The organism is Pseudoflavonifractor sp. An176, assembly GCF_002160435.1.
Classification (GTDB): Bacteria; Bacillota; Clostridia; order Oscillospirales; family Oscillospiraceae; genus Enterenecus; species Enterenecus faecium.
The window spans coordinates 56,074-113,744 of sequence record NZ_NFKO01000005.1 but is presented as its reverse complement, the minus strand read 5'-3'; the positions used below and the strand labels follow the sequence as shown (position 1 = coordinate 113,744).

45 protein-coding genes (2 of these 45 only partly in view) are annotated in these 57,671 nt (G+C 61.1%); 31 read left to right on the top strand and 14 right to left on the bottom strand.

Going from position 1 to position 57,671, the window contains the following annotated elements:
* Together B5F12_RS04670 and rsmI are read left to right on the top strand one after the other, a co-directional pair.
* Positions 1 to 1,812, top strand: the 3' portion of a protein-coding gene (locus B5F12_RS04670; RefSeq protein WP_087231033.1) for a Tex family protein. Its footprint begins 366 nt before the window's first position; 1,812 of the gene's 2,178 nt are visible here — the last part of the coding sequence; its start codon lies beyond the left edge, outside the window; its stop codon occupies positions 1,810 to 1,812.
* Positions 1,813 to 1,825: 13 nt separating this feature from the next.
* The gene (gene rsmI / locus B5F12_RS04665) at positions 1,826 to 2,656 is read left to right on the top strand and encodes a 16S rRNA (cytidine(1402)-2'-O)-methyltransferase (protein ID WP_087231030.1); all 831 of its coding nucleotides are present in this window, start codon (positions 1,826 to 1,828) and stop codon (positions 2,654 to 2,656) included.
* A 109-nt stretch (positions 2,657 to 2,765) separates the two neighbouring features.
* On the opposite strand, the gene B5F12_RS04660 is transcribed toward rsmI, so the two are convergent.
* A complete protein-coding gene (locus tag B5F12_RS04660; RefSeq protein WP_087231027.1) occupies positions 2,766 to 3,008 on the bottom strand; it encodes an AbrB/MazE/SpoVT family DNA-binding domain-containing protein in 243 nt (80 codons plus the stop codon).
* A 188-nt stretch (positions 3,009 to 3,196) separates the two neighbouring features.
* Here B5F12_RS04660 and B5F12_RS04655 point away from each other — a divergent pair, with 188 nt between their 5' ends.
* Both B5F12_RS04655 and B5F12_RS04650 read left to right on the top strand, forming a co-directional pair.
* Positions 3,197 to 3,775, top strand: a complete 579-nt coding sequence (locus B5F12_RS04655; RefSeq protein WP_087231024.1) for a nucleoside recognition domain-containing protein — start codon at positions 3,197 to 3,199, stop codon at positions 3,773 to 3,775.
* Between the two features lie 6 nt (positions 3,776 to 3,781).
* Positions 3,782 to 4,297 (top strand): nucleoside recognition domain-containing protein, encoded by a 516-nt coding sequence (locus B5F12_RS04650; protein ID WP_087231021.1) that lies wholly within the window; start codon positions 3,782 to 3,784, stop codon positions 4,295 to 4,297.
* A 30-nt stretch (positions 4,298 to 4,327) separates the two neighbouring features.
* On the opposite strand, the gene B5F12_RS04645 is transcribed toward B5F12_RS04650, so the two are convergent.
* The 5 genes from B5F12_RS04645 to dusB all read right to left on the bottom strand — a co-directional run bounded on the left by B5F12_RS04645 (position 4,328) and on the right by dusB (position 10,419).
* The gene (locus B5F12_RS04645; RefSeq protein WP_343286311.1) at positions 4,328 to 5,590 is read right to left on the bottom strand and encodes a hemolysin family protein; all 1,263 of its coding nucleotides are present in this window, start codon (positions 5,588 to 5,590) and stop codon (positions 4,328 to 4,330) included.
* Between the two features lie 193 nt (positions 5,591 to 5,783).
* A complete protein-coding gene (locus tag B5F12_RS04640; RefSeq protein WP_087231018.1) occupies positions 5,784 to 7,853 on the bottom strand; it encodes an elongation factor G in 2,070 nt (689 codons plus the stop codon).
* Between the two features lie 288 nt (positions 7,854 to 8,141).
* Positions 8,142 to 8,786 (bottom strand): zf-HC2 domain-containing protein, encoded by a 645-nt coding sequence (locus tag B5F12_RS04635; protein WP_087231015.1) that lies wholly within the window; start codon positions 8,784 to 8,786, stop codon positions 8,142 to 8,144.
* Between the two features lie 56 nt (positions 8,787 to 8,842).
* Entirely contained in the window at positions 8,843 to 9,412 is a 570-nt protein-coding gene (locus B5F12_RS04630) for a sigma-70 family RNA polymerase sigma factor (RefSeq protein ID WP_242954892.1), read from the bottom strand.
* Between the two features lie 35 nt (positions 9,413 to 9,447).
* Entirely contained in the window at positions 9,448 to 10,419 is a 972-nt protein-coding gene (gene dusB / locus B5F12_RS04625; RefSeq protein ID WP_275532697.1) for a tRNA dihydrouridine synthase DusB, read from the bottom strand.
* Between the two features lie 134 nt (positions 10,420 to 10,553).
* Here dusB and B5F12_RS04620 point away from each other — a divergent pair, with 134 nt between their 5' ends.
* A complete protein-coding gene (locus tag B5F12_RS04620) occupies positions 10,554 to 12,878 on the top strand; it encodes a SpoIIE family protein phosphatase (protein ID WP_143482332.1) in 2,325 nt (774 codons plus the stop codon).
* On the opposite strand, the gene B5F12_RS04615 is transcribed toward B5F12_RS04620, so the two are convergent.
* Positions 12,841 to 14,256 (bottom strand): PLP-dependent aminotransferase family protein, encoded by a 1,416-nt coding sequence (locus B5F12_RS04615; RefSeq protein WP_158096750.1) that lies wholly within the window; start codon positions 14,254 to 14,256, stop codon positions 12,841 to 12,843. The genes B5F12_RS04620 and B5F12_RS04615 overlap by 38 nt on opposite strands.
* 126 nt (positions 14,257 to 14,382) lie before the next feature.
* On the opposite strand from B5F12_RS04615, the gene B5F12_RS04610 reads away from it, so the two are divergent.
* Entirely contained in the window at positions 14,383 to 14,970 is a 588-nt protein-coding gene (locus B5F12_RS04610) for an ECF transporter S component (protein ID WP_087230999.1), read from the top strand.
* Between the two features lie 398 nt (positions 14,971 to 15,368).
* Here B5F12_RS04610 and B5F12_RS04605 read toward each other — a convergent pair whose 3' ends face one another.
* The gene (locus tag B5F12_RS04605; RefSeq protein WP_087230996.1) at positions 15,369 to 16,748 is read right to left on the bottom strand and encodes a D-alanyl-D-alanine carboxypeptidase family protein; all 1,380 of its coding nucleotides are present in this window, start codon (positions 16,746 to 16,748) and stop codon (positions 15,369 to 15,371) included.
* A 131-nt stretch (positions 16,749 to 16,879) separates the two neighbouring features.
* Here B5F12_RS04605 and B5F12_RS04600 point away from each other — a divergent pair, with 131 nt between their 5' ends.
* The 20 genes from B5F12_RS04600 (at position 16,880) to B5F12_RS04505 (ending at position 37,760) form a co-directional block, all read left to right on the top strand.
* Positions 16,880 to 17,221 (top strand): helix-hairpin-helix domain-containing protein, encoded by a 342-nt coding sequence (locus B5F12_RS04600; RefSeq protein ID WP_087230993.1) that lies wholly within the window; start codon positions 16,880 to 16,882, stop codon positions 17,219 to 17,221.
* 17 nt (positions 17,222 to 17,238) lie between these two features.
* Positions 17,239 to 17,934, top strand: a complete 696-nt coding sequence (locus B5F12_RS04595; protein ID WP_087230990.1) for a response regulator transcription factor — start codon at positions 17,239 to 17,241, stop codon at positions 17,932 to 17,934.
* Positions 17,931 to 19,421, top strand: coding sequence for a HAMP domain-containing sensor histidine kinase (locus B5F12_RS04590; protein ID WP_087230987.1), 1,491 nt, complete (start codon positions 17,931 to 17,933; stop codon positions 19,419 to 19,421). The genes B5F12_RS04595 and B5F12_RS04590 overlap by 4 nt, the downstream gene beginning before the upstream one ends.
* On the top strand, positions 19,418 to 20,329 hold the full coding sequence (locus B5F12_RS04585; RefSeq protein WP_087230984.1) for a GerMN domain-containing protein: 912 nt from the start codon (positions 19,418 to 19,420) through the stop codon (positions 20,327 to 20,329). Before B5F12_RS04590 ends, B5F12_RS04585 begins: the two co-directional genes overlap by 4 nt.
* A gap of 69 nt (positions 20,330 to 20,398) precedes the next feature.
* A complete protein-coding gene (locus tag B5F12_RS04580; RefSeq protein ID WP_087230981.1) occupies positions 20,399 to 21,673 on the top strand; it encodes an O-acetylhomoserine aminocarboxypropyltransferase/cysteine synthase family protein in 1,275 nt (424 codons plus the stop codon).
* A 23-nt stretch (positions 21,674 to 21,696) separates the two neighbouring features.
* Complete coding sequence (locus B5F12_RS04575; RefSeq protein WP_087230978.1) at positions 21,697 to 22,440, top strand: NTP transferase domain-containing protein; 744 nt, start codon at positions 21,697 to 21,699, stop codon at positions 22,438 to 22,440.
* Positions 22,441 to 22,780: 340 nt separating this feature from the next.
* Positions 22,781 to 23,779: a WYL domain-containing protein gene (locus tag B5F12_RS04570; protein ID WP_087230975.1), complete on the top strand. Its 999-nt coding sequence runs from the start codon at positions 22,781 to 22,783 to the stop codon at positions 23,777 to 23,779.
* 115 nt (positions 23,780 to 23,894) lie between these two features.
* Positions 23,895 to 24,569 (top strand): orotate phosphoribosyltransferase, encoded by a 675-nt coding sequence (gene pyrE, locus B5F12_RS04565; RefSeq protein WP_087230972.1) that lies wholly within the window; start codon positions 23,895 to 23,897, stop codon positions 24,567 to 24,569.
* 65 nt (positions 24,570 to 24,634) lie between these two features.
* Positions 24,635 to 25,282 (top strand): JAB domain-containing protein, encoded by a 648-nt coding sequence (locus tag B5F12_RS04560; protein ID WP_242954891.1) that lies wholly within the window; start codon positions 24,635 to 24,637, stop codon positions 25,280 to 25,282.
* 24 nt (positions 25,283 to 25,306) lie between these two features.
* Positions 25,307 to 27,268, top strand: coding sequence for an excinuclease ABC subunit UvrB (uvrB, locus tag B5F12_RS04555; protein WP_087230966.1), 1,962 nt, complete (start codon positions 25,307 to 25,309; stop codon positions 27,266 to 27,268).
* Between the two features lie 9 nt (positions 27,269 to 27,277).
* Entirely contained in the window at positions 27,278 to 27,772 is a 495-nt protein-coding gene (ybaK, locus tag B5F12_RS04550; RefSeq protein WP_087230963.1) for a Cys-tRNA(Pro) deacylase, read from the top strand.
* Between the two features lie 12 nt (positions 27,773 to 27,784).
* Complete coding sequence (locus B5F12_RS04545) at positions 27,785 to 28,795, top strand: aldo/keto reductase (RefSeq protein WP_087230960.1); 1,011 nt, start codon at positions 27,785 to 27,787, stop codon at positions 28,793 to 28,795.
* Between the two features lie 30 nt (positions 28,796 to 28,825).
* The gene (uvrA, locus tag B5F12_RS04540) at positions 28,826 to 31,666 is read left to right on the top strand and encodes an excinuclease ABC subunit UvrA (protein ID WP_087230957.1); all 2,841 of its coding nucleotides are present in this window, start codon (positions 28,826 to 28,828) and stop codon (positions 31,664 to 31,666) included.
* A gap of 4 nt (positions 31,667 to 31,670) precedes the next feature.
* A complete protein-coding gene (locus tag B5F12_RS04535) occupies positions 31,671 to 32,156 on the top strand; it encodes a small multi-drug export protein (RefSeq protein WP_343286310.1) in 486 nt (161 codons plus the stop codon).
* 64 nt (positions 32,157 to 32,220) lie between these two features.
* Positions 32,221 to 32,517 (top strand): hypothetical protein, encoded by a 297-nt coding sequence (locus tag B5F12_RS04530; protein WP_087230954.1) that lies wholly within the window; start codon positions 32,221 to 32,223, stop codon positions 32,515 to 32,517.
* A gap of 290 nt (positions 32,518 to 32,807) precedes the next feature.
* Positions 32,808 to 34,304 (top strand): carboxypeptidase M32, encoded by a 1,497-nt coding sequence (locus tag B5F12_RS04525; RefSeq protein ID WP_087231080.1) that lies wholly within the window; start codon positions 32,808 to 32,810, stop codon positions 34,302 to 34,304.
* A gap of 10 nt (positions 34,305 to 34,314) precedes the next feature.
* Positions 34,315 to 34,875, top strand: a complete 561-nt coding sequence (locus B5F12_RS04520; RefSeq protein ID WP_087230951.1) for a TIGR01440 family protein — start codon at positions 34,315 to 34,317, stop codon at positions 34,873 to 34,875.
* Entirely contained in the window at positions 34,859 to 36,019 is a 1,161-nt protein-coding gene (locus B5F12_RS04515) for a helix-turn-helix transcriptional regulator (protein ID WP_087230948.1), read from the top strand. Before B5F12_RS04520 ends, B5F12_RS04515 begins: the two co-directional genes overlap by 17 nt.
* 95 nt (positions 36,020 to 36,114) lie before the next feature.
* Positions 36,115 to 37,350: an MFS transporter gene (locus B5F12_RS04510; protein ID WP_087230945.1), complete on the top strand. Its 1,236-nt coding sequence runs from the start codon at positions 36,115 to 36,117 to the stop codon at positions 37,348 to 37,350.
* Between the two features lie 53 nt (positions 37,351 to 37,403).
* Positions 37,404 to 37,760 (top strand): YetF domain-containing protein, encoded by a 357-nt coding sequence (locus B5F12_RS04505; protein WP_087230942.1) that lies wholly within the window; start codon positions 37,404 to 37,406, stop codon positions 37,758 to 37,760.
* A gap of 48 nt (positions 37,761 to 37,808) precedes the next feature.
* On the opposite strand, the gene B5F12_RS04500 is transcribed toward B5F12_RS04505, so the two are convergent.
* Both B5F12_RS04500 and B5F12_RS04495 read right to left on the bottom strand, forming a co-directional pair.
* Positions 37,809 to 39,347, bottom strand: a complete 1,539-nt coding sequence (locus B5F12_RS04500) for an ATP-binding cassette domain-containing protein (protein WP_087230939.1) — start codon at positions 39,345 to 39,347, stop codon at positions 37,809 to 37,811.
* Between the two features lie 287 nt (positions 39,348 to 39,634).
* Complete coding sequence (locus B5F12_RS04495) at positions 39,635 to 41,008, bottom strand: MATE family efflux transporter (protein ID WP_242954890.1); 1,374 nt, start codon at positions 41,006 to 41,008, stop codon at positions 39,635 to 39,637.
* 183 nt (positions 41,009 to 41,191) lie between these two features.
* Between B5F12_RS04495 and B5F12_RS04490 the strand changes: the two genes are divergently transcribed.
* Together B5F12_RS04490 and B5F12_RS04485 are read left to right on the top strand one after the other, a co-directional pair.
* Positions 41,192 to 42,340: a GDSL-type esterase/lipase family protein gene (locus B5F12_RS04490; RefSeq protein ID WP_087230935.1), complete on the top strand. Its 1,149-nt coding sequence runs from the start codon at positions 41,192 to 41,194 to the stop codon at positions 42,338 to 42,340.
* 171 nt (positions 42,341 to 42,511) lie between these two features.
* Positions 42,512 to 42,706 carry a hypothetical protein gene (locus B5F12_RS04485; RefSeq protein ID WP_087230932.1) on the top strand — a complete coding sequence of 65 codons (195 nt, stop codon included), beginning with the start codon at positions 42,512 to 42,514 and terminating at the stop codon, positions 42,704 to 42,706.
* Between the two features lie 100 nt (positions 42,707 to 42,806).
* Here B5F12_RS04485 and B5F12_RS04480 read toward each other — a convergent pair whose 3' ends face one another.
* Both B5F12_RS04480 and B5F12_RS04475 read right to left on the bottom strand, forming a co-directional pair.
* Complete coding sequence (locus B5F12_RS04480; protein ID WP_087230929.1) at positions 42,807 to 46,772, bottom strand: family 20 glycosylhydrolase; 3,966 nt, start codon at positions 46,770 to 46,772, stop codon at positions 42,807 to 42,809.
* A gap of 77 nt (positions 46,773 to 46,849) precedes the next feature.
* Complete coding sequence (locus tag B5F12_RS04475) at positions 46,850 to 51,367, bottom strand: beta-N-acetylglucosaminidase domain-containing protein (protein ID WP_087230927.1); 4,518 nt, start codon at positions 51,365 to 51,367, stop codon at positions 46,850 to 46,852.
* Between the two features lie 602 nt (positions 51,368 to 51,969).
* Between B5F12_RS04475 and codB the strand changes: the two genes are divergently transcribed.
* Entirely contained in the window at positions 51,970 to 53,211 is a 1,242-nt protein-coding gene (codB, locus tag B5F12_RS04470; protein WP_087230924.1) for a cytosine permease, read from the top strand.
* Between the two features lie 21 nt (positions 53,212 to 53,232).
* The gene (gene codA / locus B5F12_RS04465; RefSeq protein ID WP_087230921.1) at positions 53,233 to 54,471 is read left to right on the top strand and encodes a cytosine deaminase; all 1,239 of its coding nucleotides are present in this window, start codon (positions 53,233 to 53,235) and stop codon (positions 54,469 to 54,471) included.
* A 57-nt stretch (positions 54,472 to 54,528) separates the two neighbouring features.
* Here codA and B5F12_RS04460 read toward each other — a convergent pair whose 3' ends face one another.
* Complete coding sequence (locus B5F12_RS04460; RefSeq protein ID WP_087230918.1) at positions 54,529 to 56,340, bottom strand: M56 family metallopeptidase; 1,812 nt, start codon at positions 56,338 to 56,340, stop codon at positions 54,529 to 54,531.
* Positions 56,337 to 56,708, bottom strand: a complete 372-nt coding sequence (locus B5F12_RS04455; protein WP_087230915.1) for a BlaI/MecI/CopY family transcriptional regulator — start codon at positions 56,706 to 56,708, stop codon at positions 56,337 to 56,339. The genes B5F12_RS04460 and B5F12_RS04455 overlap by 4 nt, the downstream gene beginning before the upstream one ends.
* Before the next feature lie 188 nt (positions 56,709 to 56,896).
* Between B5F12_RS04455 and B5F12_RS04450 the strand changes: the two genes are divergently transcribed.
* Positions 56,897 to 57,671 carry the 5' portion of a type II CAAX endopeptidase family protein gene (locus tag B5F12_RS04450; RefSeq protein WP_087230912.1) on the top strand. 212 nt of this gene lie beyond the right edge of the window, so the window shows 775 of its 987 coding nt (coding positions 1-775); its start codon is at positions 56,897 to 56,899; its stop codon lies off the right edge, out of view.

The following is a 57,671-nucleotide window of genomic DNA, read 5'->3' as shown; positions in this document are numbered from 1 at the left end:
CCTCTGGCCCAGACCCTCTATGACCAGAAGCGGGATTGTCCTGATCCGGAGACCCTGGCCCAGGACTTTATCAATCCCGACCTGGGGGTGGAGGACGTGGCCGCAGCCCTGCAAGGGGCGTCTGACATCGTGGCGGAGTGGATTTCCGACGATGCGGACATCCGCAAGACCCTGCGCACCCTCTACGGCAAAAAGGCCATGCTGGTGTCCAAAGCCGCCGCCAAGGAGCCGGAAGACACCGTCTACCGCCTCTATTATGAGTTCTCCGCCCCCGTCAGCAAGGTGATGGGCCACCAGGTGCTGGCCATCAACCGAGGGGAGCGGGAGGACATCTTGAGGGTGTCCGTGGACATGGATGAGGAGGAGGCCCTGGTGGCGGTGCGCCGCCAGGTGGTGCGCCCCGGCACCCCCGCCATGGCCTTTGCGAAGGCCGCCGCAGAGGACGCCTACCGCCGCCTCATTGCTCCATCTCTGGAGCGGGAGGTGCGCAGCGACCTCACCGAGAAGGCCTCGGAGGGGGCCATCGGCCAGTTTGCGCTAAACCTCAAGCCCCTGCTGATGCAGCCCCCGGTGAAGGGCCATGTGACCATGGGCCTGGACCCCGGCTACCGCATGGGGTGCAAGGTGGCAGTCATCGACCCCACGGGCAAGGTGCTGGACACCACCGTGGTCTATCCCACCCACGGGGAGCGGGGCAAGCAGGAGGCCATTGCCAAGCTCTCCGCCCTGGTGAAGAAGCACCACGTGCAGCACATCGCCATTGGCAACGGCACCGCCAGCCGGGAGACCGAGCAGATGGCGGTGGAGATGATCGGGAAGCTCAACTGCGGGGTCACCTATATGATGGTCAACGAGGCGGGGGCTTCGGTGTACTCTGCCTCCAAGCTGGCCGCCGAGGAGTTCCCCGACTTTGACGTGAACCTGCGCTCGGCGGTGTCCATCGCCCGCCGCCTCCAGGACCCCCTGGCCGAGCTGGTGAAGATCGACCCCAAGAGCATCGGCGTGGGCCAGTATCAGCACGACATGCCCCAGGCCCGTCTGGGTGAGGCCCTGGACGGGGTGGTGGAGGACTGCGTCAACGCCGTTGGCGTGGATGTGAACACTGCCTCGGCTCCGCTGCTGGCCCGGGTGGCGGGTCTGACCCAGACCACCGCCAAGAACATGGTCAAGTACCGGGAGGAGAACGGCCCCTTCACCACCCGCAAACAGATTTTGAAGGTGCCAAAGCTGGGCCCCAAGGCCTTTGAGCAGTGCGCCGGATTTTTGCGGGTGCCGGAGAGCAACTCCCCCCTGGACAACACCGCCGTCCACCCCGAGAGCTACGCCGCCGCCCAGAAGCTGCTGGAGCTGTGCGGTTACACCATGGAGCAGGTGAAGGCGGGCACCCTCCAGGATTTGATGGACCAGGTGAAGGCCTACGGAGTGGAACAGGCAGCCCAGGCTTGCGGCGTGGGTGTGCCCACCCTGCTGGATGTGGCCAGCGAGCTGATGAAGCCGGGCCGAGACCCCCGAGACGAGCTGCCCGCCCCGGTGCTGCGCACCGATGTGCTGGAGATCAAGGACCTGAAGCCGGGCATGGAGCTCAAGGGCACCGTGCGCAACGTCATCGACTTCGGGGCCTTTGTGGACATTGGCGTCCACCAGGACGGCCTGGTGCACATCAGCCAGATCTGCGACCGCTTCATCAAGCACCCCTCTCAGGTCCTGTCTGTGGGTGACGTGGTGACGGTGTGGGTCAAAGAGGTGGACGAGAAGAAAAAGAGAATCTCCCTGACCATGAAGGGAGCGGCGGCGGCCACGCCGGGAAAGTGAGGAGAGACAGGCTATGAGCGGTAAATTGTATCTGGTTCCCACTCCCATCGGCAATCTGGGGGACATCTCCCGGCGTATGGCGGACACCATGGCAGGGGCGGACTTTCTGGCCGCCGAGGACACCCGGGTGACGGTGAAGCTGCTCAACCACCTGGGGCTGAAAAAGCCCATGGTCAGCTACCACCGCCACAATTGTTCCACAGCGGGGCCCGCCATTGTGGATCGTCTGCTGGCCGGGGAGAGCTGCGCCCTGGTCACCGATGCGGGCACCCCCGCCATCTCCGACCCCGGAGAGGACCTGGTGGCCCTGTGTGCCCAGCACGACATCCCGGTGGAGGCGGTGCCCGGCCCCTGCGCCCTCATCTGCGCTCTGTCCGTCTCCGGGCTGCCCACCGCCCGGTTTACCTTTGAGGGCTTTCTGCCCCAGAACAAGAAAAACCGCCGCTCCCACCTGGATAGCTTGAAGGGGGAGCAGCGGACCATGGTGTTCTATGAGGCCCCCCATAAGCTGGAGGACACCCTGGAGGACTTTGTGGCGGTGTTCGGGGAAGAGCGGCGCATTGCCCTGTGCCGGGAGCTGACCAAGCTCCACGAAGAGGTGGTGCGCACCACCGTGGGCCAGGCCCTGGCTGACTGCGCCACCCGCCCGCCCCGGGGGGAGTATGTGCTGGTGGTGGAGGGAGCCCCCGAGGCTCCGGCCCAAGAGGCAGACCCCCAGGCAGCCCTGGAGCGGGTGGCCCAGCTGCGAGGCGAGGGCCTGTCTCTCAAAGAGGCCTGCGCCAAAGCCGGGGAAGAATTTGGAATCAAGAAGCGTCAATTGTACGATATGAGCCTGGGAAAGTGATTACGAATAGTATAAAAAGACGTCTTTATTTTCTGGAGAATTTAGACATAAAATGACAAAAAAGTCCGGTGGAAATAGTTTCCACCGGACTTTTTGCTCGAAAAAGTAGTTACTTTCCTTCCAGTTCCCGCAGGCAGGATGCGCAGATGTTCTTGCCCTTGAAGGTGGTAATTTCGGAAGACTCTCCGCAGAAAATGCAGGCGGGCTCGTACTTCTTTAGCACGATAGAGCCACCATCTACGTAGATTTCCAGGGCGTCACGTTCTGCAATGTCCAGGGTGCGGCGGAGCTCAATGGGCAACACGATGCGGCCTAACTCGTCTACCTTGCGAACAATTCCAGTCGATTTCATATGTGAAGTCCTCCTTACAAAATGTACACTTTCACAAACCTCCTTCATTATAACACAGGGTATAATCTTGTCAATCGCAAAAGTATAAAATTAATAGAACTATAATATTTTTCCAAGAAATTTGTCGAAGGCGTATGGAGAGGGAAAAGGGGGCATAAACATGGGGGAAGAAGGAGGGAGAATGGACCATGGCGATGTCTTGGATCTGGGTTGTGATGGTGGGAGCGTCCATTTTATGCGGTGCAGCCACCGGGCGTATGGATGCGGTGGCCGGGGCGGCCCTGGAGGGGGCCAATGCCGGGGTGGAGCTGAGCCTGGCCATGGCGGGGGTGATGTGCCTGTGGATGGGTGTGATGCGGGTGATGGAGAAGAGCGGCCTGGTGGGCGGGCTGTCCCGGTGTCTCCACCCCATTCTCTCCCGGCTCTACCCCCAGCACCGGGATGATGCGCAGGTGATGGGGGCGGTGAGCGCCAACGTGGCGGCCAACCTGTTGGGGCTGGGCAACGCCTCCACACCCTTGGGCATCCGGGCGGCCCAGCTCATGGCCCAGGGGGCGGGAGGCGTGGCCAGTGACAGCCTGTGTATGCTGGTGGTGTGCAACACCGCCTCCATCCAGCTGATCCCCGCCACGGTGGCCAGCATCCGCCAGGCGGCGGGGAGTGGGGCGGCCTTTGACATTCTGCCTGCGGTGTGGCTGGCCTCGGCGGTGTCGGTGACGGTGGGCATTGTGGCGGCCAAGGTGATGGCCCGTATGTGGAGGGAGTGAGAGGACATGATGTCCATGGTGGTGCCTGTCATCATGCTGGGGGTCATGGTGTGGGGCATTGCTTGCCAGGTGGACGTGTGGTCCACCCTGGTGGAGGGAGGCGCCCAGGGGCTCCAGACGGCGGTGCGCATGGTGCCCTCCCTGGTGGGGCTGCTGTGCGGGGTGTACATGCTGCGGGCCTCTGGGGCCCTGGAGTTGCTGGAGGGGCTCATTGCGCCTGTTCTGGGCCTGGTGGGCATCCCGCCGGAGACGGTGGGGCTGCTGGTGGTGCGGCCCATCAGCGGCTCAGCGGCTCTGGGGCTGGGGGCGGAGCTCATAGAGACCTACGGTCCCGACTCCCTGGTGGGGCGCACAGCGGCGGTGATGTTGGGCTCCACCGAGACCACCTTCTACACGGTGGCGGTGTACTTTGGGGCGGCAAAGATCAGCCGCACCCGCTACGCCATTCCGGCGGCCCTGTGCGGGGATGTGGCGGGGTTTCTGGCCGCCAGCTGGGCAGTAAGATGGCTGTTTGGGATATAAAAAAGAACGGGCTTGGTAGCCCGTTCTTTTTTATGCTTCTTCTTCGGTTTCTTTGGGGAGTTTCTTCACCAGAATCTCCAGCACCCGGTGGTGCTCCACACTGGTGACGGTGACGTCCAGGTCCTGCCACACGAAGTGGTCGCCCACGTCGGGGATGCGGCCCATCTGCTCCAGCACCCAGCCGGAGACGGTAGCGGCGTCACAGGAGCCAGTCACCGAGAACAGGTCGTACATGTCGTCCAGGTTGGCCGAGCAGGCAATGAGGTAGCCGCCGTCCGGCTGGGGGCGGAACTGCTCCACCACCTCGTCGTGCTCGTCCCAGATGTCGCCAACCAGTTCCTCCACCACGTCCTCCATGGTGAGCAGGCCCTCGGTGCCGCCGTACTCGTCCACCACAATGGCCATGTGGGTCTTGGTGCGCTGGAACTGGCGCATCAGGTCGTCAATTTTGGTGCCGGTGGTCACATGGAGCACCGGGTGAATGAGGGGGGCCAGCTGGGTGCGCCCGTGGTAGCGGGCGGCAAACAGGTCCTTCTGGTGGATGACGCCCACCACGTTGTCCAGGGACTCATGGTACACCGGCATCCGGGAGTATCCCTCCTGGGCAAACAGGGCGGTGGCCTCCTCCATGGTAGCGGTGTCCTCCAGGGCCACGATATCCACCCGGGGGGTGAGAATGTCCGAGGCCTCCAGATCGTCAAAGCGAATGGCGGAACAGATGAGCTGGCTCTCCTCGGCGTCCAGACCGCCCTGGTCCTCCGCCTCGGTGACCATGGTCACCAGTTCCTCGTTGGTAATGCCCACGTCCTCCTTGGTGTGGAAGATCTTGGACAGCAGCTTCTTCCACAGGGAAAAGAAGAAGGTGGCGGGGGTGAGAATCACCATGAAAAACCGCAGGATGGGGGCGGAGAACAGGGCGAAACTCTCAGGGGACTCTTTGGCCAGACTCTTGGGGGAGACCTCACCAAAAATCAAAATCACAATGGTGAGCACCACCGTGGATACGGCGGGGCCGCTGGTCTTGCCCAGCAGGTCGATAAAGAGCACGGCGGACAGGGTCGTGGCCACATTGTTGACAATGTTATTGCCAATCAGGATGGTGGACAGGAGCTGATCGTATTTGTCGGCCAGAGCCAGCACACGGGCGGCCCGGGCATCTCCGTTGTCCGCCCGACTTTTCAGCCGGATGCGGTTGAGGGAGGTAAAAGCCGTTTCGGTGGCGGAGAAATACGCACTCATCACCACCATACAAATCAATACGATTAGCAGAACTATACTGTCATCACCCAACACGGAATCATCACTCCTCCATTTATTCTCTTTCTTATGTGCTTGGGTATTGTCACCAAATATACCACATCCCTGGACAATATGCAAGAAAAAGTCGTGTAAAGGAAAGGCGAGACCAGGGAAGAGCGGAGAAAAATTTGTGCCATGCCGTGAGAGGAACACGGCATGGCACAAGAGGATGGATGTTAATTTCAGTTTATTCTTCCGCCATGGCCTTGGCAGCGGCAATGGCCTTCTCCTGGGCGGCGGGCGGGCAGTCCTCATAGCGGACGAAGTGGAACACAAAGGAGCCACGGGACTGGGTCATAGCCCGCAGGTCGATGGCGTAGGTCATCATCTCGGCCATGGGCACCTCAGCGGTGATCACCTGGCTGCCGTCGTCGGTGGGGTCCATACCCATGACGCGGCCACGGCGCTTGTTCAAATCGCCGATGACGTCGCCCATGTAATTGTCGGGCACGGTGACCTTCAGCTCACCCACAGGCTCCATGAGCACGGGAGAGGCCTCGGGCAGAGCGGCCTTGTAGGCCAGCTGAGCGGCGGTCTTGAAGGCGATTTCGGAGGAGTCCACCGGGTGGTAGCTTCCGTCATACAGAGTGGCCTTCAGATTCACCACGGGGTAACCAGCCAGTACGCCGTGGAGGCAGGCTTCCCGCAGACCCTTTTCTACGGCGGGGAAGAAGTTCTTGGGCACGGAGCCGCCGAACACCTCTTCGCAGAATTCCAGCTCTTCGTTGGGACCGGGCTCGAAGCGAATCCACACGTCACCGAACTGGCCGGAACCACCGGTCTGCTTCTTATGGCGGCCCTGCTTGGACACGCTCTTGCGAATCTTCTCGCGATAGGCCACACGGGGCTCGCTGAGCTCCACTTCCACGCCGAAGCGGCTCTTGAGCTTGCTCACCAGCACGTCCATCTGGATGTCGCCGGCGGTGGTCACCACCATCTGGTGGGTCTCGGCGTTGTTCACCACCCGGAAGGTGGGATCTTCCTCGTTGAGGCGGGCCAAACCTGCGGCGATCTTATCCTCCTGGCCACGGACCTTGGGGGCAATGGCCTTGGAGTAGTTGGGCTCGGCGAAGGGCAGGGGGTCCAGCTTCATAAACTTACGGGCGTCACACAGGGTGTCGCCAGTCTTCACCTTGTCCATCTTGCCGATGGCGCCGATGTCGCCGCACATGAGCTCCTTGACCTCGGTGTTCTTCTTGCCGCACATCACATACAGACGGCCCAGCTTCTCGTTGTTGCCGGTGTTGGTGTTCACCAGAGTCATGTCGGGGGACAGGTGGTCGGAGAGCACCTTGACAAAGGAGAACTTGCCGTACTGGTCGGCTACGGTCTTAAAGACGTAGGCGGCGGGCACAGCGCCCTGGGAGACGATGAACTCGGCGGGCTCGCCCTCACGGTCGGTACCCATGGCGGGAATACCTTCCAGAGGAGTGGGGAGCAGGTCGATGATCAGGTCCAGCAGCATCATGGTGCCCAGGCCGGTGTAGGCAGAGCCGCACAGCACGGGGACGATGGAGCCGTCCTTGACGCCGGCCTTCAGGCCCTGCACCACCTCGGCGTAGGTGAAGGGCTCGCCGGAGAAGTATTTGTCCATGAATTCCTCGCTGGTCTCAGCGACAGACTCCATGAGTTTTTCGTAAATTTCCTCAATGACGGGGACCTTGTCCTCGGGGACCTCGATCTCCACACGCTTGCCGTCGTGGAGCTCGAAGGCTCTCTTGTGGAGCACGTCGGCGATGCCGGTGACCCGCTTGTTCTCGTCCCAGATGGGGACCACCATGGGGGCGATGTTCTTACCGAAGTGCTCGCGGAGGGTATCGAAGGCAGAGTTAAAATCCACATTGTCTTCGTCCATCTTGGAGATGTAGATCAACCGGGGCATCTTCCGCTCATTGAGCAGCTTCCAGGCCCGCTCGGTGCCCACAGACAGGCCGCCCTTGGCCGCGCACACCAGAATACCGGCGTCGGCCACAGACAGGCACTCCACCACTTCACCGGCAAAATCGAAGTTACCGGGGGTGTCCAGCACGTTGATCTTACAACCGTTATATTCCACAGGAATCACAGAGGCGGAAATGGAGATCTGACGCTTGATTTCCTCGGGATCGTAGTCGCTGACGGTGTTGCCGTCGGAGGTCTTACCCAGACGGTCGATGACGCCGGTCGTACGCAGGAAGCTCTCCACCAGAGTGGTCTTTCCGTTACCACCGTGACCCAACAGACAGATGTTTCGAATTGCATGCGGAGAATAGCTCATGTTTGTTCCACTCCTTAATCTTTGCCATTTGCGCCATCCCTGGGGAATGGGCTTGAATGAATTATACAATGGTGTTCCATAAAATGCAATGGTAATTTGACAAAATGACGAAAACTTTTTAACGCTACTGTGGAAAATAGTGCGAAGACAGTAAAGGGAAAACGGTTTACTCGCGTTGGGGGAGAAGAAAAAATACAGGCTTTGCCTGGTGGCAAAACCTGTATGAGAGTGGTAAAAATTCGGTTGTCGATGGGTGGAAAATTGGGGAGAATGACGAAAGATTCCGTCTCAGGCCTGGGGCCAGACCACGGCGATGTTGCCGCTGCCGTCAGGCTGGGCGGCATCCACCTGGGTGTAGGCTACGCCGGACTGGTCCAGATGGGAGGCCAGGGCGGTGGCGGTGTCCGGGTCGGCCACACAGCACAGATATCCCCCTTCCAGGGTGGTGACGGGGAGGTCGCCCAACAGCTCCTGGCTCTCCTGAGACAGAGGGGCGGAGAGGAGCAGCACCGTGTCGCCGCCGGGGACGGAAAACTCCTGGGGCTGGACGGAGAAGACGGCGGGGGCGATACCGGGATTGGAACGGGTGGCCACCGGAGAAGCGTTCTCCTGACTCTGGTGGAAGGAGGAGTAGCCCAGAGCCACCACCAGGGCCAGACAAGCGGCTAGAGCGCCGCAGGCCTTCCCCGCTCGGGGGAAGCGAAGAACTGGGGCGGTCTGGCGGGGCAGACCCTCCAGAATCTGCTGGTGCAGCTGGGGGGGCATATCCGCGGTCAGGCGGTGCAGGCTTCCGCTGAGCTGGGACAGCTCCCCATATAGTTGGGCGCAGGAAGGGCAGGTGTTCAGATGCTCTTCCAGCTGGGCGTGTTGGGCAGGGGTCAGCTCGCCGTCCAAGTCGGCGCTGATCCACTCCAGATAGGTCTCATGTTCCATGCCCTTCACCGTCCTTTCGTAGGCAAATTTTATCTCTTCGTTTCGTTAGACGCATCTCAGGGGGAAAAGTTCCCGCTTTGACGCAAATAATTTGCCAGAGCCAGCCGGGCCCGGGCCAACCGGGACTTCACGGTCCCGTCGGACAGACCCAGAATGGCCCCAATCTCCTGGTAGGAGAGGCCGTTTATTTCCCGCAGCACCAGGATGCGACGGTGCTCTTGGGACAGCTGCTGAAGCCCCTGCTCCAGGGCAGTCATCCTCTCTCCCTGCTCCAGGTGCTCCTGAGGGGAGGGGCCGGGGTGGGGCAGCTGTTGGGCCAGAGAGAGGCTCTCCTCATCGTCCAGAGAGGCATCTCCCCGCCGCTTTTTCTCCCGGCGCAGCAGGTCCAGACAGGCGTTGTCGGTGAGGCGGTAAAGCCAGGTGGAAAAGCTGCTCTCCCTGCGGAAGGTGGGAAGGGCCCGCCACGCCTTCCAAAAGACCTCCTGGGTCACATCGGCGGCGTCCTCCCGGTTGCCCACCAGGCGCAGGGCCTGGTGGTAGACCACCGTCTCATATCGCTCCACCAGGTGGGCGAAGGCCTGGGTATCTCCCTGGGCGGCCTGGCTAATCCACTCCTGTTCTTCCACATTCCTCACCTCCTGCGTGGAAATCTGTTACTCCATCAGCACAGGTCCCGGCGAATGCCTGCCGTGACCTTGTAAAAATCCTCTGCCGTGGACATGGAGCAAATCTGCTCCTTCCAGTACCCGGCGTAGGGCACCCCTTTCAGGTACCAGGCGTAGTGGCGGCGCATCTCCAGGCAGGCGATGCGCTCCCCCTTGTGGGCCATGGCCAGCTCAAACTGGCGCACGGCCACGTCACAGCGCTGGGCCAGGGGGGGCGTCTCCGGCACTTCCCGGCCCTCCACAGCGGCGGCGCACTGCTCCAGCAGCCAGGGGTTTCCAAAGCAGCCCCGGCCGATCATCACCATGTCCGCCCCGGTGTAGGACAGGGCCCGCACGGCGTCCTTGGCGGAAAAAATGTCCCCGTTGGCCACTACCGGGATGGATACGGCCTGTTTGACCTCCCGGATATAGTCCCAGTTGGCGGTGCCGGAGTACATCTGGGTGCGGGTGCGGCCATGGACGGCCACAGCGGCTACCCCCACGTCCTCCATGCGCCGGGCAAACTCCACGCAGTTGATGGAGCCCTTGTCCCAGCCCAGGCGGAATTTCACGGTGACGGGCTTTCCAGCTGCCCCCCGCACCACGGCGGCGGCCACTCGGGCGGCCTTCTCTGGGTCCTTCATCAGGGCGGAGCCGTCCCCAGACCCGGCGATTTTGGGCACGGGACAGCCCATGTTGATGTCGATGATGTCCGCCCCGGACTGCTCCAGGGCCAGGGCAGCGCCCTTCTCCATGGCGGCCTCGTCGCTGCCGAAAATCTGGACCGCACAGGGGTGCTCTCCCTCGCCCAGGGTGAGGAGGGAGGCGGTCTTTTTATCTCCATAGCACAGGGCCTTGGCGCTGACCATCTCGGTGACGGTGTAACAGCCGGACAGCTCCCGGCATACGGTGCGGAAGGCCACGTCGGTGACCCCTGCCATGGGAGCCAGCACGATTTTGGTGTTCAGTTCAACATTGCCTATTTTCACAAAGCGTTCTCCTTTGCTCATCAATGCCACCCATCATACCACAGATTGCACCACCGGGCAAGACAGGTTACGACCTCCTTCTTGACCATTGGGGGCTATAATGGCCCAAACTGGACGAATGCGAGGGATTCACTATGACGGGGAAAGAAGGAGCACTGGGCCGGGTTTGGTCGAAGGGGCGGCGGGAGATGCCGCTGAAGGCACGACTGGGAGAGTGCGCCATTGCGTTTTTGCTCACTGCCACCCTCACCGGGGCGGAATTTTTGGAGGGACATGCCTTCTTCGCTCTGGCCCTGGTGGCGGTGTGGGGGCCGGGCTGGGAGGGGGTGTGCGCCCTGCTGGGCGCCTCCCTGGGCTACCTGTGCTTTCTGGGCTTTGTGGGCGGACTGCGGTACATAGCCGCCTCCATGATGGTGTACGCCGTGGCGTTGGCCATGGGGGAGTTCCGCCTCTACCGGAAAAGCTGGTTTATGCCCCTGATGGCCGCCCTTCTCAATGGGGCGGTGGGGTTTGTCTACCAGTCCCCGCTGGGGTGGGACCGAGCCACCGCTGCCTCCTATCTGGCCGAGCTGGCCCTCACGGCGGTGGTGGTGTACTGCTACCGTCAGGCCATGACGGTGCGTACCCAGAGCCACAGCGGCCCCTGGACCCCAGCCCAGACGGCGGGGGTGCTGGTGCTGGGTGGCACCGTGATGATGACCTTGGCCCGGGTGATGCTGGGCGGGGTGGTGTCCCTGGGCCGGGTGCTGTGCGTGTTGGCGGTGATGACCGCCGCCTGGAAGGGGGGCGTTGGGGTAGGCGCCGCCGCCGGTGTGGTGGCGGGGGTGGCCATGGACGCCGCCCAGGGCACCTTGCCCTACGGCACCCTCCTCTACGCCCTTCCCGGCCTGCTGGCCGGGGCCTGTTGGGAGCGGGGACGGCTGGTGTGCGCCCTGGTGTATGTCTTGACCGGGGGAGTGTCCCTGGTGTGGATGGAGCCGGGAGACAACCTCCAGGCGGTGGGTCTGGAGATCGTGCTGGGCGCGGTGCTGTTCCTCCTCCAGCCGGAGGCGCTGGTCAACCGCCTGGGGGCGGTACTCCGCCGGGAAGAGGGGGAGGACATGGGGCAGCTGGGGAGAGAGCTGGCTGCCCAGCAGCTGCGCCGCACCGCCACCGCCTTCCGGGCGGTGACCGGAGGCCTGCGGGAGGCCTTCACTCCGGTGGTTCCCAACGACCAGGACACCAGCCGGGTGTTTGACCGGGCCGCCGAAGAGGTGTGCGTCCGCTGCCGCCAGCGGGAGCGGTGCTGGCAGCAGGAGTACCAGGCCACCCGCACTGCCCTCTCCGACGCCTTGACCCCCATGCTGGAGCGGGGGGAGGGCATCCGGGAGGACTTCCCCCTCCATTTCTCCGGGCGGTGCACCCAATTTGACGCCTTTTTAGGGGCGGCCAACCGGGAGCTGCGCAGTCTGTTGGCCCGACGGCGGTATGACAGCCGGGTGCGGGAGAGCCGGGCGGCGGTGTGCGCCCAGTATGGGCAGCTGGCCCAGGTGTTGGACCGGGCCGCCGGACGGCTGGACCAGCATCCCCCGGTGGACGCCCGCCGTCAACGGCTCATGGCCCAGCGCATGAAGGCCCTGGGCATCCGGGGCAAGTGCTCGGTGACCCAGGACCCCAACGGCCACGTGCACATCCAGCTGGAGGGCCCGGAGGTGGAGCGGTTGGTGCAGGGGGCCGAGCTGGCAAAGCTGTCCACCCTGTTGGGCTGCCCTCTGCGCCAAGACACCGCTGCCCCCAGGGGCCAGGTGGTGCTGGTACAGCAGGAGCCTCTGGTGGCGGTGGCGGGACTGGCGGCGGCCGACCGCAAGGGCCAGTCAGTGAGCGGAGACTGCGGGGCCTGGTTTAAGGACGAGGCCGGGCGGCTGAACTTCCTGCTCTGTGACGGCATGGGCAGCGGCCCCGCCGCCCGGGAGGACAGCAACTGCGCCTTGGGACTGCTGGAAAAGTTCCTCCGGGCGGGGCTGGAAGTGGAGGCCGCTCTGGCCACCGTGGGGGAAGCCCTGGCCCTGCGGGGCGAAGACCAGGGGGGATTTACCACCGTGGACCTCTTTCAGCTGGACCTGTTTTCCGGCCGCAGCGCCGTGTATAAGCTGGGGGCCGCCCCCACCTATTTCCGCAAGCCCGGCGGGGTGGAGCGGGTGGTGGGACGGTCCATGCCTGCCGGGGTGGCCCCCGGCATGAAGGCGGATTCCTTCCCCCAACAGCTGGGCGCAGGGGACTGGGTGGTGCTGGTCAGCGACGGGGTGGTGAGCCCCCGGGAGGACGGCTGGCTGCGCCGCCTGTTGGCAGACTATGAGGGAACCTCACCCCAGGAGCTGGCCGCCCGCATCCTCCAGGAGAGCGGACAGCGGGAGGGAGAGGAGGACGACCGGACCGTGATGGTCATTCGCCTGGAGGTACGTCCTCGGGAAGAGGGGTGACCGGGTCCAGGGCCTGACCCAGCAAATTGGCGCACTCCTCCAGCTGTTCCAGGGGCAGCCCCGCATAGCCTACCACCACGGTGGAGGGAGGCGGGGGGACCTGGTGGCAGTAGCGGCTGAGAGGGGAGACTCGGATGCCGCTGCGGGCGGCCCGCTGGACCATCTCTCCCTCCGTGAGGTGGGGGGCGGTGAGGAGAAAGTGCAGCCCTGCCCCCTCACCGGACAGGGACAGGTGAGGGAAGCGCCCCAGGGCCTGGGTGAGGATGGAGCATTTGCGGCGGTAGCGGTTGCCGGACCGGCGCAGATGGCGGCTGTACAGCCCCTGGACCAGAAACTGGCGCAGGGTTTCCTGTTCAAACCGGGAGACGGTGCAGGCGCTCTGGGGGAACACCTGGCGGTATCGGGCCAGCAGTTCCGGGGGCAAGATGAGGTAGGCCACACGGATGGCGGGGGCGATGGACCGGGAGAAGGTGCCCAGGTAGATGACCCGGCCCCCGGCGTCCAGCCCCTGGAGGGCGGGAATGGGCCGGGAGGCATAGCGAAACTCGCTGTCGTAGTCGTCCTCCAGCACATACCGCCCCTCCCCCTGGGCGGCCCAGCGCAGCAGGCGGCTGCGCCGCTCCACCGGCATGGTCACCCCCAGAGGGAACTGGTGAGAGGGGGTGACATAGGCCAGCACCGCCTCGGACTGCTCCAGCTCTCTGGGACACATCCCCGAGGCATCCACCGGGATGGAGATGGGGCGGTGTCCGTGCCGCTCCACCGCCTGCCAGGCGGTGGGGTAGCCGGGGTCTTCCAGGGCCACGGCGCTGCCCTGGGGAAAGAGCTGGAGGAGGAGGGAGAGCAGGTAGTCGGTCCCGGCCCCCACCACGATCTGCTCCGGGGAGCAGCGTACCCCCCGGTATTGGGCCAGCAGTCCCGCCAGGGCCACCCGCAGAGGTTCATCCCCCTGGGGGTGCCCTGGCTGGAGCAGTCCGGGGTTTTGGTATACCGAATCCTTGTTGATGCGGGCCCAGGAGGAGAAGGGGAACACCGAGGTGTCCACCGCCGAGGTGGAGCAGTCATACCGCCACTGGGAGGGGGGCTCCGGAGGGGCGGGTAGGTCGGGGACAGACTGCACCGGCACGTCGTGGAGCTGGGCGGCCACATAGCCGCTGCGGGGCAAACTCTTCACGTACCCCTCCGCCAGAAGGAGGGAGTAGGCTCCCTCCACGGTGCTCATGCTCACCCCCAGCATGGTGCACAGCCGCCGCTTGGAGGGCAGCTTCTTTCCAGGTCCCGGGCGGCCCTGTTGAATTTCCCGGGCCAGGTGCTGGTACAGCTGCAAATACAGGGGATGACCCGGCTCAAAGACGGGCATGTGAATGGGATATTCCATAGGCGCCTCCAAACTGACCTGATAAAAAAGATAAAAACTGGCCATTTTCATGATGTCAGATGGGAGTATAATACCACTCAATAACAGCCGCCGTCAACGTGGGCGGCGGGAGAGGAGTGGAAGATTATGCGTCAAGAACACAAAAAGCTGCTGCGGCTGGTGATCACCGCCCTGCTGGTGGCGTTGGTGTTTTGCGGAAGTAAGATTGAAGTGGTGTTGCCTCTGAGCGTGGGGGGCTATTCCCGGTTCCATCTGGGGAACATCATGTGCGCCCTCAGTGGCATCCTGCTGGGGCCCTGGTGGGGCGGGCTGGCAGCCGGCCTGGGCTCAGCCCTGTATGACTGCACCAATGTGCTCTACATCACCGAGGCCCCCATCACCTTTGTCACCAAGGGCCTGTACGGGGTGATTGCCGGGGCGGTGTTTGTGGCGGTGTTCCGCCGCAAAGCCACCTATCCCGCCATGGCGGTGTCCACCGTGTGTGCGGCGGTGAGCTATATCATCATCTATCTGGCCAAGACCTTTTTCTACAATTCCATGCTGCTGGAGGGCATGAGTGCCTCTGCGGCGTGGGTGGCCACGGTGCTCAAGGTGCCCTCCTCCCTGTTCAACGGAGGTGTGGCCATCGTGCTGGCTCCTCTGCTGGCCTTTGCGGTGCTGCGGGCGCTGCGCATGGCCCGCCTGGACGAGGCGCTGAACCCATCAGAAAAATAAAACGCACAAAACCGCCGGGGCGCGGGACCCCGGCGGTTTTGCGTGTTGTTTGAAAGAGAAAAGAGAGAGAGGGAGGATGTTCAATGAAAGCATATTCACTTCTTCCTGACACGTACATCATAGCAGACCCCCATGGGGGAGTGATGGATAAAATACGAATCTTTTATGAAGGAACTGTGAATGTGCATGTGCGAGAAGCGTCTGCGCCTTTTCGCACAAAGGGAAGCCCCCTCCGGCTGGGCGACCGGAGGGGGTTTGCTTGAAAAGAGAAAAGAGAGAGGGAGGATTTTGAAAATGTCTGGTGTCTTTCTTCCTGACACCATGATAGTACCAGACTTGGCCGGAAAAGTGTTGTCCAAATTGAAACGAAATTATGAAAAAATCATGAATAGCTGGAATTATCTCCGACGGCCCTTATAGCCGCCCCCACGGCGGGGACCGGTGTAGCCATACCGACGACGACCGCCCCGGCGCATGGGCCGGATGAAGATCAGGTACACCACCAGAGCCAGAATGAGCACCACGGCCAGGATGACCAGCAGTTTCACCCACCACAGGGCCCAGGTGTCCGAGATGACCTTCATGGTGTACTGGAAGTCCGAGCGGGCCACGTCATCGGTGGCCACCATGTCCAGAGAGCCGTAGTTGATGCCGTTGTAGACCAGGGAGACGCTGCCCACCACTTGTCCCTTGTGGATGGGGGCCTCCAGACTCTCGGGCAAGTCCATTTTCAGCTCTGCCTTGGCGGGGTCGTACTCGGGCACGGTGGCTTCGATGGAGCCCACGGGCTGGACCAACACGTGACCGGTGTCGGCAGACAGGGTGACGGGGACCTCCCGGATGACGTTCTCTGAGGTCTCACTGAGCAGCGTGGTGCGGGTGAAGTTGTCAAAGGCCCACTCCAGCAGGCGAGAGCTCTCGCTGAAGGAGTAGAAGTGCCAGTTGCCCGACTCGTCCTGGGCGTATTCCGAGCCCAGCACCACGCAGTAGAAGGTGCGGCCCTGCTCGTCGGTGGCGGCGGAGGCCAGACAGCGGCCTGCCTCTTCGGTGTACCCGGTCTTGATGCCGATGGCCTTGGAGTAGGTCACGCCGGACACATACCAGTTGCTAATCAGGGCGTTGGTGCTGTGGAGAATCCGGGGCTCCGAGACCTTGTTGGTGGGCTCCAGGGTGTAGGTGGGGGTGGAGACGATTTCGCGGAAAATCTCGTACTCCATAGCGGCGGAAGCCATGAGGTAGATGTCATAGGCGGTGGTATAGTGGTCGGGGTCGTGGAGACCGTGGGGGTTGGCAAAGTGGGTGCCTGTCATGCCCAGGTCTTCCGCAGTCTCATTCATGCGCTCCACAAAGGCCTCTTCCGAGCCGCACAGGGCTTCGGCCAGAATGTTACAGGCCTCATTGCCCGACGGCACCAGATCGCAGTACAGCAGCTGCTCGATGGTGAGCACTTCGCCCTCCACAATGCCGGCGGTGGAGCTGCCCTCGGGCAGGGTCACCGCCTCCTTGGAGGCTGTTACCTGGGTCTCCAGGGTGAGCTCTCCGGCGTCAATGGCCCGGAGGACCACCAGGGTGGTCATGATCTTGGTGACCGAGGCGGGGTAGCGTTTTTCGTAGGCGTTGTAGTCATACAAGACCTCGTTGTTGTCCCCGTCCACCACAATGGCGGCGGTGCAGTGGGGCTGCGGGTCGTCCAGAGCGAAGGCGGCAGGCAGACACAGAGAGAGTGTGAGAACAAGAGCTGTGGCCAGAGCCGCAGCGCGACGAATGTATTTTTTCATAGGATTCTCCAATCATCTATGTTATAATGTGGGGGCAGACGATGGGCTAAGCCCTGCTGCAGCAGAAATACTATAGCAGAAATCGGACGAAAACGCAACCAAAGCCACGGGAAAAAAGAGGAGGTTCCGGCATGAAGTACATAGGCCGTATCCTTTGCCTGGTGCTGTGCGGGATGCTCCTGGCCACGGTGTCCATCTGGCTGGTGCGACAGGGGCGCATCGAGACCTTGGAGCTGCGCCCAGGCCCCCAGTCCGGGGTGGAATTTGCCGGACTGGACCGGGGAAAAGTGAACATCAATCTGGCCACCCGGGAGCAGCTGGAGGAGTTGCCCGGCATCGGTCCGGCGCTGGCCACAGCCATCGTGCGCTACCGGGATATCCACGGCCCCTTTGAGTACCCGGAGCACCTCATTGAGGTGCCGGGCATCAGCGAGAAGATGATGGAGACCCTGTTGGATTTGATTGCGGTGTAATAGAGGGAGGGAATGACATGCCCAAGATACTGGTGGTGGACGACGAGCGTCTGCTGGTGAAGGGTATTAAATTTAACTTGGAAAATGAAGGATATGAAGTGGAGACGGGCAGTGACGGGGAAGAGGCGGTGGAGCTGGCCCGGACCGGACGGTTTGACCTGATTATTTTGGATTTGATGATGCCCAAAATCGACGGCTTGCAGGCGTGCATGAAGATACGGGAGTTCTCCAATGTGCCCATCATCATGCTCACCGCCAAGGGCGAGGATGCGGACAAGATTATGGGCTTTGAGTGCGGCGCCGACGACTACATCACCAAGCCTTTTAACATTCTGGAGGTAAAAGCCCGGATTCGGGCCCTGCTGCGCCGGGCTGGCACCTCCACCCAGCAGAAAAAGCACACCAACTGCCTGGTCCACGGGGCTATCACCCTGGATTTGGACCAGCGGGTGGCCCGTCGGGACGGACATCCGGTGGAGCTCACCGCCAAGGAGTTTGACCTCATGGAGCTGCTCATGCGCAATCCCGGCCGGGTGTACAGCCGGGAAAACCTCCTGAATGTGGTGTGGGGCTACGAGTACGTGGGAGAGTTTCGCACCGTGGACGTGCACATCCGCCGTCTGCGGGAGAAGCTGGAGCCCGACCCCGCCAACCCCACCCACATCCTCACCAAGTGGGGCGTGGGCTACTATCTGAGCAGTGAGTGCCCATGAGACAGGTGTTCAAGCAGTGGCGGCAGCGGGCCCGCCGGGAGAATCGGGAGGTCAAGGCGGGAGAGGTACCCTTCTTCCACAGCCTACAGGGCAAGTATGTGGCCACCTATCTGCTGTTGGTGGTGGCCATTGTGCTGGTGCTCAACACCTACCCTTTGATTATGGCCCAGAACATGGTGTTTTCAGCCAAGGAGGCCTCGCTGAAGCGGCAGGCCCTGGCCATCGGCAGCGCCCTGGCGGTGTCAGAGGTGCTCACCGAGGACGGCGTGGCCCAGGCCATGGAGCTGCTGGACGACATGCAGGGCACCCGGGTGCTGGTGACCAACGAGTCCGGACTCATCCTCTATGACAGCTCCACCCTGGAAAAGCGCACCGGAGACTACGCCATCACCGCCGAGGTGGTCAAGGCCCTGCGGGGGGAGGACGTGTGCCGGTCCGAGTATCGGCAGGGGGCGTTCCGCACCCGTGTGGCCGTCCCGACAGTGTACCGTGGTGTCACCCTGGGGGCGGTGTACCTCTATGAATACGACACGGAACAGGCGGAGGTGCTGCTGTCCATCCAGTCCACCCTGCGGTACATCTCCGTGGTGATCTGTGTGGTGGCCCTGGTGGCTGCCCTCATTCTGTCCAAAGCACTCACCCGCAATACCTCCCGGCTGCTGGGTGGTATCCGCTCGGTGCGGGAGGGCGAGTACAACCACCGCATCGAGGTCAAGGGCAAGGACGAGATGGCCCAGCTGGCCATGGAGTTCAACGAGCTCACCGACCGCTTGCAGACCATTGAGGAGGTGCGGCGGCGGTTTGTCTCGGATGCCTCCCACGAGCTAAAAACCCCCTTGGCCTCCATTCGTCTGCTGGCCGACTCCATCTTGCAAAATAGCTCGGTGGACATGGAGACGGTGCGGGAGTTTGTCTCCGACATCGGGGAGGAGGCCGACCGCCTCACCCGCATCAGCCAGCGCCTGCTGGCCCTCAGCCGCCTGGACGCCCGACTCCAGCGGGAGCGGGTGCCGGTAGACGTGGGCCAGGTGGTGGAAAAGGTGGGGCACATGCTGTTGCCCCTGGCCCATTCTGCCCAGGTGGAGCTGCGGTATCAGCTCCAGCCCCACTGTATGGTGCTGGCCACCCAGGACGACCTGTACCAGGTGGCCTTTAATCTGATGGAAAACGCCGTGAAGTACAATCAGCCCGGGGGCTCTGTCACCGTAGAGGTGGCCCGGGAGGAATACTGGATTACCCTGACGGTGCAGGACACCGGAGTGGGCATCCCGGAGGAGGACCTGCTGCGGGTGTTCGACCGCTTCTACCGGGTGGACAAGGCCCGGTCCAGAGAGGCGGGGGGCACGGGCTTGGGTCTGTCCATCGCCCGGGACACCGCCCGCCTCCACGGCGGCGATATCATGGCCCAGCGGGGCCCGGACGGGGTGGGAGCCCGGTTCACCGCCCGATTCCCCCGCATTGTAGAGGAAGGGGGAGAGGAGCTATGAGAGGGCGCAGAGTATGGGCGCTGACCCTGGGTTCGGCGCTGCTGGCCTCCCTGATGGGGTGCGGTGGCCACCAGAGCCAGAGCGGCCTCAGCCTGTGGTACACCGCCGATTTGGACCAATGGGACAACGCCACCACCGCCCTGGAGTCCGTTCCGTACACCGGGGAACAGACGGTGCCCGCCCTCATGGAGGCCCTGCTGGAGGGGCCAGGGGAGGACAGCAAGCTGGTCTCTCCCTTCCCCCAGGGCACCGATTTGCAGCAGTGGCAGCAGGACGGGAAGCGGGTGACCGTGGATTTGTCCTGGCCCTATGGAGACCTGGTGGGCATTGAGCTGACCATGGCCGACTACTGCATCACCCTCACCCTCACCCAGCTGGAGGGGGTGGAGGAGGTGTGCATCACCGCCAACGGCAGCCAGCTGCCCTACCGGGACCGACAGGTCTTCACCGCGGAAGATGTGATGTTTACCGGGGCGGAGGAGGAGCCGGTGGAAGTGACCGCCGCCCTCCACTTCAAGAGGAAGGACAGCCAGGAGCTGGGCTTTGAGTTCCGAGTGTTCCGCCTCATAGAGAGCGACTCGGTGGCCCAGGTGGTGGTGGAAGCCCTCATTGCCGGGCCCCAGGACGAGGGGCTGGAGCGGATTCTGCCCGCTGACCTCAAGGTGCTCTCCGCCCGCCAGGAGGGCAGGGTGTGCTATGTGGACCTGTCCGGGGTGTTTTTGGAACAGGTTCCCCAGGAGGAGTGGCAGCAGCAGCTGGTCCTTGACTCCCTGGTCAACACCCTGTGCAGCCTGGAAAATGTGGAGCAGGTCCAGATTTTGGTGGAGGGGCAGCCGCTGGAGTGGTACGGCGATATTTTGGTCACTCAGCCCACCCCGTCCAGCCAGCCCTCCCCAGACCCCAGTTGAGTTGACAGGGTTACTTCACTATGCTAAAATAACAAAGATTACCCTACCGTTTAGAAAGGAAGCGTTCCCATGAAATTTGATACCAGCTGTCTCCACGCCGGATATCGGCCCGGAAACGGAGAACCCCGCAACATTCCCATCATCCAGTCCACCACGTTCCGTTATGAGACCAGCGAGGACATGGGAAAGCTGTTTGATTTACAGGCCTCCGGGTATTTCTACACCCGGCTGCAAAACCCCACCAATGATGCCGTGGCCGCCCGCCTGTGTGAGCTGGAGGGAGGCTCTGCTGCCATGCTCCTGTCCTCGGGCCAGGCTGCCTCCTTCTTCTCTGTGTTCAACATCGCCTCCGCTGGCGACCACGTGGTGTCCTCTGCCACCATCTACGGCGGTACCTATAACCTGTTTGCAGTGACCATGAAGCGCATGGGCATCGACTTCACCTTCGTGGACCCCGACTGCTCCGAGGAGGAGCTCCAGGCCGCCTTCCGCCCCAACACCAAGGCCGTGTTTGGCGAGACCATCGCCAACCCCTCTCTGGTGGTGCTGGACATTGAGAAGTTCGCCCGGGTGGCCCACAAAAACGGGGTGCCCCTCATTGTGGACAACACCTTCGCCACCCCCGCCAACTGCCACCCCTTTGAGTTTGGCGCTGACATTGTCACCCACTCCACCACCAAGTACCTGGACGGCCACGCCAACGCCGTGGGCGGCGCCATTGTGGACTCGGGCAACTTCAACTGGGAGGCCTACGCCGACAAGTTCCCCGGCCTCACCACCCCCGATGAGAGCTACCACGGGCTGGTGTACACCCAGGCCTTCGGCCAGGGCGGCGCTTACATCACCAAGTGCGTGGTGCAGCTGATGCGGGACCTGGGCGCCACCCCCGCCCCCATGAACTCCTACCTGCTGGGCATGGGCATGGAGACCCTGCCTCTGCGCATGGCCAAGCACTGCGCCAATGCCCAGGGCATTGCCGAGTACCTGTCCAACCACGAGAAGGTGGAGTGGGTGCGCTATGTGGGCCTGCCCGGTGACCCCTACTATGCTCTGGGCCAGAAGTACCTGCCCCACGGCAGCTGCGGCGTGGTGTCCTTTGGCGTCAAGGGTGGACGGGCTGCGGCCGAGAAGTTTATGGCCGGGCTGAAGCTGTGCTCCATCGCTACCCATGTGGCAGATGCTAAAACCTGCGTGCTCCACCCTGCTTCCTCCACCCACCGTCAGATGAACGACGAGGAGCTGGTGGCCGCTGGAGTGTCCCCCGACCTGATCCGGCTGTCCGTGGGCATTGAGGACCTCAGCGACCTCATCGCCGATGTGGAGCAGGCTCTGGCGGGCGTATAACGAGAGAAAGGAACGTGATTCCCATGGCAGAAAAGATTCAGGCAGTGGTTTTGGCAGCGGGTAAGGGCACCCGGCTGCAAACCGAGGGCATCGACCTGCCCAAGGTACTGCGGGAGGCGGATGGAAAGCCTCTGCTGCACTATGTATTGAAGTCTCTGAACTTCCTCCCCAAGGAGGACACCATTCTGGTGGTGGGGTGGATGGGGGATAAGGTGCGCGCCCGGTTCCCCGAGTATCCCAGCGTGGAGCAGGAGGTGCTCAACGGCACCGGCGGCGCGGTGCGCTACGCCGCTCCGCTGCTCACCGACCCGGACAGCCACGTGCTCATCTGCTGTGGGGACACCCCTCTGATGCGCCGTGAGACCTTTGAGAGCCTCATCCGCACCCATCTGGAAAGCGGCTGCGCCTGCACCATGCTCTCCGCCCACCTGGAGGAGGGCGGCAACTATGGCCGTATCCTGCGCAACCCCGATGGTACCTTTGCCGCCATTGTGGAGGCCAAGGACTGCACCCCCGAGCAGGCCGCCATCACCGAGGTGAACGTGGCCACCTATGTCTTCCGGGTGGGAGATCTGCTGGCCTGGCTGGACAAACTCACCACCGACAACGCCCAGGGCGAGTATTACCTCACCGACGTGCCCGCCCTCATCGCCCAGGCTGGGGGCAAGGTGGCTCTGTGTGACACCTGCTCTCCCCTGGAGATGCTGGGCGTCAACACCGTGGAGCAGCTGCAGCAGGTGGAAGACGTGCTGCGCAAGGGCTGGTAAATGTTATTTCGAGAAAATGCTTGCATTTTCTCGAAGGGGATGCAGCCCGCTGCATGCATAATTGGGTCAAAGGACGACCCAATTCCACACTGGCGGGCTCCAGAAGTGTATTTTCCCATGCGCATGTCCTGGGAAAATACGAGATTTCAATTGATTTTCCCGCCTGCGGGCGGGAAAACTCTGCCGAGGGCTTTTGTCCGTTGATATGGACGTTGGCTTTCTTGAGAGCTTGCAACAGACGCCGTCATCACAGGACGGCGTCTGTTTTTCTATCCCCACAGAAAGTCCTATAAACGGGACTTTGTTTGTGGTATACTATTCCAAAAAAGGAGGGAAGACTATGCCAAAGGGGACCAATCAGAAGCGAAAATTGATGGTTTTGGCCCGCTTTTTGCAAAAGCACAGCGACGAGGAGCACCCTCTCACCCTGGGCCAGCTCCAGGAGGAGCTGGAGCGGTGGAACGCCCCCGCCGAGCGCAAGAGCATCTACGACGACATGGAGCAGCTGCGGCAGCTGGGGTTGGACGTGCAGACCCGGCGAGGAGTGGGCGGCGGCTGGTTCATTGGACAGCGGGACTTTGAGCTGGCGGAGCTGAAGCTGTTGGTGGATGCGGTGCAGTCCAGCCGTTTTCTCACCCAGAAAAAGAGCAGCGCCCTCATTGGCAAGCTGGAGTCTTTGGCCTCCGTCCACCAGGCCCGGCAGCTCCAGCGCCAGGTGTATGTGGACCGGCGCATCAAGACCATGAACGAGAGCATTTTTTACAATGTGGACCGCCTCCACGGGGCCATCGGGGCCAATCGGGTGATCTCCTTTCACTATTTTGAGATGAATATGAACAAGGAACGGGTATTCCGCCGGGGCGGGGCGGAGTATCAGGTGACCCCCTACGGCCTCATTTGGGACAATGAGAACTACTATCTGGCCGGGTGGGACCATGACCGGGAGGAGGTGCGCCACTACCGGGTGGACAAGATGACGGACATCACCCTCACCGACCAGCGGGGCCGGGACCGGGGCAGCTGGGACCTGGAGGGGTACACCCGCCGCCACTTCGGCATGTATGCCGGACGGCCCTGCCAGCTGCGGCTGCGGTGTGCGGCGCCCCTGGCTGGAGTGTTTTTGGATCGATTTGGACAGGATATCATGCTGGTGCCCCAGGATGAGGAGCATTTTACCGTTACGCTGGACCTGGTGGTGAGCCCGCCCTTCTGGGGCTGGTTGTTCGGGCTGGGGGCGCAGGTGGAGGTGCTCTCGCCCGCCTGGGCGGTGGAGGAGTTCCGGCAGCGCCTGGACCAGGTGCAGGACGTCTACGACACGGCAAAAACCCAGGAGGCATAAGCCCAAAAATTCGGAGGGTTTGACAGGGGAAATAACCGGGAACCTCTTGAGAAAACCAGACTAGAATGGTATAATATAGCGATTAATGCCTAAAGCAGAGAAAGGATGCATGAATATGAACTACCGCGAGGAATTCATTCACTTTATGGTGCGCTCTGGCGTGTTGACCTTTGGCGATTTCGTCACCAAGTCTGGCCGTAAGACCCCCTATTTCGTCAACACCGGCAACTACAAGACCGGCGCTCAGGCCGCCCGACTGGGCGACTACTATGCCGCCTGCATTCAGGAGCACATGCCCGAGGGTATCACCGCCCTCTTTGGCCCCGCCTATAAGGGCATTCCTCTGGCGGTCACCGCTGCCGCCTCTCTGTACCGCAACTATGACCGGGACCTGCCCTACTGCTTCAACCGCAAGGAGGCCAAGGACCACGGTGAGGGCGGCTCCATGGTGGGCTACAAGCCCCAGGACGGGGACCACATCGCCATCATCGAGGACGTGGTCACCGCCGGTACCGCCGTGCGGGAGTCCATCGAGCTGTTCAAGCATGTGGCCGATGTGCACATCGACGCCCTGTTCGTCTCCGTGGACCGTATGGAGCGGGGTACCCGGGAGTGCACCACCCTGGACGAGCTGCGGGAGGACTACGGCATTCAGGTCTACCCCATCGTCACCATCCGGGACGTGATGGAGTGCCTGCACAACAAGCCTGTGGACGGCAAGGTGTACATTGACGACGCCATGCTGGCCCGCATGGAGGAGTACCTGGCCACCTACGGGGCCAAGGGCTAATGGGCGTGGCGGACTCCAGTTCCAAAAAGAAACCCGGCGGCGTGCACCAAGGGCACCGTCAACGGGTGAAACAGGAATTCATGGCCCGTGGTCTGGCAGGGATGCCAGACCATCGGGCCTTGGAGTTGTTACTCTTTTTCTCCATCCCCCAGGGGGATGTGAACCCGCTGGCCCATGAGCTGGTGGAACAGTTCGGCTCTCTGGCCGGGGTGTTCAACGCCACCCGGGAGCAGCTGCTGGCGGTGAAGGGGATAGGGGAGAATACTGCCACCCTCATCCAGCTCATGCCTGCCCTGGCGGGGCGATATTTGGAGGAGCGCTCCAGCTTTGAGGGGCAGCTCACCGACAGCTGGCACTTCAAAGAGTTACTGATGCCCCTGTTTTTCGGGGCCCGCAACGAGATGGTGTACGTGGTGTGTATGGACGGGAAACAGAAGCTCATCTCCTACCGCAAGCTGGGGGAGGGCGTGCCCGACCAGGTGGAGGTCACCGGGCGACAGGTGGTGGAGGCGGCGCTGGCCTGCGGAGCCACCCGGGTGGCCCTGGCCCACAACCACGTCTCGGGCATTGCCATGTGCTCGGCCCAGGACGTGCACACCACCAAGTACCTGGCCCAGCTGCTGCGGCAGGTGGGCGTATGCCTGGTGGACCATTTTGTCATCGCTGAGGACGAGATGGTGTCCATGCGGGAATCTGGCTATTTGACCGTTTGAGTGTGAAAGGGAAGAGGTGGAAGGATGAATCGGTTTGAAGTGGTATCGGAATACACCCCCAGCGGGGACCAGCCCCAGGCCATAGCGGCTCTGGCTCAGGGCATTGAAAACGGCTTGGACGAACAGACCCTGTTGGGCGTCACCGGTTCAGGCAAGACCTTCACCATGGCCAAGGTCATCGAGGCGGTGCAGCGACCCACCCTGGTGCTGGCCCACAATAAGATTCTGGCCGCCCAGCTGTGTGCCGAGTTCAAGGAGTTCTTCCCCAACAACGCCGTGGAGTACTTTGTCTCCTACTACGACTACTACCAGCCGGAGGCCTACATTCCCCACACCGATACCTTCATTGAGAAGGACTCGGCCATCAACGAGGAAATTGACCGCCTGCGCCTGTCCGCCACCGCTTCCCTGTTGGAGCGGCGGGACGTCATCGTGGTGTCCTCCGTGTCCTGCATCTACGGCCTGGGCGAGCCGGAGGACTTTGCCAGCATGATGGTCTCCCTGCGGGTGGGGATGGAGATTCCCATCCCGGAGCTGTTGAAGCGGCTGGTGTCCATTCGATACGAGCGCAACGACATCGCCTTCGAGCGAAACATGTTCCGGGTCCGGGGGGACACGGTGGAGATCTGGCCCGCCTACTGGAAGGACACTGCTCTGCGGGTGGAGTTCTTCGGGGATGAGATCGACCGCATCAGTGAGGTCAACGCCCTCACTGGATCGGTGATTCGGCGGCTGAACAATATCCCCGTGTGGCCCGCCACCCACTACGTCACCCCCAAAGAGAAGATGGACGCCGCCATCCAGGAGATCTATAAGGAACTGGAGGAGCGGGTGGCCCAGTTTGAGGCGGAGGGCAAGCTCATCGAGGCCCAGCGCATCAAGCAGCGCACTATGTACGACATTGAGATGATGCAGGAGATTGGGTACTGCTCGGGCATTGAGAACTACTCCCGGGTCATTGAGGGCCGCCCGGTGGGCTCCCCGCCCCACACCCTGCTGGACTATTTTCCCAAGGATTTTGTGCTCTTCATTGACGAGAGCCACGTGACCCTGCCCCAGGTGCGGGCCATGTACAACGGCGACCGGGCCCGGAAGACCTCCCTGGTGGACTACGGCTTCCGGCTGCCCTGCGCCTACGACAACCGCCCTTTGAAGTTTGACGAGTTTGAAACACGGCTCAACCAGGTGGTGTACGTTTCCGCCACCCCCGGCGAGTACGAACGCACCCGGTCCGGGCAGGTGGTGGAGCAGGTTATCCGGCCCACGGGGCTGTTGGACCCCCTGGTGGAGGTGCGGCCCATCGAGGGACAGATGGACGACCTCATCGGGGAGATCAACCAGCGCACTCAGAAGAGCGAGCGGGTGCTGGTGACCACTCTGACCAAGAAAATGGCGGAGACCCTCACCGACTACCTGAAAGGGGCGGGCATCCGGGTGCGGTATATGCACCACGACATCGACACCCTGGAGCGCACCGAGATCATCCGGGACCTGCGCCTGGGCGAGTTCGACGTGCTGGTGGGCATCAACCTGCTGCGAGAGGGCCTGGACCTGCCCGAGGTGTCCCTGGTAGCCATTTTGGATGCGGACAAGGAGGGCTTCCTGCGCTCCGAGACCGCCCTCATCCAGACCATTGGCCGGGCTGCCCGAAATGCCCAGGGCCAGGTGATCATGTACGCCGATACGGTGACGCCCTCCATGGCTCGGGCCATCGCCGAGACGGAGCGCCGCCGCTCCATCCAGGACGCCTACAATCAGGAGCACGGCATTGTGCCCAAGACGGTGCACAAGTCGGTGCGGGAACTGATGACGGTGGCCCAGGAGGGCGAGGAGACCGCCAAGCGCTCCCGCAAGCTGACCGACAGCGAGCGCAAGGCCACCATCGCCCGCCTGGAAAAGGAAATGAAAGAGGCGGCCCGCATGTTGGAGTTCGAGCTGGCGGCTCAGCTGCGTGATCAGATTATTCGTCTCAAAGAGAAGGACTGAATCAATACCATGGCAAAGAAAAAAGAGGAAAAAACCAACGTCATGCGGGTCCTGGAACAGAAAAAGGTGCCCTATCAGGGCCACACCTATCCCCACGACGGGGAGACCGCCCCGGATGGGGTGAGTGTGGCGCGGAGTTTAGGCCAGGACCCTGCCTGCGTGTTCAAAACCCTGGTGACCCGTGGGGCCTCCGGGGGATATTATGTGTTTGACATCCCGGTGGCCGCCACGTTGGACTTGAAGAAGGCGGCCAAGGCGGTGGGGGAGAAGTCGGTGGCCATGCTGCCCAGCCGTGAACTGCTGCCCCTCACGGGCTATGTCCACGGCGGCTGTTCTCCGGTGGGGATGAAAAAGCAGTTCCCCACCGTGTTCCATCAAAGCTGCCTGGACCAGGACACCATCTACGTGTCCGCCGGGAAGATCGGCTTTCAGGTGGAGGTGGCACCCCAGGCTATTTTGGACCTGGTGCGAGCCACCACGGCCGACGTGATTGTGGAAGAATAGGGGAGTACAACTATGAACATGGTAACCTTAGGTAACACCGGACTGAAGGTGTCCGCCATCTCCTTTGGCGGCATCCCCATCCAGCGCTCCGACGCCGCCAACACCATGGCGGTGGTGGACGAGCTGGAGAAGTTCGGCATCAATTTCATCGACACCGCCCGGGGCTACACGGTATCTGAGGAATATCTGGGTGCTGCCCTGAAGGGCCGCCGGGACAAGTTCATCCTGGCCACCAAGTCTATGTCCCGCAGCCGTGAGGCCATGGAGAAGGACATTGGCATCAGCCTGGGCAACCTTCAGACCGACTATATCGACCTGTACCAGATTCACAACCTGCCCTTGAAGGACTTTGACCGGGTCTTTGGCCCCGACGGGGCCTATGAGGCCCTGGCCCAGGCCAAGGCAGAGGGGAAAATCCGCCACATTGGAGCCACCGCTCACTCCCTGGAAGCCCTGCGCCTGCTGGTGGAAGAGCACGCCCACCAGATTGAGACGGTGATGTTCCCCTATAACATCGTGGAGATGCAGGGCCACGAGGTGCTGGCCCTGGCCCGGGAAAAGGGCATTGGCACCATCGCCATGAAGCCCATGGCGGGGGGCAACCTGGACGACTGGAACCTGGCCCTGCGCTTCATCGCCGTCTCTGGGGTCATGGACGTGTCCATCCCCGGTATGGGCAGCGTGGAGGAGGTGCAGCGCAACGCCCAGGTGGATTTGTCCGCCCCCTTGACCCAGGAGGAGCTGGAGGAATGCCAGCGCATCCGGGCCGAGCTGGGCACTCACTTCTGCCGCCGCTGCGGCTACTGCGCCCCCTGCACGGTGGGCATCAACATTCCCTCTCAGTTCCTCATGGCCAACTACGCCCGGCGTTACGGCCTGGTGGACTGGGCCGTGGAGCGGTACATGGTTCTGGACCATCACGCTGGGGAGTGCGTGGGGTGTGGAGCCTGCGAGACCCGTTGCCCCTACGAGCTGCCCATCCGGGAAATGCTCCGTGACGTGGCAAAGGAATTTGGCTGCTGAACCCAGCCCAACACTTGAAGGAGATCCAATATGATCGACCGTATTCTCATTAAGGGCGCCCGAGAGAACAACCTGAAAAACATTGACGTGGAGATTCCCCGGGACAAGCTGGTGGTGCTCACTGGCCTGTCCGGGTCGGGTAAATCCTCCCTGGCCTTTGAGACTCTGTACGCCGAGGGCCAGCGCCGCTATGTGGAGTCCCTGTCCTCCTACGCCCGCATGTTCCTGGGCCAGATGGAGAAGCCGGATGTGGACTACATCGAGGGCCTGTCTCCCGCCATCTCCATCGACCAGAAGACCACCTCCAAAAATCCCCGGTCCACCGTGGGCACGGTGACGGAGATTTATGACTATCTGCGTCTGCTGTGGGCCCGGGTGGGCACCCCCCACTGCCCCAAGTGCGGCAAGGAGATTCACCAGCAGACCATTGACCAGATCATCGACCAGGTGATGGCCCTGCCCATGGGCACTCGGCTCCAGGTGCTGGCCCCCGTCATCCGGGGCAAGAAGGGCGAACACGCCAAGGTGCTGGAGGACGCCCGCCGTTCCGGCTACGTCCGGGTGCGCATTGATGGTGCCCTCTACGACCTGTCCGAAGAGATCAAGCTGGAGAAGAACAAAAAGCACAACATTGAGATCGTGGTGGACCGCCTGGTCATCCGGGAGGACATCACCCGCCGCCTCACTGACTCGGTGGAGACGGCAGCGGGGCTGTCCGGCGGCGTGGTGCTCATCAACCTGGTGCAGGAGGACGAGGACCTGGTGTTCTCCCAGAACTACGCCTGTGAGGACTGCGGCATCTCCATTGAAGAGCTCACCCCCCGCATGTTCTCCTTCAACAATCCCTTCGGCGCCTGCCCCACCTGTACCGGCCTGGGGGCTCAGCTGAAGGTGGACCCGGACCTCATCATCCCCAACCGCAGTCTGTCCATTCTGGAGGGGGCCATCTCCGCCTCCGGGTGGAACAACATCAAGTCGGACGGCATTTCCCGGATGTACTTTGAGGCCCTGGCCGCCAAATACCACTTCAACCTCACCGACCCCATTGAAAAGCTCACCCCCGAGGTGCTCGACATCATTCTGTACGGCACCAAGGGAGAAAAGCTCACCATTCACTACGACCAGCCCCGGGGCAAGGGAGTTCTGTACCAGCCCTTTGAGGGAATTGTCAACAACCTGGAACGCCGCTATAAGGAGACCCAGTCGGACGCCATGAAGCGGGAGATCGAGGAGTGCATGAGCGAGTCCCCCTGTCCCGACTGCCACGGAAAGCGGCTGCGCCCCGAGTCTCTGGCGGTGACAGTGGGCGGCATCTCCATCCACCAGTTCTGTGAGATGCCGGTGGACGAGGCCCTGGCCTTCCTGGACACCATCACCCTCACCGAGACCCAGATGATGATTGCCGACCGCATTTTGCGGGAGATTCGGGAGCGGCTGGGCTTTTTGAAGAGCGTGGGTCTGCAATATTTGACCCTGAGCCGTCAGGCGGGCACCCTGTCCGGCGGTGAGAGCCAGCGCATCCGTCTGGCCACCCAGATCGGCTCCTCCCTCATGGGGGTGCTGTATATTCTGGACGAGCCCTCCATCGGCCTGCATCAGCGGGACAACGACCTGCTGCTGGGCACTTTGAAGCACCTGCGGGACCTGGGCAACACCCTCATTGTGGTGGAGCACGACGAGGACACCATGCGAGCCGCCGACTATATCATCGACATTGGCCCCGGAGCGGGCGTCCACGGCGGCCAGGTGGTGGCTTGCGGCACCGCCGAAGAGGTGATGAACACCCCTGGCTCCATCACGGGCGACTATCTGTCCGGCCGGAAGAAAGTGCCCATTCCCGAACACCGCCGGGAGGGCAACGGCAAGGTGCTGCGGGTGCTGGGCGCTGCCGAGCACAACCTGCGCCACATCAACGTGGACTTCCCCCTGGGCACCTTCATTGCGGTCACCGGCGTGTCCGGCTCGGGCAAGTCCTCTCTGGTCAACGAGATTTTGTACAAGCGGCTGGGAGCGGAGCTCAACCGCACCAAGGCCCGGCCGGGCAAGCACGACGGCATCGAGGGCATTGAGTTTTTGGATAAGGTCATTGACATTGACCAGTCCCCCATTGGACGCACCCCTCGCTCCAACCCCGCCACCTATACCGGATTGTTTGGAGATATCCGGGACCTGTTCGCCTCCACCCCCGACGCCAAGAGCCGGGGCTATGGGCCCGGCCGCTTCTCCTTCAACGTCCGGGGCGGCCGATGCGAGGCCTGTGCTGGCGATGGCTTGTTGAAGATTGAAATGCACTTTTTGCCCGACATCTATGTGCCCTGTGAGGTGTGTAAGGGCAAGCGGTACAACCGGGAGACCCTGGAGGTGCGCTACAAGGGCAAGAACATCCACGAGGTGCTGGAGATGACGGTGGAGGAGGCCCTGGGCTTCTTTGAGAACCTGCCCCGGCTGAAAAACAAGCTCCAGACCCTCATGGACGTGGGGCTGGGTTATGTCAAGCTGGGTCAGCCCTCTACCACCCTGTCCGGCGGTGAGGCCCAGCGGGTGAAGCTGGCCACGGAGCTTGCCAAGCGGTCCACCGGGTCTACCATCTATATCCTGGACGAGCCCACCACCGGCCTGCACACCGCCGACGTGCACCAGTTGGTGGAGGTGCTCCAGCGGCTGGTGGAGGCGGGCAACACCGTGGTGGTCATCGAGCACAATCTGGATGTCATCAAGACCGCCGACTACCTCATCGACCTGGGCCCCGAAGGGGGCGCCGGGGGCGGCACGGTGGTGTGCTGTGGCACCCCCGAACAGGTGGCCCAGTGCCCGGAGAGCTACACGGGCCGCTACCTGAAAAAGATTTTGGAAGAAAACAAAGGAGAATAAGAGAATGGATTTGATGCAATGGCTCACCACCGATCTGAACGGAGAGTTCATCCTCACGCTGTTGGTGTCTATGCTTCCCGTGGTGGAGCTGCGAGGGGGAATTCCCTTCGGCGTGGCGGCGGGACTGCCGGTTTGGGCGGCGTACCTGGCGGCGGTGATCGGAAACCTGCTCCCCGTCCCCTTCATTGTGGTGTATATCCAGCGTATTTTTATGTTCATGCGCCAGAATATGCCCCGACTCAACAGCGTGGTGGATAAGATGGAGCAGAAGGCCCACCTGAAAAGCGCCTCGGTGCTGAAGTATCAGTATCTGGGCCTGGCTATCTTCGTGGCCATCCCCCTGCCAGGCACCGGAGCCTGGACCGGGGCCCTGGTGGCCGCCTTCCTGGACATGCGCCTGAAAAAGGCCCTGCCCTCCATCGCCGGGGGCGTGCTGTCCGCCGGCCTTATCATCAGCATTCTCTCCTACGGCGTGAAGAGCCTCTTTTAAGGAACGCTTTCTGTGACCACCTCCAACCTTTGGGCATAGAATGCCACAAAGGTGGTGGATGGTCATGGGAATGTATTTGGCCTTTACGGTGCTGGGACTGTTGGCGGCCTTTGGGCTGCTGGCCCTGTGCTGGCTCCTTCTGGGGCGGCTGTTGCTCCCGATCCCTCTGAACCTCACCGTCTCCCTGACCGGACACGGGGACGGGGAGGGGCTGGAGCAGGGGGTGCGGGCGCTGCACTGGCTGCGCCGCACTGGACTGTGGCAGGGCGACATCCGCATCGTGGACGGAGGGCTGTCGCCCCGTGGTCTGGCTGTGGCCCGGCGGCTGGTGGAGGACTGCCACGCACAACTACACATCTAAGATTCTCAAAAATGCAAGCATTTTTTCGAGTGGATGCAGCCCGCTGCATGCATCATCGGGTCAAAGGACGACCCGATGCCACACTGGCGGGCTGAGAAGTGTTTTTTTCGATGCGCATGTCCCCGAAAAAAACGGATTTTAATTTATTTTCCCATCTTCGGATGGGAAAACTCTGCCGAGGGCTTTTTTCAAACACAAGACGCTCTGACTTTCTTGCATAGATATGAGGTTTTTACAGTCTAAGCCCTCCAGAATTGTTCTGGAGGGCTTATATGAAAGGAATGATGGTTATGGAAATTCAACAGGCCATGGACGAGCTGGAGCAGCTGCAAAAAAAGCTGTACGCTTACACGGTAGCCCAGTCCTCTCTGTACTTAGACGGGGTCACCGTGGCCCCCCGGGATACCGCCGCTGGCCGTGGGGTGGCCCTGGGCATTCTGGCCGGGGAGCAGCACAAGATTTTCTCTGACCCCAAGGTGGGGGAGATGCTGGAGACCCTGGCCCAGGCCGGGGAGCAGCTCACCGCCGAGCAGCGCCGCCAGGTGGAGCTGCTGAGCCGGGAGTACCGCCAGCTCACCCGCATCCCTGCCCAGGAGTATATGGAGTACGCCATGCTGGTCAACGAGGCCAGCGATGTGTGGCACCGGGCCAAGGAGACCAACGACTTCCCCCTCTTTGCCCCAGTGCTGGAGAAGCTGGTGGCATACAATCGCCGGTTTGCCGGGTATTACGACCCTGACAAGGCCCCCTATGACGCCCTGCTCAACGAGTATGAGCGTGGCATCACCATGGAGCAGCTGGACCAGTTCTTCGCCACCGTGCGGGACAGGCTGGTGCCTATCATCCATGCCATTAGGGAGAAGGAACAGCCGGACGTGAGCTTCCTCCACCGTACCTACCCCGTGGCGGACCAGCGGAAGTTCTCCGACTACCTCATGGAAGTCATGGGTCTGGACCGGGGCCACTGCGCCATCGGGGAGACCGAGCACCCCTTCACCCTGGGCTTTAATACCCAGGATCTGCGCATCACCACTCACTACTTGGAGAATGACGTGGCCAGCTCCATGTATTCCGTCATCCACGAGGGGGGACATGCCCGGTATGAGCTGGACGTGAACCCGGACTATGACTACACCTGCCTCACCGGCGGGGCCTCCATGGGCATCCACGAGAGCCAGTCCCGGTTCTATGAGAACCTCATCGGCCGCTCCCTGCCCTTTATTGAGGCCATCTTCCCCAAGATGCAGGAGTTCTTCCCCCAGCAGCTCTCCGACGTGACCGCCCAGCAGATGTACCGGGCGGTGAACATGGCCCAGCCCTCCCTCATTCGCACCGAGGCCGATGAGCTTACCTACTGCCTCCACGTGATGGTGCGCTATGAGATTGAAAAGCAGCTTATCGGCGGCACTCTGGCGGTGAAGGACGTGCCTGCTGAGTGGAATCGACTGTATAAGGAGTATCTGGGGGTGGACGTGCCCGACGACACCCACGGCTGTCTCCAGGATTCCCACTGGTCCGGCGGCATGATCGGCTACTTCCCCTCCTATGCCCTGGGCAGCGCTTACGGGGCCCAGATGCTGCGCAACATGGAGAAGGACGTGGACGTGTGGGGCAGCGTGGCCCGGGGAGACCTGGAGCCGGTCACCCACTGGCTGACGGATAAAATCCACCGCTATGGCTGTATGCTGGACCCCAAGGAGCTGGTGGAGCAGGCCTGCGGGGACTTCGACCCCACGGTGTACACCGACTATCTCACGGAGAAATACTCCAAACTCTACAACTTGTGAGGTGACAGACATGGCGTGGACATTGGAACAGATGGAAGAGCAGAGCCGACAGGCGGTGTCTGAGCTGCTGGAGGTGTCCGGCATGACCTCCGGCCAGATTCTGGTGGTGGGCTGTTCCTCCTCTGAGGTGGTGGGGGGCCACATCGGCAAGGCCTCCAGCCTGGAGACTGCCCAGGCCATCTTCCGAGGAATTTGGCCTGTGGTGCAGGAACACGGCATCTTTCTGGCCGCCCAGTGCTGTGAGCACCTGAACCGGGCGCTGATTGTGGAAGAGAAATGTGCTGAAAAATATGGTTATGAGCCGGTGTGTGTGGTGCCCCAGCCCAAGGCGGGGGGCTCCTTTGCCACCACCGCCTGGCAGAACTTTGAGCACCCCGTGGCGGTGGAGCACATCCGGGCCCACGGCGGCCTGGATATTGGCGGAACCCTCATCGGGATGCACCTGAAGGACGTGGCGGTGCCCGTGCGCCTGAGCCTGGACCATATCGGGGAGGGGCTGCTGCTGTGCGCCCGCACCCGGCCTAAGTTCATCGGAGGCAGCCGGGCGGTATACGATGGAGACCCCCGGTAATCGCCTGTTTGCGGGGGCAGTCATCCGGAGAGAGCGTCTGCGCCGGGATTGGAGCCAGGAGGGGCTGTGCCGTGGGATTTGCACTGGGTCCTACCTCTCCAAAATCGAGCAGGGCAAGGCGGAGGGCAGCCCGGATGTGATACGCCTGCTGCTGGAGCGGCTGGAGGTGCCCTGGTACGAGGACCAGGAGACCATGGAAGTGGGGGAGAAGTGGGTGGAGCGCTGCTATGAGGCGGTGCTGTCCTGCGACCCAGAGGACCCTGGTGATCTGGCCCCGGAGTTTGATGCCCAGGGGCCCCGGCTGGCAAGCAGCCCCTATGGATTGGACGTGGCAGTGCTGCGGGGCTTTGTTCACCCGGAACAGCCCATGGGGGACACCGGACTGGAGGAGTATCTGGACCGCCGCCAGCTGTCCCTGTGGCGGGTGCAGCAGGAGCGCTACCAGGAGGCGCTGGACCTGAACCCCTGCGCCTATACCTGGCTGCGGGCAGGGATGGACCGCTATGTCCGGGGGAACAGCTACACCGCCGCGGTGGAGTGCCTGAGCCAGGCCTACCAGCGGGCCAGTGAGCAGGGGTATGTGCGTTTGATGCTGCTTGCCAAGCTGTATATGGGCAACTGCTACTGCAACCAGCTCCATTTGGAGCAGATGGAGGAGCAGTACCGGGTGGCACGGCGACTGGCCCAGGCCCTGGGGGATGAGAGCATTCTGCGCAGCATCGCCTATAATCAGGCTTCGGGATACCTGGAGTGCGGGGAATACCAGAATGCCTATGCCTATTTCTCCACCGTGGATCAGCCCACGGGGATGGAACTACAAAAGCTGGCCCTGTGCTGTGAGAAGCTGGGGCGGATCGGTGAAGCCCTGGAGGCCCTGGACCGGGCAGACAGGATAAACTGGAATATGGAGCTGGGCAGACAGATGTGCCATCTGATCCGCTACCGCCTGGAGCATCCCGACTATCTGCATCACCCGGAATACGGGGCGCAGCTCTTGCAGGTGTTCCAGGACTGCCAGACCCTGCTCCCCATCAGCTTTGCGGCGTTCCACCTGCCCTGGGTGCTGGAGTGGTACACGGCAAACCGGCAGTACCGCAATGCCTACGAACTGCTCCGGGATTTTCCCATCAGAGTGGATTTTTAACCCGGTAAGGCCCTTCCTTGGGAGAACATTTTCCCAAAGGAAGGGCCTTTTTCTGCCCTTATACCCTGTGCTACCATGAATGTGAGGTGAAAGACATGAGACAGACCCTTTGGACGAAAAACTTTACCCTGGTCACCCTGGCCACAACCCTGGGGGCTGTGGGTGGTATTGCAGGCAGCTTTGCCCTGTCCTTTCTGGTCTTTGACGAGACGGGGAGCACCTTGGCCTCCGCCCTCATTCTGGCCATTCAGCTGGTGCCCTATTTTGTCATCCCTCTGTTTGCCGCCCCCTGGATGGACCGAATGCCCCGCAAGCCCTTTCTGGTGGGCGGGGACGTGCTCAATGGCATACTCTACGGAGCGGCGGGCCTCTACCTGATGTTCTGGGACTTTCACTACCTGGGGTATCTGGGCTTTTCTCTGTTGCTGGCCTCCCTGAGTGTCTTTGACGAGCTGGCCTACAACTGCATCTATCCCAAACTCATCCCCAGCGGCCTGGAGGAGAAGGGGTATGCGGTGTCCGCCACCCTCTACCCGGTGCTCAAGGTCATCATGACCCCGGTGGCGGCGATGCTGCTGGACACGGTGGGGGTGGCGTGGATTCTCCTCATCCAGGCCGGGCTGTCCCTGCTGGCGGCGGGGGTGGAGAGCCACATTCAGCTGGTGGAGCAGGTGGAGAAGGGGGGAGCCCGGTTCTCCTTGGCACTGTGGTGGGGGGACATCCGGGAGGCCGCCCGGTACCTCCAACAGGAGAAGGGCCTGCGCAGCATCTACAGTTACATGGCGGTGACCAACGGAGTGGCCAGCGGCTATGCCCCGCTGCTGGTGGCCTTTTTCCGCACCATGCCGGGGATGAGCGCTTTCCTGTACGGCCTATTCTCGGTGGCGGAGTTTGTGGGGCGCAGCCTGGGTGGTGTGGTACAGTACCGGGTGCGTATCCCCGATGAGAAGAAATACGGCTTTGCCTTCTTCGTCTACCAGTTCTACGAGGTCATGGACCTATGCCTGCTGTGGCTGCCCTATCCCCTGATGCTCCTCAACCGGGCAAGTGCAGGTTTTCTGGGGGTGAACAGCGCCACCATGCGCCAGGCGGCGGTGCAGCGGTACCTTCCCGAGGGGCTCCGGGCCAGAATCAACGCCTTTGAGAGCATGTGCATTATGGCTGCTTCCAGCCTGTGCAGCCTGGGGATGGGAGCACTGGGGGAGGTGCTGGATGTAAGGGTGTGTGTCACCCTGGGAGCTGCCTTTACTCTAGTGGTGTGCTGGCTCACCATCTGGAAAAACCGGACACAAGTGCGGCAGGTCTATCAGCCTGGGCGGGATGGAGAATGAAATGCATGTTTCTGGGATTTTGAGACAGAATACCAGAAAAGGAGGCGCACGCCATGGCTGTTCTCACGCTCTGTCTCACCACGGTGGGGTCCTTTGCCGTTTTGTTTCTGTCGGCGAAGCTCATCGGACACAAGCAGATTGCCCAGTTGGACTTTTTCGACTATATCACCGGAATCACCATCGGCTCCATCGCCGCCGAGATGGCCACCGAGCTGGAGGAGCCCTGGAAACCCATGATTGCCATGGTGATCTACGGCGGCATCACCCTGGCTTTGAGCCTCATTCACCGCATGGGGCTGGACCGGACCTGGCTGGACAAGCAGCTCAAGCAGCGCCACATTTCCTCGGCCAAAGAGGTGTTTTTGGCGGTGTGTGACCGCAACCTGAAATTTGTGCTGTTCAAAAAATAGCGACAAGATACCCCCGGCTGTATGTATCGACAGCCGGGGGTATTTCGTCTAGTGATTTACTTCTTCCAGCCCGTTGGGGGTCAGTTTCAGCACCCGCTGGCACACCTGGGAGAGGTATTGCCGATCGTGGGACACGCTGAGGATGGCTCCCGGGAACTCCGCCAGAACCTGGCGAATCACCGGGGCGGAGAGGGGGGAGAAGTTGCGGGTGGGCTCGTCCAGCAAGAGGACATTGCTGCCACGGAGTACCATAGCCAGAAACAGCAGCTTGGCGCACTGGCCGCCGCTGAGGGAGGCGGCGGGATGGTCCATCTCCTCCGCCTGGTACTTCATGGATCCCAGCAGGGTACGGGCCCGGGTGATGTCCTCTTTACGCCCGGAGGGGGCCAGAATCTCCACGGGAGTCAGGCCCCGGGGCAGCTGGTCGAAGTAGTTCTGGGCCATATAGGCGGCCCGAATGTCGGCCCGGGGCAAAAGCTGGTCCGCCAACAACTTGAGCAGGGTGGACTTGCCCACTCCGTTGGGGCCTATAATGCCAATCTTCTCAGGGCCAGTCACCCAAAGATGAATATTTTGGGCCAATACCCGATCTCCAGCGGTGAGCTGGGGCAGGTCCAGGCGCAGCACCGTTTTCCCGGCGGGCAGTGCAGCCTTGACCGGGTCAAAGGCGGCCAGGATGGCCTCCTCCCACTCAGGCATGGGGGTCATCTGTTCCGCCTCTCGCTGGAAGCGGCGGCCGATGGCCTGCACCGTGTGCATCTTCTTTTTCAGCAGACGGCCGCCGTGGGGGTCCTGCCGGGAGATGGTGGCCTGTTGGTGGTCCACCTTGTCCCGAATCTTCCGGTAGGTCTCCAGCTTGGCCTGGTATTGGGCGTGTTCCTTGCGGGAAATCTGCTCCTGTTGGGCAAAGGCCGCCTGGCGCTGGGTGGTATAGGAGGCATAGTCCAGGTTGGATACCGTGCACCGGGCGGTGGTACGGCGGCGCAGCCGCTCCAGATGGATGACCACGTTGGCGGTGCGGGTGAGCAGCAGCTGGTCGTGGGAGACGTAGAGGACGGGGACGGGGCAGGAGAGGAGAAATTCCTCCAGCCACTCCACGGTCTCCACGTCCAGATCGTTGGATGGCTCGTCCAGCAGGAGCAGGTCGGGCTGGGCCAGCAACAGCAGAGCCAGGCGCAGCTTCACCCGTTCACCCCCGGACAGGGTGGACATGGGCCGCCAATCGTAGAACAGCCCCTCGTCCAGCCCCAGCTGTCGGGCGGTGCGGGAAATCTCTCGGGGGTCGGCATCCTCAAAGGCGGGAGTGGAGCGGCAGTAGTCCAGTACCGATAGCTCCAGTGCTTCCGGGGGGAGCTCCTGGGCCAGATACCCCTTGCGGCATCCGTGGTCGATGACCTCTCCCGTCCAGTCGGCATAAGCCTCTACCAGGGCGGGATCATACAGGAGCTTGAGCACCGTGGATTTTCCGTTTCCCTCCTCGCCGATGATGGCGGCCCGATCTCCCGAACCCAGCACGAAGCTCAGGTCGTCCACCAGTACGGTGAGGTCTTTTTTGTGGGTGATAGTGAGGTGTTTTACTTGCATCATGGTCAATCGCTCCTTTCGCAGCAAAGAAAAAAGTCTGTCCTCGCATGACACGAGGACAGACTGACGCAACGAAAGGCAAACCCTGTACAAAGGGAGAACATCTCCCCAGACAGAGTGGTCAGTAAACTGTTCCTCGCGTCACGAAAACCAAGGCCCATGGCTTCATGGACCAAACACTGGTATACAATCATGACAGGAAACAGTTTACTTGTTCATACTTTCACCCTTTGCGTATGAGATTAAAAATAGTGTAGCACAGATAAAATCTGCCGTCAAGAGAGGGCGGCTCAGGCAGTGTGGTGCAGCCCGTCTTCCAAGCGCCGGAACAGGCGGCTCAAAGTGACCACGGCCGCAATGGCCAAGATGACCTCGGCGCAGAACTGGGCCCAGGCCAGGCCGTACAGGGGGAAGAGGCGATTGAGCATGTACAGGGCGGGAATTTCCAATACTACCTTACGGAGAATGGCGAAGATCAGGGAGTTCCGTCCCAGGCCGCAGGCCTGGAAGACACCCACCGCCAAGAAGTCGGTGGCAAAGAAGGGGAGGGCCAGGCACATGGCCCGCAGGAAGGAACTGCCGTAGGAGACCACCTCCGGGTTGCTCATAAACAGAGTGATGAGCTGGGGACTGAAAAGGAAGTAGCAGGCGGTGACCACCACCAGGAAGGACACGGAGATTTTGGCGGTAAAGGTGATGCCGTGCTTCATGCGCCGGTAGTTTCGGCTGGCGTAGTTGTAACTGACCAGGGGCATGAGGCCTTGCGACAGGCCCATGGCCACATACATGGGCACCATGTAGATTTTGTAGGAGATGCCCATGGCGGCCACGGCGTTGGCGCCAAAGGGGGCGGTGAAGCTGTTGAGCACCGTCATGCCCGTGACGTTGAGCAGATTTTGGATGGAGGCGGGGATGCCCACGCCGCACACCCCTTTGACGATGTCACCTTGGAAGGTGAAGTGCTTGGGGTGGATGCGCACAAAGGTGTTGCCCCGGCGCACCCACAGCAGGACAAAGAAGTACAGACAGGCCACACAGTTGGAGATGCAGGTGGCCAGACCGGCTCCGGCCGCCCCCATGTGGAAGCCCCAGGGGAGGATGAAGATGGGGTCCAGAATGATATTGAGCAGACATCCGCTCATGGTGCCGATGCTGGCGTGGAGGGAGGCGCCTTCTGAGCGCACCAAGTAGGCCATGACTACGTTCAAAATGGCGGGAACGGCCCCCAGTCCGGTGGTCCAGGTCAGGTACCCGGTGGTGCTGGCGGCGGTCTGGGCATCAGCACCCAGCACCGTCAACAGGGGCACACGCAGGAGAAAATAGAACACCGAGAAGAGCATGCCGCAGAGAATGGAGCAGTAGAAGCCAAAGGCAGAGCTCTTATACACGGTGTCGTAGTCTTTTCGACCCAGAGCGCGGCTCATCATGCTGGAGCTGCCCACGCCGAAGAGGTTATTGACGGCGTTGAAGGCCAACAGGACCGGAGCGGCCAGGGTGACGGCGGCATTTTCCACAGGGTCATTGAGCATACCCACAAAAAAGGTATCTGCCAGGTTGTACAGCACCATCACCAGGGAGCTCATTACCGTGGGGATGGCCAGGGTGGCAATGGCCTTGGGAATGGGAGTGGATTCAAAGAGCTGGGTTTTGTCGTTGGGGTTCAAGGGTAAAACTCCCCTCCTTTGAAAATTTGTATTATTTTATTATACGCCTTTCCCTGGAAAAGGGCAAGATAAGGAGGGGCGCCCGTGGCACAAAGAGGGGAGCATCATACTTTCGGCCGATTTACGAGTCGCCTTTTCGTGTGTTAAAATACCCGCATTGGAACAGAAAGGAGCAATTGTTTGATGAAATCGACCAATGGGAAAGGTGGTCTGGTGAAAAAGCTGCTGGGGGTGGCGGTATCGGCGGCTCTGTTTTTGTGCCTGATGCCCATGGCCGGAGCGCAGTCTGAGCAAGGGACAAGCTATGTGGCTCTGGGCGACAGCATTTCCTCCGGGTACGGGCTGGAAGAGGGCACCTTGAGTTTTGCCCAGCGGGTGGCCCAGGACAATGGCCTGGAGCTGATCAATTTGGCCCAGGATGGAGAGACGGCTACCTCTCTGCTGGACAAACTACAGACAGACCAGGTTTCCACAGCGGTTGCCCAGGCGGATATCATCACCATAACGGTGGGCGGCAATGATCTGATGAACGCCCTGTATGCCTATCTGACCGATGCGTATAACCAGCGCAACCCCGAGAATCCCACCACCCAGGAGGACATGAAGAATGCCATCATGGGGGGAGATATGGGCGTTCTCACCTTTGCCCTGGAAGTAGGACCTGGGTTTTCCAATTCGGAGCGGGCCACCCAGGCGCTGGCCGACTTTCATACCCACTTGACCCAGATGGTCTTGAATATCCGCGCGGAGAATCCCCAGGTTCAGCTGGTGGTGGTGGAGCAGTACAACCCGTACAGCTACTTGGTCAAGGAGCTGTCCAAGAATCCCATCTTCGCCAGCTCGGCCCAGAGCCTGTGCGCGGCCTTTGGGGCGGGGGTGGCAGACATCAATGACGTGATCGATGCTGTGGCGCAGCAGCAGGAGTGTTCGGTGGCCAAAGTATATGATGCCTTTGAAACCGCCCAGGAAAACCCCTGCAACGCCTCTGTGTCCTTACCTGTAAAGCTGAACCTGGATTTCCACCCCAATGCATATGGACATGGTCTCATTGCCCAGCAGGTCACCGACCTCCTGGCCCAGCAGGTCATCGTGCCCCCAGAGGATGTGGTGGTGGAAGATCAGCCCCAGGGAGATGTGAGCAATCCTGCCGCAACCCAGACACCCACACCCCCAGTCCAAACACAGGACGTGTTCCAGGTGCAGCAGCCGCCGGCAACCGGAGACACCAGCGATCTGGTGATCTGGATGATTCTGGTGTGCGTCACGGGAGCCTGTCTGGTGGTGGTCACCATTTTACAGAACCGACGCAAGGGTGGAAAACACGAATCTTGATCAATCATGAGAAAGACAAACGCCGGGGTACAGAGGACCGCTCTGTTGCCCCGGCTGTTCGGTGCACACAACCTTCACAGGAACTTTACACAAGTTGGATGGCGAGTGGCAGGACGGGAGACTATACTGGAGACCATAGACTAGGAAGAATCTCTAGGAGTGGTGATTGTTATGCTGCCTTGTCAGAAGACCTGTCCCAGCTACCGAGAGGGGTGCCACAAGACCTGTGCCAACTGGCTGTTGTTCCAGCGCAGGCAGAAGGAGCAGCGGGAGGCCAAAAAGGCCTATCTCCGCTACCACATGGCCCGGTGCACCCAGGCGGTCCACCAGTTGGAGAGCCTCCAGGTGCGCCGCCAAGTATGGTAATACCAATTGTAGAGAGATGAAAAGCCCCCGCCCTTCGGTTTGCGCCGGAGGGCGGGGGCTTTTGACGACTCAAGGGGGGCTTGAGATCGTTGCAAGGGGATTACTGGTCGGCCTCGTCCTTGCGGCGGGTTACCACGTAGGCGGCGCCAGCCAGGGAGATCACGCCAGCCGTGGCCCAAGCGGCCAGATGGCTGTTATCGCTAGTCTGAGGCACCTTCTCGGGCTTGGTGGTGGCCTCAGGCTTGCTGGAAGCTTCGGGCTTGGCAGAGGCCTCGGGCTTGTCGGTGGTCTCGGGAGTACCGTCGGCGGTGAGGCCGTCCATGGCGGCGGTGAGGGCAGCCACGGCATCGTTCACAGTCTTCTGATCGTCCACAGACAGGCTGTTGTCCGCCATCACAGCCTGGGCATTGGCCAGAGCGGTGCGGAAGGTGGCCACAGCCTCAGCGGGATAGCCGTCCAGGTTCATGTTCTCGGCCTGGTTGATGAGGTCATCCAGGATGGACTTGTCGGCCTTGAAGCGCTGGGCCATGATGGCCTCCAGCAGCTCATCACAGGCGGTCTCTACCTCAGCCTGGGTGGCGTTGGGATCGTCATAGACGGTCTGGGCCTTCTCCAGAGCATCCAGCAGCATCTGCCAGTTGGTCTCCACATACTTGTCGGCATTCTCCACCATGCCGTTGGCACGGTCGATGAGCAACTCCAGCATGGACTTGTCGCAGCGCAGCTGCTGAGCCTCAATGGCCTCCAGCAGAGCGGCATAGGCGGCGTCCACCTCATACTGCAGAGCGTCGGGGTCAGCGGACACGGCCTCGGCCTTGTCCAGGGCGTCCAGCAGCATCTGCCAGTTGGTGTCCATGTACTGGTCCTCGTTGGCCACCATTTCCTTGGCGCGCTCAATGAGCAGGTTCAGAGCTTCCTTGTCACCCTGGGTGAAGTCCAGCAGGTGCACCGCTTCGAACAGGTCCTCGGTGGCCTTGTCCACCTCGGGCTGGGTGGCGTTGGGGTCAGCCAGAACGGCCTGGGCCTGGTCCAGAGCAGCCTGGTACTTGGCGGCCACGGTGGGAATGAGCTTGCTGGTATCCTGGGCAGCGGCGTAGTCATACACCTTCTGCAGCAGAGCCTTGCTGGCCTCGGTGGCGGGCTCGTCGGTGTCGGTCAGCTGGTCGATGGCGGTACGCAGAGCGGCCACGGCCTCAGCAGTGTCCTTGCTGTCCTCGGCGTACAGCTTCTGCACCTCGATGAGGGCGTCGATCATGGTGTTGACGGCGGCCACATCCTTGCCGGTGATGTCGATGGCCTCAGCCTCGGCGATGATGTCCCGGACGGTGGTGTCCTCGGGAATCTGCTCGTAGGTGAACTGAACCTCGGAGATCTGATACCAGTTCTTCTTGGTGGCAGTGAGCAGGACGCGGACGTACTTGACCACGGTGGAGTCAAACTCGATGGTGGTGTCAGAAGAAGAGCTGTCCAGGTGGCCCACGGTGGTCCAGGTCTCCTTGTTGGTGGACACCTGAACGTCGGCGCCCTCCAGAATGTCAGCGCCCACGTTGCTGGGCTGCACCACACGAATCTGAGACATGTTCACAGCCTGGGGGAAGGTGAACACGAACTCCTTGCCAGCCTCCTGGTCCTTCTCGAACCAGCACTTGGTGTTCAGGTTGCCGTCCAGCATCTTGTCATAGCTGTAGCTCTGATAGTAGCTGTCGGTGGCGGAGACGGTGGGAGTGTTGCCGTCGGGCAGCATGAGAGCGGCCTTGGCGGTGTTCACAGACTCCAGGGCGGCGGCCACAGCCTGGGCGTCATTGCCCTGGGAGTACAGAACCTCTTCCGCAGCGTTCACAGCGGCCTTGTACTCGGTGTAGCCGGACTGATAGCCGATGTCGGTGAGGGGGAACTGGGTCTCCACATACAGAGCGAAGTTCTTGAGCAGAACGGCCTTGGCCTTGGCCTCGGTGAGGGCGGCCAGAGCCTCGTCCACCGCCAGCTGCTCGCTGTCCTCCTGGTCATACACGGCCTGGGCAGCATCCAGAGCGGTCTGGTACTCGGCGAAAGTGGCGGGGATGTAGTCGGCGGCGTTGAGCTTTGCCTCCAGCTCGGCGCCCAGATCGGTCTTGTCGGTGAACAGGGTGTAGGTGAAGGTGTACACGTCGCCTTCCTTAGAGTAGGTACCGGAGACATTGCCTTCGCTCACCAGCTTGTAGCCGTAGATCTCGTCAGCGGTGAAGGAGTACTCGTTGCCGATGGTGCCGTACTTCACCACGTCCTCCTTGAGCACCTTGCCGGTGTCGCTGACGTAGCGCAGGGTGACGGTGCCCAGGCTCTCAGCGCTCTGGAACTCACCGGCGTCGGGGAGGGTGGAGCCCTTCTCAAAGCCAGCCACGTTGCCCAGCACCTGATAGTTCTCCTTGAACTGCTCGAAGTTGATGGTGGCGTTGCTCTCCACGTTCCAGGCCTTGGAGGCCAGGGCACGCAGCTCGTCGGCGATGTCCTCGGTGATCACGTCCTCATCCACCAGGGTGGGGTTATCGCACCAGATGGCCATGGAAGTACCCTTGATGGAGGGGTGGTCGTCGGCAATGGTGTTGGACTGGAACTTGCCGGGGGTCCAGTTCTCGAAGATGTTCTTGTCCTGGTTCAGGACGTCGAAGGAGTGCTGCTCCCGGCCGTCGGTGGGCTTATCGTTGCGCAGCACATAGTAGAAGAAGCTGGCGTTGACGTTGTAGATGGTGTCGTGGCCCTTGTTGATGAAGGTCTGGAGCTTGGCGATGTCCCGGTTCCAACCCATCTGGGACCAGAAGTCTACACCGATGTAGTCGTGCATGACAATGCGCTGAGCTCCTTCCCAGGAGTTCTCACCGTAGTACAGGCCGTCGTTCCACACACGGGGAGTGAAGCCCTTGGAGTGGACATACTCGGCCAGCTCGTTGATGTAGTTGGCCAGCACGTCCTTCCACTGGTACTCAGAGCCCAGGGTCTTCTTGGCGTAGTCATTGAGCACGCTCTTGTACTCGGTGGTGAAGGGGGCGCGGTCAAACTCCATGTACTCGTCGCCGCCGATGTGGAAGTCGGTGCAGCCCTCAAACAGCTCCATGTACTCATCGTACAGAGAATAGATGTACTCCACAGCCTCAGGGTTGGTCACGTCCAGACCGGACTTGTAGTGAGAGCCCTTGTTGCTGATCTGGCCATACTCGGGGTGGGCACGGAGAATCTGGTCCACATGGCCGGGGCTGTCAAAGGAGGGGATGACCTTCACGCCGTACTTCTCAGCCTCAGCCAGAATCTCCCGCACCTCGTCCTTGGTCAGGTACTCGTCAGAGACGATGGAGGGGTCGGTCTCACACTCAATGCGGAAGCCCAGGTTCTCAGAGAAGTGGATCTGGATGGCGTTCATCTTCAGGAAGGACATCTCACGGATTTGGCGGATGAACCAGTCCTTGCTGATGTACTTACGGGCACAGTCCACATGGAGACGGCGCTCGGCCACGTCGGGATAGTCCACGATGGTGCCGTAGGGCAGACCGTCGTTGGCCACCATGTAGTTCTGGATGGTGCGCAGAGCGTACATGACGGCGTTCTCGCTGGCGGCGGTGATGACCACGCCGTCGGCGCCGATGTCAATGCGGTAGGCCTCGGTGCTCTCGGAGCCGTCATACAGGGAGCTGTCGGTGTCCAGCTTGATGAGCACATCAGCGGAAGCCACGTCCTCCTCGTTGGCGTACACCATGGTGAAGGGGGTGGAGGAGACCACTTCCTTCTCCACAAACTCGGAGTTGACCAGCTTCACCACTTCGGCCAGGCGCTCGTTCTCCACGTTCTCCTGGGTGGCCAGCACAGCCAGGCGGGTGGAGGGAGACATCACCCAGGTCTGCTGGGAATCGTCCACGGTGTACTTCTGGACAATGGGGTTGACCAGGGTGGCCAGGTCCTCACTGCTGCGCACGTTCATGGAGACAGAGGTGTTGCCCGTGGCTCGAGCCTGAGGCAGGGTGAAGGGGGCGGACAGGCTGAAGGTCAGGGCGGTGGCCAGTGCCAGGGCGGCCACCCGTTTGTTCTTTGCTTTCATTGTTTCAAATCCTTTCCGATGTCAGGTTCCTGCACCGCCCCGCCCCGGTGGGCGGAGCGGTACAGAAGGGGAAGGGCTTACACGTTGTGCTTCTTCTTGGTCACAGCCAGAGCCAGAGCGGCGGTGCTGACCAGAGCCAGAGCCACCCAAATCTGAATTATGGCCTCGTCGCCCGTCTGAGGCACGTTCTCGGGCTTCTCAGTGGCCTGGGGCTTGTCGGTGGTCTCAGGCTTCTCAGAGGCCACGGGCTTGTCGGTGGTCTCGGGAGCGCCACCGGCGGTGAGGCCGTCCATAGCAGCGGACAGAGCGGCCACGGCGTTGTCCACGGTGGCCTGATCGTCCTCAGAGAGGGTCTCGTCAGCCAGCACGGACTGAGCAGAGGCCAGAGCGGAGCGGAACATGGCCACGGACTCGGCGGTGTAGCCGGTCAGGTCGATGCTCTCAGCCTTGCCGATGAGGTCTTCCAGGATGGACTTGTCGGCCTTGTAGCGCTGGGCCAGGATGGCGTTCATCAGAGCCTCCACAGCGGTCTCCACGTCGCCCTGGAGGGCATCGCCGTCGTCCATGACCTTCTGGCCGGCATTCAGGGCGTCCAGCAGTTCCTGCCAGTGGTCGGGCATGTACTTGCTCTGGTTGGCTACCATGGACTCAGCCTTGACGATGAGTACCTCCAGCATGGTCTTGTCGCCCTGCTTCAGGCCCAGGGACCAGATGCCAGTGAGCAGGTTGTCCCAAGCGGTGTTCACTTCGTCCTGAGTGGCGTTGGGGTCGTCCAGCACGGCCTTGGCCTCGTCCATAGCCTTCTGGAAGATTTTCACGGCGGAGTCCACCACGCCGGTGGTGTCCAGGGTCAGAGCGTAGTCATAGGTCTTTTGCAGCAGAAGCTTGTTGGCCTCCTGGCCGGGCTCCTGAACCTTCTCCAGCTGCTCCACAGCGGCGTTGAGGGCGGTCAGAGCGTTGTCCACCTGGGCCTGAGTGGCCTGGTCATTGGCCAGGACGGCCTGGGCGTCGGCCAGAGCGGCGGCAAATACGGTCCAGGTCTCGGCGGTGTAGTCGGCTTCCTTCAGAGCGGAGGCCTCGTCCACGGCGGCCTGGAGCTTCGTCTTGTCCACGGTGGGCTCGGTGCCGGAATCCACCTCGAACTGGGCGGTGATGACCACGTCTTCCGCGGGCATCAGGAAGCTGGTGCCCTCCATCACGGTGTCGTTGTACTTCAGGGTGCCCTCCTTCAGGCGGTAGCCCTCGTCGGGGGTGACGTACACGTTGACCTTGGCGCCCTCTTCGTAGTTGGCGGCGTCGGTGGTGATGGTGCCGTTGGCAATGCCGTCGGCGATGGTCAGGCTGTGGGTGCGCTCCACGGTGGCGGTGTCCACACCGAACAGGCGGCACTCATAGATACGAGTGGCGGCATAGGGCACGCCGGGCTGGCAGCCGTCGGCGATGTACAGACGGAAGTAGCGGGCGGTCACGGGCTCCTCGAACTCATAGGTGGTGATGTTCTCGGTGTTGCCCACGTACTCGGCCACGGTGACCCAGTTGGCGCTGTTGCCCAGGTAGGACTTGTCGTGGAGCTGCTCCTCAGTGGCATTGGGGTCCTTGAGGACCTGCAGGGAGAAGTTGGAGGAGATGTCCAGCTCGTGCTCCACACCTGCGTGGACGGTCTGCCAGGAGGAGATGGTCTTGTCAGCGCCCAGGTCGAAGGCGGCCCACTGGTTGTAGCGGGTGTTGTCGCCGGGGCACCACTTGGAGCCGTCCTCGCTCTCGTCGAAGAGGTTCTCCGGGCCGCCGCCCACGCCGGGATTGCCGGAACCACCCAGAATGGCGGCGCCGTAGGCCTGGTTGGTGGGGATGGTGGGATCCACATAGATGCGGTCGGTGACCTTCACTTCCACAGTGGCGAACACGGTGTCGTCATAGGCGGAGACAGCCTTGACGGTGACGGTGGGGGAGAGCTCGTTGGTATCCATGGTGAGGATGCCGTTGAAGTTCATAGTGGTGTTCTCGCCAGTGTTGCCCTCCACGGTCCAGATCACGTCGCTGAGGTTCTCGCCGTTGGCGGTGACCTGAGCGGTGAACTGGCAGGTGGTGCCCTGACGGACCTCCACGTTCTCATTGGGCAGAATCTGCACGGACTGGATGTCCGCGGCGCTGGTGTCCAGAGAGGTGACGTCGAAATCGGCAATGGCATTCATGGCGGTCTCCACGAAGGCCTTCATCTTGCCGTTGGAGGGCTCAGCTTCCCAAGTGCTGTAGTAGATGTCAGCGCCGGAGCCTTCCAGAGCGATGATCTGATAGCGGGGGTTGCGGTAGATGCTCAGACGCTCATAGGCGGCCTTGGCCAGGTAGTAGCCGTGGGTCTGCACCAGAGGATCGTCGGAGGACTCCACCGCCATAGCGCCGCCGATGGCAGCGGCCATGTCATAGAGCTTGTTGAAGGCGGGCTGAGCCTCCTCCACCAGCAGGCGCTCCACGGGATCGTCGCTGTTTTTCAGAGTCTCCAGCTTCTCGATGGAGTCCACGATCTCATACATCTTCTCCATGAGGCTGGCGGCGGCGGTGGCGCTGCCACTGCCGTACTGAGCGTACAGACGGGTCAGCTCGGCGGGCTCATAGCTGGTGTTCAGGCTGCCGTAGACCACCTTCAGGGCCTGGGCCATGTCGGGGTCGTCGGGGAAGATGCCGTCGAAGCAGTTCTCCCAGTTCTCCATGGCGTCAAAGGCGTTGGGGTTCCAGGTGTAGTCAGCAATGCCGAAGAACGCCACCTTGGAGGACTCGGAGTAGTTCATGGGGTTGGACAGCACACCCTTGAGGCTGGTGGGGTTGGAGTCCAGGGAGTAGTAGTGGTTGATGGGGTTGGTGTAGTAGACGTTGTCCACATTGTCGTTGACGGGGTAGTTCCACCACAGCACGGGGTCCCGGCCAATCCAATTCTTAAAGGTGGTGGCAGAGGTGTTGCTGATGCTGGAGAACACGTCGCTGCCGGTGAAGCAGATCTCGATGTCCTCGTGCACATTGCGGAACTTGGGCATATAGGTGGAAGCGCCGCTGGAGCGGGTTGTGTACCAGGCGGGAGTAAAGAACAGGCCCTTTACATGGTCTTCCGCTGCAGTGCCCTCGCCGTTGTAGGTCTCATACAGACGCTCCTGGGTGGTGTTGAGCATGTAGATCTGCATGTCGCAGGTGCGGGCGGCCTCAGAGTTGGAGATGTCGTCCACGAAGATGCCGAACTGACGCACGCCCAGGTCGTACATATCCGCAAACTTGGCCATCAGGCGGTCCACGCCCTCATTGACGGTCTCCTCATTGGTGAAGTCAATAGGCTTCTTCATGGCGGGATGAGCCACCCAGACGAAGTCCACGTTGCACTCGGTGGCCTTCTCGGCAAACTGCTGCATCTCGCTGCGGGTGCGGATGCCGATGGCGGACTCCTCCTCGGTGACGGTCTCAGGATAGGGCTCGTCCCACTGTCCCAGGTGATAGGGGTCGGTCTTGGGGCCGTAGAGGAAGATGTTCATCTTGTAGCGCTTTGCAAAGTCGAACCAGCTCAGAGTGCCCTCCACGCTCCAGGGGTAGCCGTAGTAGCCTTCCACGCAGCCACGGTACTTCTGGAAGGAGTAGTCCTCAAAGGTGGAGATCTTCATCTGGTGGTCGGGGGTCTGCTCCAGCATCAGGTTCAGAGTGGCCAGACCGTAGTAGGCAGCGTCGCTGTCCTTGCCCAGAATGACGATGTCGCCGTTTTCAAACACCTTCACCACATGCATGTCGTACTTGTTCTCGCCCTCGGTGAACACGTCCTTGGGCACACCCTCATAGGTGTCGGCGGCGTCGCCGGAGCCGTTGATGCCCACATACAGGTTGGTGTTGGTCTCAGAGGCCTGATCGGCAACCTGGGTGGTGTACCCGTTGTCGGTGAGAACCTCCTGGATGCGGTTGGCGGTGACGGTGTCGATGCCCTCACCCTGGATGACGTTGATGGTGTCGGTGAGGGTGATGGTGCCCTCTTCATCGGTCACCTTCTGGGGGGTGGGGTAGATGGTGTAGTTGCCGCCGGACACATCGGGGGTGTCATCCTTGGAGTTGTACACAGCCAGCTCAAAGATGGACACAGACTTCCAGTCGGCCTGGTCGTAGCGGCTGACGTACACCCGGAGATAGCGGCCCACGGCGGGAGTCTCCAGGGAGATGCTCTCGTCCTTGGTGGTGGGGTTGGAGTTGCGCTCAAACACGGTGGTCCAGCTGTCGGCGTTGTCAGACACCTCCAGCTTGTACTCCACGATGTTCTGCTGCTCCCAGGAGATATCCACCGTATCAAAGGTGGTGGTGGTGCCAAAATCAACTTGCAGCCACTTGGGGGCGGTGCCTGCGTTGTCGGCATTGGTGGCCCAGCGGGTGCTGGAGTTGCCATCCACAGCCTTGTCTGCGGTGAAGCTGGTACCGGACTCCACATCGTTGGCCGTGGCGGTCTTGTTCAGGGCCAGGTTGGTGTCGGCGGCAGCCTGAGCGGTCTGGGAGAGCAGTCCCAGGCCCGGCATACCGGTGGTGACCATGCATACCGCCAGGATCGCGCCTGTGATGCACTTCACGAGTTTGTTCAAGATTATTCCTCCTTTGTCAAAAATGCTCCTTTTCTTTCTTCCGTGTGCTTGCTGTTTTCGCCTCCCACTGTTCAATTATGGTAAAGGGGGGCCTGAGGCCGCCCTGTTGCCATCTCTGGTCTATCATACAAAGGAAAACCCCACCAAAACGCAGGAAAGGGAAAACGACACTCCAACACCTTGGGGAGAAGCCTCCAACTGTGCCTTGCAGTTCGGTACGGGGTTGACAATTTGTGAGGATTATGCGCTGGAAAAGGGGACGGGGGAAACGATACCCATCCCAGGCCTTTACCTACCTATTGTAGACCGGAGACTGTGAAAAGTCAACAAAAGAATCGAAGTAAGATGGAATTGAAACTATGCGAAATGGAAGATGGTAAGTGGAAATTGTGAGGAATTATATGGAGAAGTGGAGACAAACTGGCTACATGGGTGCATTTTATTCCTCTTCTGGTAAAGGATAATTTTGCTGGGAGAGGTGGGTGGATTTTCGACATTTTTTAGGGAAAGGGTAGGTGGACATTTCTGTCAAAATCATGGTATATTATTCAACTGAGTGTAGACTCCATGAAAAAAGAAACTGAGAGGGAGATTCATTGCGTATGAGTAAACACGAACGAGAAAAACAACACCAGGTAGACGCCGACTATTCCCTGGAGGCGGTTCCCACCTCGGCCCGGAAAGGCTTTTGGAACATGTTCTTTGTCATGCTGGGCTTTACCTTCTTTTCCGCCAGCATGAGCGTGGGCGCCAAGCTGGGTAACGGTCTGGACCTGTCCGGCTTTGCCTGGGCCTGTCTCATCGGCGGCCTGATTCTCTCCGCCTACTGCGGCATCCTGGCCTACATTGGCTCCAGCACCGGGCTGAACATGGACCTGCTGTGCCGCAAGACCTTCGGTGAGAAGGGCTCCTACCTGTCCTCCGCCATTCTGGGCTTTACCCAGATCGGCTGGTTCGGCGTGGGTGTGGCCATGTTCTCCATCCCTGCTGCCGAGCTCTTGGGGGTCAATGCGTGGGCGCTGACCATCGTGGCTGGCCTGCTGATGACCGCCACCGCGGCCACCGGAATGAAGGCCCTGGAGATCGTCAGCTATATCTCCGTGCCCCTCATTGTGGTGCTGGGTATGTACTCCATGATCACCGCCACCGGAGAGGGCGGCGGACTCACTGCCATCTTCGCCCAGTCTGCCGGCGACATCAGCTTGGTCACTGGCATTGGCTACGTCATCGGCTCCTTTATCTCCGGCGGCACCGCCACCCCCAACTTCATCCGTTTTGCAAAAAACAGCAAGATCGCGGTGTGGACCACCGTCATCGCCTTTTTCCTGGGAAATACTCTGATGTTCTGCTTCGGCGCTGTGGGCGGCGCCTTCACCGGGAAGGATGATATCTTCTATGTGATGATCGCCCAGGGTCTGGCTATCCCCGCCCTCATCGTGCTGGGCGCCAATATCTGGACCACCAACAACAACGCTCTGTACACCGGCGGTCTGGCCATCTCCAACGTCTCCGGGGTGCGCATGAAGTTCACCACCTGGATTGCCGGTATCGTGGGTACCGCCCTGGCCATCTGGCTGTACTGGAACTTCACTGGCTGGCTGAACATCTTGAACTGCGCGCTGCCCCCCATCGGTGCCATTGTCATTCTGGACTTCTTCAAAAACCGCAGCAAGTTCCGGGACGCCGATCGGCGTGTGACCGTCAACTGGTTCAACATTGCCGGCATCGTGGTGGGCGCTGTGGCAGCCAACGTCCTTCCCTGGGGCATTGCCGCCATCAACGCCATGATCGTGGCGGCGGTGTGCTTCTTCCTGGGGGAGCTGCTGGGTAAAAAACACAACTAAACAAACAGGGAGGATTTTACCATGCTCTTTCAAAAGCTTCACCTGGGCAATGCCCAGGACACGGTGGACATTCGAGTCACCGACGGCAAGTTTGCCTCCATCGCTCCCCACCTGGAGCCCTTGCGGGGTGAGGAAGTAGTGGCCGACTGCGCCGGAAAGATGGCTCTGCCGCCCTTTGTGGAATCCCACGTGCACCTGGACACCTGCCTCACCGCTGGCCGTCCCCGCTGGAACCTCAGCGGTACCCTCTTTGAGGGCATCCAGTGCTGGGAGGAGTACAAGCCCTCCCTGACCCATGAGGATGTGAAGGCCCGGGTCAACCAGGCCATCCGTATGCAGGCGGCCAACGGCATCCAGTACGTCCGCACCCATGTGGACATCAACGACCCCAAGCTCACCGCCCTGGAGGCCATGCTGGAGATTCGGGAAGAGGTCCGTGACTACATGGACATCCAGATCGTGGCCTTCCCCCAGTACGGCATCCTCAGCTACCCCAACGGGGCCAAGCTGCTGGAGCAGGCCCTGGAGATGGGGGCGGACGCCGCCGGAGCCATCCCCCACTTCGAGTTCACCCGGGAGTACTCCGTGGAGTCTCTGAACATCTGCATGGACCTGGCCGCCAAGTACAACAAGCTGGTGGATGTCCACTGTGATGAGATCGACGATGAGGCCTCCCGTGGCCTGGAGACCCTGGCCACCCGGGCCTATGAGATGGGCATGGGGGAGAAGGTCACCGCCTCCCACACCACCGCCATGCACAGCTACAACAACGCCTATGTCATCCGCCTGATGCGGCTTCTCAAGCTGTCCGGCATCAACTTTGTGGCCAATCCCTGCGTCAATGTCCACCTGGGTGGCCGCACCGACACCTACCCCAAGCGCCGAAGCATGACCCGGGTGAAGGAGCTCACCGACGAGGGCATCAACGTCTCCTTCGGCTCCGACGATATCTTCGACCCCTGGAATCCTCTGGGCAATTCCAAAATGCGGGACCAGGTGTTCATGGGCCTGTACGCGGGCCACATGCTGGGCTATGAGGAGATCGTCAACTCCTACCGCTTCGTCACCACCAACGCCGCCCGTACCCTCCACCTGGGGGATGCCTACGGCATCAAGGAAGGCAACGATGCCAACTTCATCATCCTGGACGCCAAGGACTGGTACGACGCATTGAACTATGACGCCAATGTCCTGCGCAATTACCGCAAAGGCAAGCTGATTGCCAGCACCGCCCCTGTGGACAAGCAGGTGTTCTTCTAATTTCAATGGTACGAAAACATCCCACGGAACCCCCTTCAGGGGCTCCGTGGGATGTTGTTATACGCCGGGCAGATACGCCCACTTCTCCATGGGCAAAGGCTGGGTGGAGGCGTCTGCATCGTAGGTCAGGGTATCTCCCTCTTTGTGGAATACATAGACCGATGCTCCGCCTTTGGGGTATAGGGTCAGAGTGTCCTCCGTCTGCTCAAAGTACCCCCGGGCGACAAAACTCATGAGGACGGAAGGGGACCAAAGGAAGGTGCCGTCGCTGAACAGCTCCAGATACGATGTGTCAAAATCCAGGGAGGTGTCTGGAGTTTTCAGGTGAAGGGTACCGGGGCGGCTTGGGCCCCAATAGGTGGCTAGAAGTTGGGTGGGGGGCGTGCCGTAGAACAGGTGGATGGCCTCGTCTCCGGTGCCGTGGTACCCTCCATTGGCTTTTTGGTACAGGGGCTGAACCACCAGGTGGATGAGCCATCCACCCAGGTCACTCACCCCGTCGTCGGTGTAGGTGATGGTGCACTCACCACCTGGAATACCCTCGGCCACATGGGTGATGGAAAATTGGTCAGCATCTGGGGCCAGACGGCGAATTTCCTCCTGGGGCAGATACTTCAAGGCCTCCAAATAGTCCCGCAGTTTGTATATGGTAGTCTGCTCTGGGCAGGTGGTGGGCTGAGTGACCGTATACGTGTTATCCTCTAGATTCAGCTGTAGCTGTGCGCTGTAGGACTGCTGGTTCTGCCAGTAAAAGAAGCGGACGGTGCCGGTGTCCACCCACTGAAAGTCTGCGTTGAGACGGACTTCAAACTGGTCGGGGTTGACATTGAGGGTGGAGGCATCCTGGAGCCGCTCGATCCGTGCAATTTGCTCCGTAATTTCTTGAGGGTCTAAATCTGCCACATTGTGTCCCTGCATGGGGAAGCCTCGGGGAATGGGGGGATTGGTGAGAAAGCACACTCCAACGATGGTGCACACCACCAACGAGGCGGACACCACCAGAACGGTGGGCCGCTGATAGCGCAGCACCGACTTCACCCGCTGCTTCACCCCAACCTCCCCAAAGGCCAGAGGACAGGCGGCAATGGCAGGGCGGCGCACCGAGCAGGAGAGCAGGGCCTGGGAGTAGTCCGCCCGCTGCTGGGGCTCCATGCCCCGCACCACCTTCTCGTCACAGGCCAGCTCAATATCCCGGCACAGCAGCAGATAGGCCAGCCACAGCAGAGGGTTGAACCAGTACACGCTCAGCAGCACAAAGGCCAGGAGTTTCCACCAGTGATCTCTGCGCTGGATGTGAGCCCGCTCATGGGCCACCACGTGCTCCATGGTGTCTTGGTCCAGATAGAAGGGAAGATACATGCGAGGGTGAACCAGCCCCAGCACAAAGGGGGAGAGGACCGCCTCGCTCTGATAGAGATTGTCCTCCAAACGTACCGCCGTGGCCACCCGCCGCCGCAGGCGCAGATAGCTCACGGCACTCCAACCTAGCAGCGCCGCCACACCAAAGAACCAGAGGACCGCCAGCACCGGAAGCCAGATTTCCAAAAGGTTGGGGGCGGAATCAGGGGCGGAGGCAGCGGCCTGGGAGAGTACGGGATTGATGGACTGGTTCAGGGTGGGAAATCCGGTGTAGACCTTGGGGGTGGCGTCGGTGAGGATGGTGGGAGAGATGGTCTCGACACTGGGAATGAGGCTCAGGGCGCTCTCCAGGGAGAAGGGGAAGATGAGCCGCACCCCCACAATGCCCCACAGCAGCACATAGGCCCATTTTGGAGCCCGTTTCAGCACCAGGCGGGCCAGAAGTACCGCCAACACCAGCCAGCTGGCAGAAATGCTGATGTTTACCACATGCAAAAACAGCTCAGTCATGGCCCATTCCCCTTTCTAAATTGGTCGATCATCGCCTGTACCTGGTCGATCTCCTTCTGGGTCATCTTCTGGTGGCGGGTAAAGGCCGCCACAAAGGCGGGGAGCGAACCCTCAAATTTGGTCTCCACCAGCTCGTCGATCTCAGCGGCCTGCACCTGGTCCTTGGAGACCAGAGAGGTGACAATGGTGTTCTCATTTTTCAGCACCCCTCGCTGGGCCAGGCGCTTGATGACCGTGTAGGTGGTGGAGTTTTTCCACCCCAGCTGCTCCTTGCACAGAGCCACCAGCTCCCCGCTTTTGATGGGCTCGTGCTCCCACAAAATGAGGCAGAAACGGTACTCGCTCTCAAAAATCTTCGGCGTGTCCATGGTGTCACCTCCTTAGTCTAATGCGTTCGATTACACTGTCAGTCTAACGCATTCGATTGAATCTGTCAATGGAAAGATAGAGGATGAGGGGAGAGAAGTTGCACAGGGGGATTGATTCTTTGTGGAAGATATGAGAGAATGGGCGAAAGCAAGACCCCAAACGAGAGAGAAATGGGAGGGAATACCATATGGAGGAAGAGAACTTGGTATCAGTGGAGAAAGCAAAGTCCTGCTTTGGCAGATTGGGATGGGCCCTGTGTGCCTATGCGATGGTCATCGTCGTGCTGCAGCTTGTGGCAGTGGCGATTGGGGGCGTGTTGTTTGCCATGGGTGTGAACGTGTTAGAGAACGCCTGGTTTTTGTGGGCGGCTTCCTTTATCCCGCAGTACCTGGTGGGTGTGCCTCTGTTTTTGTTGATCCTCCGCAAGATGCCCGTGGTGGAGCAGTCCCAGACCAAACTGGGGGGAGGAAAGTTTTGGGCGCTGTTGCTGATGTGCTTCCCGGTGATGTTCATCGGAAATCTGGTTGGCACCTTCTTGTCCGGGCTGCTGTCCGGCGGAACGGCACAAAACGGTGTGGAGGCCATGGTCAGCGGTGGAAACCCGTTGATGCTGTTTACCGTGGTGATTTTGGCCCCATTGGTGGAGGAGCTGGTGTTCCGTAAGCAGCTGCTGGACCGCTGCGCCCAGTATGGGGAAAAGACTGCCATGGTGTTTTCCGCCCTCACCTTCGCCCTGTTCCACATGAACCTGTTTCAGTTCTTCTACGCCTTCGGCATGGGCCTGATTTTTGCCTATGTGTACCTGCGCACCCGTCGCCTCCGCTATCCTGTGCTGATGCACATGATCATCAACTTCATGGGCTCGGTGGTGCCCCTGTGGGTGGTGTCCAACCTGGACTTGGATGCCCTGTCCAACTTGAACCCCCAGAATCTGGACCAGGAGATGCTGGCGGCCATTCTGC

Bases quoted from the DNA above. Each gene is read 5' to 3' on its own strand.
- rsmI (WP_087231030.1), top strand. From the start codon at position 1,826: ATGAGCGGTAAATTGTATCTGGTTCCCACTCCCATCGGCAATCTGGGG.
- B5F12_RS04660 (WP_087231027.1), bottom strand. From the start codon at position 3,008: ATGAAATCGACTGGAATTGTTCGCAAGGTAGACGAGTTAGGCCGCATC.
- B5F12_RS04655 (WP_087231024.1), top strand. From the start codon at position 3,197: ATGGCGATGTCTTGGATCTGGGTTGTGATGGTGGGAGCGTCCATTTTA.
- B5F12_RS04650 (WP_087231021.1), top strand. From the start codon at position 3,782: ATGATGTCCATGGTGGTGCCTGTCATCATGCTGGGGGTCATGGTGTGG.
- B5F12_RS04640 (WP_087231018.1), bottom strand. From the start codon at position 7,853: ATGAGCTATTCTCCGCATGCAATTCGAAACATCTGTCTGTTGGGTCAC.
- B5F12_RS04635 (WP_087231015.1), bottom strand. From the start codon at position 8,786: ATGGAACATGAGACCTATCTGGAGTGGATCAGCGCCGACTTGGACGGC.
- B5F12_RS04620 (WP_143482332.1), top strand. From the start codon at position 10,554: ATGACGGGGAAAGAAGGAGCACTGGGCCGGGTTTGGTCGAAGGGGCGG.
- B5F12_RS04615 (WP_158096750.1), bottom strand. From the start codon at position 14,256: ATGGAATATCCCATTCACATGCCCGTCTTTGAGCCGGGTCATCCCCTG.
- B5F12_RS04610 (WP_087230999.1), top strand. From the start codon at position 14,383: ATGCGTCAAGAACACAAAAAGCTGCTGCGGCTGGTGATCACCGCCCTG.
- B5F12_RS04605 (WP_087230996.1), bottom strand. From the start codon at position 16,748: ATGAAAAAATACATTCGTCGCGCTGCGGCTCTGGCCACAGCTCTTGTT.
- B5F12_RS04600 (WP_087230993.1), top strand. From the start codon at position 16,880: ATGAAGTACATAGGCCGTATCCTTTGCCTGGTGCTGTGCGGGATGCTC.
- B5F12_RS04595 (WP_087230990.1), top strand. From the start codon at position 17,239: ATGCCCAAGATACTGGTGGTGGACGACGAGCGTCTGCTGGTGAAGGGT.
- B5F12_RS04590 (WP_087230987.1), top strand. From the start codon at position 17,931: ATGAGACAGGTGTTCAAGCAGTGGCGGCAGCGGGCCCGCCGGGAGAAT.
- B5F12_RS04585 (WP_087230984.1), top strand. From the start codon at position 19,418: ATGAGAGGGCGCAGAGTATGGGCGCTGACCCTGGGTTCGGCGCTGCTG.
- B5F12_RS04580 (WP_087230981.1), top strand. From the start codon at position 20,399: ATGAAATTTGATACCAGCTGTCTCCACGCCGGATATCGGCCCGGAAAC.
- B5F12_RS04575 (WP_087230978.1), top strand. From the start codon at position 21,697: ATGGCAGAAAAGATTCAGGCAGTGGTTTTGGCAGCGGGTAAGGGCACC.
- B5F12_RS04570 (WP_087230975.1), top strand. From the start codon at position 22,781: ATGCCAAAGGGGACCAATCAGAAGCGAAAATTGATGGTTTTGGCCCGC.
- pyrE (WP_087230972.1), top strand. From the start codon at position 23,895: ATGAACTACCGCGAGGAATTCATTCACTTTATGGTGCGCTCTGGCGTG.
- uvrB (WP_087230966.1), top strand. From the start codon at position 25,307: ATGAATCGGTTTGAAGTGGTATCGGAATACACCCCCAGCGGGGACCAG.
- ybaK (WP_087230963.1), top strand. From the start codon at position 27,278: ATGGCAAAGAAAAAAGAGGAAAAAACCAACGTCATGCGGGTCCTGGAA.
- B5F12_RS04545 (WP_087230960.1), top strand. From the start codon at position 27,785: ATGAACATGGTAACCTTAGGTAACACCGGACTGAAGGTGTCCGCCATC.
- uvrA (WP_087230957.1), top strand. From the start codon at position 28,826: ATGATCGACCGTATTCTCATTAAGGGCGCCCGAGAGAACAACCTGAAA.
- B5F12_RS04535 (WP_343286310.1), top strand. From the start codon at position 31,671: ATGGATTTGATGCAATGGCTCACCACCGATCTGAACGGAGAGTTCATC.
- B5F12_RS04530 (WP_087230954.1), top strand. From the start codon at position 32,221: ATGGGAATGTATTTGGCCTTTACGGTGCTGGGACTGTTGGCGGCCTTT.
- B5F12_RS04525 (WP_087231080.1), top strand. From the start codon at position 32,808: ATGGAAATTCAACAGGCCATGGACGAGCTGGAGCAGCTGCAAAAAAAG.
- B5F12_RS04520 (WP_087230951.1), top strand. From the start codon at position 34,315: ATGGCGTGGACATTGGAACAGATGGAAGAGCAGAGCCGACAGGCGGTG.
- B5F12_RS04515 (WP_087230948.1), top strand. From the start codon at position 34,859: ATGGAGACCCCCGGTAATCGCCTGTTTGCGGGGGCAGTCATCCGGAGA.
- B5F12_RS04510 (WP_087230945.1), top strand. From the start codon at position 36,115: ATGAGACAGACCCTTTGGACGAAAAACTTTACCCTGGTCACCCTGGCC.
- B5F12_RS04505 (WP_087230942.1), top strand. From the start codon at position 37,404: ATGGCTGTTCTCACGCTCTGTCTCACCACGGTGGGGTCCTTTGCCGTT.
- B5F12_RS04500 (WP_087230939.1), bottom strand. From the start codon at position 39,347: ATGATGCAAGTAAAACACCTCACTATCACCCACAAAAAAGACCTCACC.
- B5F12_RS04490 (WP_087230935.1), top strand. From the start codon at position 41,192: ATGAAATCGACCAATGGGAAAGGTGGTCTGGTGAAAAAGCTGCTGGGG.
- B5F12_RS04485 (WP_087230932.1), top strand. From the start codon at position 42,512: ATGCTGCCTTGTCAGAAGACCTGTCCCAGCTACCGAGAGGGGTGCCAC.
- B5F12_RS04480 (WP_087230929.1), bottom strand. From the start codon at position 46,772: ATGAAAGCAAAGAACAAACGGGTGGCCGCCCTGGCACTGGCCACCGCC.
- codB (WP_087230924.1), top strand. From the start codon at position 51,970: ATGAGTAAACACGAACGAGAAAAACAACACCAGGTAGACGCCGACTAT.
- codA (WP_087230921.1), top strand. From the start codon at position 53,233: ATGCTCTTTCAAAAGCTTCACCTGGGCAATGCCCAGGACACGGTGGAC.
- B5F12_RS04460 (WP_087230918.1), bottom strand. From the start codon at position 56,340: ATGACTGAGCTGTTTTTGCATGTGGTAAACATCAGCATTTCTGCCAGC.
- B5F12_RS04455 (WP_087230915.1), bottom strand. From the start codon at position 56,708: ATGGACACGCCGAAGATTTTTGAGAGCGAGTACCGTTTCTGCCTCATT.